The following is a 56,829-nucleotide window of genomic DNA, read 5'->3' on the forward strand; positions in this document are numbered from 1 at the left end:
GATGGTGGTGGTCTCGGTGCACATCGAGTTCCACCACTCGTCAGGGTCCGGGTCGAACCCCTGCGTGACCAGGTAACTGGTCCCGTTCGGTACGTCGAGCGGGTCGTTCGGCGTACCGTCGACGCTGGTGTCGGCCGGCAGCGTCCACCGGAGCTGGTTGTACGCCGGGAACGACGTGGCGAGGCTGTTGTTGCCGGGGCTGTAGACGTAACTGTCGTAGGCCACCGAGAGCGCCGAGGTCCCGTCCGAGCCGGCCACGCGGACGTACTGCTGCGTCTGGCCCGCGGACGTCTTCGGTAGGTTCGCGGCGGTCACGACCAACTCGTTCGCCCCGGTTGCCGTGGTCGAGCCGAGCACCGCGGTGAAGCCCGGCTGCACGACGGACAGGGAGTTTGCCATCGGGGTGGATTCGGTCCAGGTGATCCGCACCTTGGTGTGCGTGGCGTCGGACCACGCGAGCGTCACCCCGCCGATCCCCGTCCCGGCGGCGTGCGCCGGGACAGTGACGGTCGAGGCCGTCACCAGCAGAGCCAGCGCCAGTGTTCGTTTCAGCATGGGTCCCCCAGGAATGGTCATACCTGGATCGATGCACGAAACGGCCGAAAGGTTAGCGAACGGTCAGGGTGAAAATACCGCTGTACGTCGCATCAGCGGTCGCCGTCGCCGGGACCCACCAGCGGAACTGGGTGGCACCGCGCTTGTTCCACGGGAAGGCCAGGATGCCTCGGCCGGCGTACAGAGTCTTGTACGAGACGCCCTGCCAAGCACCCGCGGCATTCTTGAACTGCAGCGCCGCCTTCTGTGAGCCCGCCGGATCGACCCAGAGATAGGCCTGCGGCTGAGTCCCGAGAGTGATCACCGGGCTGATGAACTTGGCCGACACCACCCGCGTCGTCGAGCGGACCACGACCAACCGGCTGTCCGCGCCGAAGCGGGGCGTGCCGTTCGGGTCGGTCCCGCTGGCGACGACCACGCGGTACTCGCGGTGACCGGGATTGCGGAACACCGCGCGATAGTTGCCGTCAGCTCCGGTCTTCGTCGTCCCCACCACCGTCCACGGCGCGGTGTCGGAGGTGCGCTGATGGATGATCAGCGTCGTCTGCACTGCGGGGACACGGTCCTCGTCGCAGCTCGGCGACATGCTCCTCAGCACCAGGTCGATCTGGTCCACGTGCCCGGTCAGGGTCGTCGTACCGCCGTACGGCGAAGTGCCGGCACCTGTCACCTGGACCGCCGGGATCGTGCTCACGTCGCGGGAGGCACCGTTCAGCACGCCCCACTCGTTCTTGGGCCTGATGTACAGGTCGAAGGGACGCCCGTTGTTCGTCAGGATCCCGGTGGGCGTCGCACTGATGCTGAAGGTGTCGTCGCACATCGAGGTCGTCCAGGTGCTCGGATCCGGGTCGAACCCCTGCGCGACCAGGTAGGTGTACCCGCCCGGCAGATCGAGCGGGTCGTTCGGCGTACCGTCGACGCTGTCGTCGGGCCGCAGCGTCCAGCGCACCTGGTTGTACGCCGGGAACGACATGCTCAGGCGGTCCGCCGGAGGATCGTAGACGTACGTGTCGAAGGCGGCCGAGCGCGCCGAGGTCTCGTCCGAGCCGGCCACGACGATCTGCTGCTTCTCGGCCGCGGTCGACCGCGGGAACAGGCCGATGCCCGCGACCAACTCGTTCGCCCCCGTGGCCGTGGTCGAGCCGAGGTCGGCGGTCATGCCTCCCTGGACCGTCACGGTGTTGGCCACCGGCGTCGTCTCCGACCAGGTGATCCGGACCTTGCTGTGCGCCGCGTCGTACCAGGCGATCGTCACCGGACCGATCCCTGTCCCGGCGGCGTGCGCCGGGACGGAGACGGTCGAGGCCGTCAGCAGCAGAGCCAGGGCCAGTGTCCGCTTCAGCATGTCTCCCCCAGGGGTGGTGTTACCTGGGTCGATGCACGAAACGACGGAAAGGTTTCAGCGAACGGTCAGCGTGAAGGGCGCGCCGTAGATCTCGTCCACGGTCGGCGAGCCGGGAACCCACCAGCGGAACTGGGTCGTGCCGCGCTTGTTCCACGGGAACGTGAGCAGCCCACGCCCGGCGTACAGGGTCTTGTAGCCGAGCCCTTGCCAGGCACCCGAAGCGTTCTTGAACTGCAGCGCCGCCTTCTGCGAGCCGGCCGGGTCGGCCCAGAGGTAGGCCTGCGGCTGGGCGCCGAGGGCAATCACCGGGTTGATGAACTTGGCCGAGACGATCCGGGTCTGCGAGCGGACGGCAACGGTCCGGCTGTTGGCGCCGAAGGTGACCGCGCCGCGGTAGTCGACGGGCTGCAGGCTGTTGGCGACGACGACCCGGTACTGGCGGTGGCCCGGGTTCTTGAAGCTCGCGGTGTAGTTGCCCCGGACATCGGTCTTGGTGGTGCCGACGACCGTCCAGGGCTCGTTGTCGCCGGTCCGCTGGTGCACGACGACCGTCGTGTCCGAGTCCGGGAACACGACCTCCTCGCAGTGTCCCCGGTACTCCTCGATGTCCAGGGACCGCCGGTCGACGTGGCCGGTCAGCGTGGTCGTCGCGCTGTACGCCGTCCGGCCCGGCTCGACCACCGACACGCCGTCGACGGTGTCGATCAGCGACGCCTTGTCCCAGGCGGAGCCCCACTCGTTCACCCCGCCGATGATCAGCTCGTGCGCTCCGGCCGGCTTCGCGATCGTGCCGGTCGGGCTCGTGGTCGACGTCGTGGTCCCGCCACAGGAGTTCGGGATCGGCCCACCGGGGTCCGAGTCGCCGGATCCGTTGCCCCAGGTGAGCTCGTACAGCGTCGGCTCGGTGAGGTCCAGCGGGTCGTTCGGCGTGCTGTCGACGGCGGTGTCCACGGGCACGGTCCAGCGCAGCTGGTCGTACGACGGGAAGCTCGTCGTGATCGACTTCGGTGCGTAGACGTAGCTGTCGAACTCGACCGACTTGGCCTGAGCGCCGTTCGGTCCGTCGACCACGATCCGGTGGCTCTGACCGGCGTACGTCTGGGGGACGTCGTAGGCGTTCAGCAGGATCTGGTTCGGTCCGTCGGCGGTGGTCGGGGTCCCGTCGCCGCCGTCGACGGCGACGGTGTTGGCGACCGGGGCCGCCTCCGACCAGGTGACCTTGATCTTGGTGTGGGTGGCGTCGGACCAGCTGATCTTCACGTCGCTGATCGGCGCCGCGGCGGACGCTGTCGTGGGGAGCACCCAGGGGGCCGCCAGCAGTACGCCGGCGGCGGCCAGGGTGGGGAGGGTTCTGTTCACCTCCCCCTCGATGCATCGGAGGCCGATGAAGTTGCGTCGGGTACCGTTCCGGAGGTGACTGGTGTGCCGCCGCAACCGACGCTGACCGACGGGGATCTCACGCTGCGCCCGTGGCGCGACGAGGACATCGACATCGCGCACGGACTGGCCGACGACCAGATGGTTCGCTGGTTCGGTCTGGCCGGTACGCCGCCGCGGTCCGATCTGGCCGACGCGGTCGAGCGGTCGCGCCGCGCGTACGCCGATGACCGGTCGGTGGTGAACTTCGTGGTGGAGCTGGCCGGTGAATCCGGCCCGGTCGGCACGGTCGAGGTCCGGCGGATCTCACCGGGGGTCGGCGCGGTCACCTGGACGACGTACAAGCCGTATCGCGGGCGGCAGATCGCTCGGCGCGCGGTGCGGGTGCTGGTGGTGTACGCGTTCGGCGAGCTCGGGCTGGACCGGCTGCAGGTCCACGTCGACCCCGAGAACCGCGCCGCGGCACGGGTCGCGATTCGGTCCGGGTTCCGGCGCGAGGGGCTGCTGCGCGGGGGCGCCGTACTGCAGGGTGAGCGGCGGGACGTCGCGGTGTACGGGCTGCGGCGCGACGATCCGCGAGCGGACACGCTCTCGGGCTGGACCGCGCTGATGGACTCGGTGCTGCCGAAGAAGCGGGTGATCGCGCACGTCGTCGTACGGGATCCGGCTGGGCGCGTGCTGCTGTGCAAGGTGAGCTACAAGAAGGATCTCGAGCTGCCCGGCGGTGTCGTCGAGCCGGACGAGGACCCGCTGACCGGCGCGCGGCGCGAGATGGAGGAAGAGCTCGGGACCGCGCTGCCGGTGAACGGCGTGCTGGCGATCGACTGGCTGCCTCGGTGGGAGGGCTGGGGCGACGCGATCGAGATTCTGTACGACGGTGGCGTGCATGACGCGTCGCTGATCTCGACGTTGCAGCCGGACGGGTTCGAGATCCTCGGGCTGGATTGGTACGCGCCGGAGGACCTGGCCGGCCTGGTCTCGCCACTCAACGCCCGGCGGTTGCCGGTGCTGCTGGCGGAGCCCGACAAGCTGCACAACCTGCGCGACGGGTCGTCGTACAGCTAACGCTCGAGCACGGCGCGGCGGCGAGCGACCACTGCTGCCGCGGGGACCACGAGCAGCACGGCGATGATCAGCAGGAACGCGCCGACCCCGATCGCCTCCTTGTCGTACCCGAGCAGCGGGCTGCCGACCAGCACCACGGCCGCGCCCAGCAGCAGCGCGATCAGCGCCTTGTCGAGCAATAACGTCGTCGCGACGCCGAGCCAGGCGGTCAGTACGGCGATGATCACCGCCCAGAACGCGAGCGCCTGCACGTCGCCCCACAGGTAGACGTCCGTCTGCGGCAGACCGTCCTCCTTCCGGGGCACCAGGTCGTTGATCGCGAACGTGCCGACCATCACGGGGACCGTCAGGGCGATCGCGACCAGCCCGGCCGTGGCCAGCTTGGCGAAGTAGGTCCTGAGCGGTGTGGCACCGGACGCGCCGGCCACGGCGATGCCGAGCACGAACGTGCAGAGCGCGAGGAAGATCGCCACCGGCGGCAGCAGGTCGAGGAACAGACTGTCGCGGCGGCCGTCGCTGGTCGCGACCAGCAGGTACATCACCGCCAGGACCAGGACGACGCCGATCAGCCCGGCCAGGATCGACCGGCCGGTGAAGGCGCGCCTCAGCTCGGCGATCACTGCCCCTGGACCTGACCGGAAGAACTCATACCCCAGTCAAGCACCGCCGTGCACGGTCGGCAACGATGCCCGCCGACGACTCAGAAATCGTTGCTCGGCGCCGTTGGCGGTCAGCTCGATCGCCGCGTCGTACGCCGTGACCGCTTCGTCGGTTCTTCCCAGTCGCGCCAGTACGTCGGCGCGCGTGGCCGGCAGGTACGGGTACGCCTTCAGCGCCGACTCCTTGCCCAAGGCATCCAATTCGCCGAGCACCTCGGTCAGGTCCGCGCCCGGGACCAGGCTCTGCGCGGCCGCCCGGTTGAGTGCGACGATCGGCGACGGCCAGCCGACCAGCATCGCGTCGTACATCCGGACGACCTGCGCCCAGTCGGTCCGCTCCCAGCTGGGCGCGGTGACATGCAGCCCGGCAACCGCCGCCTGCAAGGCGAATCGCCCCGGCTTCTCCCGTTGCCGCAGCGCCGCGGTCGCGCGACTGACGCCCTCCGCGAGCATCTTGATGTCCCACCGCGAACGGTCCTGGTCGGCGAGCAGCACCAGTTCGCCGTCCTCGCTCACCCGCGCATCACCCCGGGCCTGCGTCATCAGCAGCAAGGCCAGCAACGACTGCGGCTCAGGCTCATCGGGCATCAATCGCACCAGCAACTGTGCCAGCTCGATCGCCCGCCCGGTCAGGTCCGCCCGCGTCAGCTCCGGCCCGGCGGCCACATGCCCGGCGGTGTAGACCAGTTGCACCACCGTCAGTACGGCGTCCAGCCTGCTCGCGAGCTCGTCGTCGGCAGGAATTCGGTACGGAATGCCCGCGGCCGCGATCTTCTTCTTCGCCCGGGTGATCCGGGCCGCCGCGGTCGCCTCGCTGATCAGCAGCCCCGCCGCGACCTCCCGCGTCGTCAGGCCGCAGATCAGGCGCAACGTCAGCGCGACCTGGGAGTCGCGCGCCAGCGCCGGGTGGCAGCAGGTGAACACCAGCCGGAGCGGGTCGGTCGGCTGCTCGATCTCGTCCGGTTCCTCGACGAGCAGCAGCAGTTTGCGCCGCAACGTCGTCTCGCGCCGGAGTTTGTCGAGCGCCAGCCGCTTGGCGACGGTGGTCAGCCAGCCGGCCGGGTTGTCCGGGATCTGCTCGGGCCAGGTGCGGAGGGCTCGTACGAACGCCTCCTGGGCGCAGTCCTCGGCGAGATCGAGGTCGCGCGTGACACGCACGGTCGAGGCCAGCACCACCGACCAGCACTCCCGGTGCGCCGCCTCGACCCGCTCGGCCACGACCCGAGCACTCGTTCCCACCATTCACCTCCTGTACGCCGGGCGCATGCTCCCGTCGTACCGCTCGATCCTTCGCCGAACCAGGCTGGGTGGTGGGGTCACCCGGTGGAGACCCCACCACCCAGCACCTACGCCGGCGGCCCGGAGCCTTCCGAGGTGTCCATCACCGGACGGACCTCGATGTTGCCCGACGGGACGAGCTTGGCCAGCGCGAGCGCCTGGTCCAGGTCCTTGGCCTCGACCAGGTAGAACCCGCCGAGGGCTTCCTTGGTCTCGATGAACGGGCCGTCGGTGACCAGCGGCTCGCCGTCGCCCTTCTTGATCGTGCTCGCGGTGGACGAAGGCTGCAGCGCCTCTCCGCCGACGACCCGCGCCCCCGCCGCCTCCACGGCCGCCATGAACTCGGTGTGCAGCTTCATCTGCGACTGCCAGTCCTCGGCCGTCACCTGGTCGTACCACTCCTCGGTGTCGAAGAGCATGAACATGTACTGCGCCATCACGGGCTCCCTCGTTGTGGGGTTCTACTGACATCTTGCTGACGATCGCGCGGGAGCGGAATCGACAAACCCGTTCGGCAACTTTGCGTGTGGGTCACGTGACCTGGCGTACACCGCGCCAACCACGGGTGGACTATTGTTGACGAAGCACTCAACAAGCGGCCCCGGCCGCGGCAGGGAGGCACGCGTGGAGCACCTGGACGTCCTGATCGTCGGCGCCGGCCTGTCCGGCATCGGTGCGGCGTACCGCCTGCAGACCCAGAGCCCCGAGCGCTCGTACGCCGTACTGGAGGCACGCGAGGACCTCGGCGGGACCTGGGACCTGTTCCGCTACCCGGGGATCCGGTCGGACTCGGACATGTTCACGCTCGGCTTCCCGTTCCACCCGTGGACGGCGGCCAAGGCGATCGCGGACGGGCCGTCGATCCTGGAGTACCTGCACGAGACGGCGTCGACGTACGGGATCACCTCGAAGATCCGCTTCGGCCGGAAGGTCGTGTCGGCGTCCTGGTCGACCGCCGACGCGCGGTGGACCGTGGAGACGCCGGAGGAGTCGTACACGTGCAACTTCTTGTACGTGTGCAGCGGGTACTACGACTACGACAGCGGGTACGTCGTCGACTTCCCGGGGCTGTCGTCGTACGAGGGGCGGGTGGTGCACCCGCAGCACTGGCCGGACGATCTCGACTACACCGGCAAGCGGGTCGTCGTGGTCGGCAGCGGCGCGACCGCGGTGACCTTGGTTCCCGCGATGGCTGACCAGGCCGAGCACGTGACGATGCTGCAGCGCTCGCCGTCGTACATCGCCTCGCGGCCGGCCGTCGACGCCGTCTCTGATCGGCTCCGCGCGGTCCTGCCTGAACGGCTTGCCCATCGGGTCATCCGGGGGAAGAACGTCGCCTTCAGTTCGCTTGCGTACGGCGCCTTTCGGCGCTTCCCCGCTCATGCCGCAGCCTTCCTGAACAAGGCGGCGGCGCAGCAGCTGCCTGAGTCGATTCCTGCCGATCCGCATTTCGTCCCCCGCTACAAGCCCTGGGATCAGCGGTTGTGCCTGGTCCCTGACTCCGATCTGTTCCGGGCCTTCCGGAAGGGCAATGCGTCGATCGTCACCGACGAGATCGACACTTTCACCGCGGACGGCGTCCTGCTCCGGTCCGGTGAGCACCTCCCCGCCGACGTCGTCGTCACCGCGACCGGCCTGAAGATGGTTGCCCTCGGCAAGATCGCGCTGACGGTCGACGGCCGGTCGGTGTCGGTGGGTGAGACGTTCGTGTACCGGGGGATGATGCTCAGCGGCGTACCGAACCTCGCCTGGTGCATCGGCTACACGAACAACTCCTGGACGTTGCGCTCCGACCTGACTTCGCAGTACTTGTGCCGGCTTCTCAACCACATGGCGCGCACCGGCACGCGGGTCTGCCTGCCCGAGATCGCCGCCGAGGAGTACACGAAGCCGGCTCGGCCGGTCGTCGATCTGACCTCCGGCTACATCCAGCGGGCTGCTGCTCTGCTCCCCCGCCAGGGCACGACCGGGCCTTGGCGTCTTCGCCAGAACTACCCGCGGGATCTGGTGGCCCTGCGCTTCGGCAAGGTGACCAATCCGGACCTGCACTTCAGCTAGTAGCGTGCGGGGTATGGCTCGATCACCTGTGGGGCGGCTGGTTGAGCACTACCGCCGCCATGACGGACTGAGCTGGATGTACGGCCAGGGGTCGGTCATGACCGGACTCACCGAGGACTCCGATCTCGACTTCATCCTCGTCTGGTCCGCGGACGTGCCTGCTGCGGCGACCCTGCCCGTGCCCTCCGACCTAGTCCGGCACGGAGAGCTGGGGCTGGAGAAGGCTCGCGTCGACGGGTACGACGTGGATCTCATGCACATTCCGCTGCGTACGTTCGAGGGCTGGATGGCTTCGCTCGACCGCGGCGACGGCTGGGCTGGCACGGCCTGGCCGTTGCCGATCTACGTCGCTGCGGGCCTTGCGACGTCCGAGCTGCTGCTCGACCCCAGCGGGCTTGGAGCCGAGCAACGTCTGCGCGCTCAGACCCCAGCGCCCGCACTCGTCACAAAGGTCCGGCAGCAGCTCGAGGCCGCGACCCCTGCCTTCGTCAAGGAGCTCCGCCGCGCAGCCGAAGGCGGCCATCTTTGGCTGCACGCGGACCTCGCCGTACAACTGCACAAGCTGATCTACACCGCATGGTTCTTGGCCGAGGGCAACTATCCGCCGTTCCCCAAGTACCTGCCCCAGTGGTACGAGCGGTTCGGCATGGACCCCGAGATCCGGCGCCTCGAAGCCGCGTACTGGACCACCCGAGATCCCGCCGAGGCAACCGAAGCGCTTCAGCTGCTGGCTGTTGCCGTGCTCGAGCTGCCCGTCAGCTGACCGGCGCGGGCGGCGGCGGCCCGACGTACCGGGCTGCTGGTCTGATGACCTTGCCCTCCTCGGCCTGCTCCAAGATGTTGGCGGTCCAGCCGATCACTCGGCTCGTCGCGAAGGTCGGCGTGAACATCGACCGCGGCAGCCCGCACAGTTCCATCACCACGCCGGCGTAGAACTCGACGTTGGCGTACAGGTTCCGCCCCGGCTTCAGCTCGGCCAGTACGTCGACCACCGTGCGCTCGACGGTCACGGCGAAGTCGACCAGCTCACCGCCGAGCCCCTGCGCGATCTCCCGGAGCATCAGCGAGCGCGGGTCGTCGGTGCGGTAGACCGCGTGGCCGAACCCCATGATCCGGTCGCCGCTCGCGACCTTCGCGCGCACCCACGCGTCCGCGCGGTCCGGCGTACCGATCTCGTCCAAGCTCGCCAGCGCTCGATCCGGGGCACCACCGTGGAGTGGGCCCGAGAACGCGCCGAGCGCGCCGGCGACGGCCGACACGACGTCCGCGCCGGTCGACGCGATGACGCGCGCGGTGAACGTCGACGCGTTGAACCCGTGGTCGATCGTCGCGATCAGGTAGCTCTCGATCGCCGCGACCTGCTGCGCGGTCGGCTCCGCGCCGTTGACGAGATAGAGCCAGTTCGCCGCCGCGCTGAGGTCGTCGCGTGGTTCGAGCGGCTGCTCGCCCTGCCGCAACCGGTGCAGCGCCGCAAGAATCGTCGGCGTCACCGCACACACCAGCATCGCGTCGGCCTTGCGGCGCGCGGGATCGGCGTCCCACAACGGCGGCAGATCGCGCGCCGCTGCCAGCACCGACAACGCCGTGCGGAGTCCGGCCAACGGCTTCTCCCGTACGCCGGCCGCCGCCACCGCGGGCAGGATCTCCCTGACCTCTTCCGGCAGCACTCGCAGCGGCGCTACCTCGGCCAGGAATGCCTCGCGCTCCCCCGCACTCGGCAACCTGCCTTCGAGCATCAGGAACCAGACGTCCTCCACCGTCTTCGTCCGCGCCAGCTCGATCGCCGAGTACTGGCGGTAGTGGTAGAAGCCCTCGTCACCGCGTACGTCGCCCAGCTCGGTCTCCGTCACGACCACGTTCCGCAGGCCGGGCGGGACCTCGAAGAGTTGATCCACATTGATTGACATGGATTCAAGTTGATCTCAGAATCCACTATTGTCAATGTTGATCAAGTCAACATCAACGTTCCCGGGAGCGTGACTGTGCCGGATCCGAGTGACGAGCATTACCTCACCACCGCCCAGGTGGCCGCCCGTCTGAAGGTGAAACCCGAGACCGTCTACGCGTACGTCAGCCGAGGCCTCCTCACCAGCACCCGAGCCCGAGGGCGCCGCGGCAGCCTGTTCCTCGCCGCCGACGTAGACCGCCTGGCCGGCCGCACCGTCGACCACCCCGGCGCCATCGAACGCATCGAGACCCAGCTGACCCTCATCACCCAGGACGAGCTCTTCTACCGAGGCCACCGAGTCCGAGACCTGGCCGCCACCCACACCGTCGAGTCAGTAGCCACCCTCCTGTGGACCGGCACCCTGCCGGCGCCGATCCCGCCGCGTTCCCCCAAGCGCCGCAACCGGGCTACCTCCTCCGCCGGGGGTGCGACGGCAGAAGCCGTCGGTTCGGCGGCGTTTCCGGCCCCGCCTGAGCAAGTTGCCTTGGCGCGGCAGGCGATCGCCGTCGCACCGGCAACCGCTCGGTTGACGGACAAGCTGCGGATTGCGGTTGCCGTACTCGGCGCCGGGGATCCGCTGCGGTACGACCTCTCCCCCAAGGCTGTCGTGCTCACGGCTCGCCGCCTGCTCGGAGTGCTCGTCGCTGCCCTCCCAGGGCCAGAGGTCGACACCTCGCAGACCTTCGGCGCGCGCCTCTGGCCGAAGCTGGCGCCCGATGCCGCGCCTCGACCGGAGTCGATGAATGCCCCGCCCCCGCCGGAGTTGCTGAATGCCGCGCCTCGGCCGGAGTTGCTGAATGCCGCCGTCATTCTGCTCGCCGACCACGGGCTTGCTGTCTCGACGATCGCGGCGCGCGTCGCCGCCAGCAGTCGGGCCAACCTGTACGCCGTGATCTCGGCCGGCCTCGGCGCACTCGACGGACATCTGCACGGCGCCGCTCCGACCCTCGCCTACGACTTCCTCGGGCGAGCACTCGCCGATCCGACCAAAGCCTTGTCCGACCAGCTCCGCTCAGGCGAACCGGTCCCCGGCTTCGGGCACACGATCTACCAGCAGCGCGACCCGCGGGCCGAGATCCTGCTCGGCATGCTCGGCGACCATCCGGTGGTCGGAGTGGTCGAGGAACTGACGGCTCGAGTCCCAAGCTTCCCCAACTCGGACCTCGCCCTGGCGGCGATCCTGCACGCCCACGGCCTACCAGGCGAAGCCGGCGAGGCCCTGTTCGCCATCGCCCGCATGATCGGCTGGACGGCGCACGCTCTGGAGGAGTACGCCGCACCCCCGCTGCGCTTCCGGACCCTGGGCGTCTACACAGGCCCCGAAAGCACCACCTAGGTCGCCGGACCCAGTAGGTACAGCGGTCGCCACCGGGGCCGGTACTTGCGGCCGTCGCCAGGCCCGCCCCTGGACGCGGCACGTACGGCGGACCGGACCCGGCACAGGGCTGTGGCTGCGACCGGACCCGGCGCGCCTCGCGGCTCAGCCGACGCGCACGCCGGTCGTCCTCGCCCGTCGATCGCGCGCCCCCGCCGACGCTGGTGGCCGGGGCCGGTACTTACGGCCGTCGCCAGGCCCGGCCCTGGCCGCGGCATGTACGGCGGACCAGGACCGGCGCAGGTTGTGGCTGCGGCCGGGCCCGGCGCAGGCGTGTGCTTGCGGCCGGACCCGGCGCGCCTCGCGGCACAGCGGTCGCCGCCCGGCCCGGTACTTGCGGCCGTCGCCAGGCCCGGCCCTGGACGCGGCATGTACGGCGAACCGGACCCGGCGCAGGCGTGTGGCTGCGGGCGGGCCCGGCGCAGGTCTGTGGCTGCGGCCGGACCCGGCGCGCCTCGCGGCTCAGCCGATGCACGCCGGTCTTCCTCGTCCGTCGATCGCCGCGCCCCGCCGACACCCGTGGCGGGGGCGCGACCTCCTCCTAAACCAGCTCAGCCCGTCGGGCAGGTGGGGTCGGGGGAGATTCGGCCGGTGGATGTCGGGCTGATCAGGTTGTGGGCTCGGTGGCGGCCCAGGTTCCATTCGAGCCAGTCGTCGGTGCTGCGTTCGTGGCCGGACAGGGCGCACTGCTCTACGTTGTCGGGGAGCTTGGCGAGGACCGGTACGGCGTCGTCGGACAGGCTTTGCAGGTACCACCAGTCGACCTTGCCGGTGGCGGTGTAGCGGTCGACGTTGTGCTCGGCGATCCAGGCGTCGGGGTTGATGGCCGCGAGCATCAGCAGGAGGCCGGCGCCGCTCAGCAACGCTGCCCGGGGCAACCATCCGGCCTTCAGGGTGAGGCCGGCCACCATCACGCCGATGACGAGCAGGCCGAGCCAGCCCTCGAAGACGTCGACGAGCAAACGCAGTTCGGTGAAGCCGTACGCCTGCTGGTACACGTGCATCCGATAGAGCGCCGAGGCAACGACCACGAGCGTGAGGGCGCAGAGCAGACCGAGCGAGACGCGCAGCCAGAGGACGTCGTCGGACGTCGTACGGGGTGCTTTGCGGGCGGCGGCCCAGACGACGAGCAGGGTGAGGGCGGTCGCGACGGTTAGTTGCCCGAAGCCCTGATGAACGTACTCGGCGTACGTGAGGCCGGTGATGCGTTCGAGGTAGTCGTGGCCGCCGAAGATGACCGTGGCCTGGGCGGCGAGAAAGACGAGGAAGACGCCGTCGACGAGCAGGACCGGCGCGAGCCATTCGTACCGGCGAGCGACCGGGCGCGCGGTGCCGGAGTCGACCTCGACGTTCGGCGGGTTGATGCCGAGGTACGTCGCCGCGAGGACGACACCGCCGACGGCGACGGTGATGAAGGCGCGCAGGACGAAGGAGTCGAGCTCGAGGTCGGGGACGATCGCGCCCATCCACTCGCCGAACACCGCGTCGGCCGAGGAGAACAGGAGGCCGAAGACGAGGACGCCGAGGGCGGACAGTACGACGGTCCGCACCATGGCGGCGTTGGCGCGCAGGCCGCCGACGCGGCGGGCCGAGCGGCCGAGCCAGGGCAGGCCGCGGAGGCCGGCGAGCGGCCAGGCGATGCCTGCGAGCACGAAGGACGGGACACTGCGACCGTTCACCAGCGCCGCCATGCAGAGCGCGCCGCCCGCGAACAGGCAGAGGACGGAGATCCATTCAGCGTCCCGTACGACGACTGTTGCCGCCAGCAACAAGCAGAGCGCCGCGCAGATCTGGGTGAACCGCGAACGGCGATTGACGCTGAAGCCGAGGATCACTCCCCCGGCGGCCACCAGTACGACGAACGTCCCCAGCCCCAGATCGCGGAACGGCAGGACGATCGCCGCCAGCAGGCCAACGCCCAGGCACCAGAGCAGGGCCCGCAAGCTCCCCGGCACCGGCGCGTCGGGCCAGAACTTCCCGAACATCAGGTCCATCCCGGACTCGGACGGGCGGTGCACCGGCACGTATGCGGCGCCGGGTGGGGCGATGGTCGCCGTACCGGACACACCACTCGGCAGCGGCTTGCTGCCGGCCCCGGCGGGCGGTGTGGCCTTGGATGGAGCCTTGGGCGCGGCGTCGGAGCCCGCAACGGGCCGCTCTGGGTTGTCACCAGGTGTCGTCATGGTTGGTTTGTGTGCCTCTCTCCGTGCTTGGGCGAACGGGCGGGGATGGTTCGGCAGGTCGACGCGGACTCTGGCGCCGGTACGACGTGGTTCGGGATCGACGAAGTGGATGGTGCCGCCGTGGAGGTCGGTGACCCAGCGGGCGATCGCGAGGCCCAGGCCGGTACCGCCGCCGCCGTCGGTTTCGGCGAGGGTGCCGAAGCGTTCGAACACGCGGTCCCGGTCGGCGGCGGGAATCCCGGGGCCGTCGTCGGCGACCTCGAGACGCCAGCCGTCGGGCGACTGGCGGGCGCTGATACGGACCTCACCACCGGCCGGGCTGTGGCGGGACGCGTTGTCGAGCAGGTTGGCGATGAGCTGCTGGAGGCGCGCGGGGTCGGCGGGGACGGTCAGGCCCGCGGGCGTCACGCGTACGTCGTATCGGACCTGTCGACCGGTCACCCGGGCCTCGGCAACGGCTCGATCGAGCAGGTCCTGTACGGCGACCTGGGTGGTGGTGAGTTTGGCTTTGCCTGCGTCGACGCGTGCCAGGTCGAGCAAGTCGGAGGCGAGTGCGGACAGGCGTTCGGCCTGGTCCAGCGCCGTACGGAGAGCGACGGGGTCGGGCTCGGCTACGCCGTCGACGAGGTTTTCCAGTACGGCGCACAGCGCGGCGAGCGGGGTACGGAGTTCGTGGCTGACGTTGGCGACGAGTTCGCGGCGTTGACGGTCGACGGCGGCGAGGTCCTCGGCCATGCGGTTGAAGGCTCGACCGAGTTCGCCGACCTCGTCGCTGGAGGAGGCGGTCACGCGGGCGGAGTAGTCGCCGCGGGCCATCCCTCGGGCTGCGGCGGTCATTTCCCGCAGCGGGGAGGTCATGCCGACGGCCAGCAGTTGGGTGACCGCGAGCGCGAGGGCGACGGTGACCGGGATGCTGAGCCAGACCGGGACGCTGCCCACGGCTCCGACCGCTGCCAGCACGGAGGCCAGGGTGGTGCTGACGGCGACCAACAGGCCGAGCTTGGTCTTGACCGAGCGCATCTGGTCGAGGGGTGCCGACCGTGGGGCTCCCTCGGTGGCAGGCGGGTTCTGGGGGTCGATGCTCACGGCGTACCGCCTGGTTCGAGGGCGTAGCCGGTGCCGTGGACGGTGCGGATCCGGTGCGGGCCGATCTTGGCGCGCAGCGCTTTGACGTGGCTGTCGACCGTGCGGGTGCCGGAGGCGCCGGGCCAGCCCCAGACTTCGGCGTACAGGTTCTCGCGGGTCAGTACGGCGCCTGGGCTGCCGGCCAGGCAGAGCAGCAGGTCGAACTCGGTGGGCGTCAGGTGGACCTCGGTGCCGCCGACCCAGGCGCGGCGGGCGGCCGCGTCGACGCGGAGGTCGCCGAGGTCGGGGGTGTCGACGCGGTTGGCCAGTTCGGCGGCTCGTTCGACGCGGCGCAGGAGGGCGCCGACGCGGGCGACCAGTTCGCGCATGCGGAACGGCTTGGTCAGGTAGTCGTCGGCGCCGACGCCGAGGCCGATCAGGATGTCGGCCTCGTCGTCGCGGGCGGTCAGCATCAGCACCGGGACCGGGCGCGCCGCCTGGATCCGGCGGCACACCTCGTGGCCGTCGAACCCAGGCAGCATCACGTCCAGCACCACGAGATCGGGCTGCGCCGACTCGTACTGCGTCACCGCACCTGGACCGTCCCAGGCCTGTACGACGTCGTACCCGGATCCCCGCAGCCGGTCAGCGACCGCCTGGTTGATGACCGGCTCGTCCTCGACGACGAGGATCCTCGCGCCCGTTCCGTTCACTGGCATGCTGCGAGCCTAGGAGCCCGACTGGTCAGGAACCGGGGACGACTCGTGAAGGTTCTGTGCAGGTCCGCGGATCGCGACCTTGTGCACCGGTCAGCCGAGATCCCGCGCTCGTGGCGGCTGACCGGTGCACAAGGTGGGCTCTGGGGGCGGTGTTGGGGTCAGCGGGTGTGCAGGTGGAGCAACTGCGCGCCGCCCGCGGGGAGGTTGACCGGTAGACCGCTCCCCCGGTTCGCGTTGAACTTGGCCGAGACCGGGTGGAAGACGTCGACGCCGGTCACCTTCGCGGGGTTGAACGTGAGCGTCGTACGGGCAGCCGCCGAGTGGGATCGGTTGGCGACCAGGAGCCAGCGGTCGGTTGATGCGGCGTCCCGGGAGCGGAACGTGCCGATCACCGTCGCGGAGCCGGTGACCGCGGTGACGAGGTCCGTGGGAGTGAACCCGACGGTCCCGTTCGGGAGCGGGGTCTCGTTGGCGTGGACGACGGACTCCGAGACCAGCGGCTTCAACTCGCGGCCGACCGGGTGGAGCCAGGAGTTGTTGATGTTCTTCGCGGCGGCGTACCGGGGTGTGCGCTTGCCGTCGACGGTGATCAGCGCGGGACCGAAGCCTTCGCCGCGGGCGGCTTCCGGCGTCCAGTAGGTGAAGTACTGGATGCCCTTGGCGCCGTACGCGAGGCTGATGTTGATCTGCCAGAGCAGCTCGGCCGCGGTCGGTTCGCGGTGGCCGTTGTAGGCGAGGGTCTGGATGAAGACCCACGCCGGCACGTTGCCGCGCAGGGCGGCGTCGCGGACGATCGCCCAGTTGTGGAAGTAGTTGCCGTCCTCGCGGCCGTCGGAGAGCAGCGGGTAGCGGTCGAAGGAGACCAGCGACGGCTTCACGACGTCGACGAAGGAGTTGTAGTACGCCGGGTCGTCGGACGGGAGCAGGTTGATGTACGGCAGGAGCTGCGGGGCGAGCTCACGCGAGACGGCGAGCGCCTTCGCCAGCGTGGGGAACCAGCCGGCGCCGGGCTCGTCGTAGAAGTTGAAGCCGGCGAGCGAGGAGTACGGGCCGTACGCGTCGCGGGCGCGGGTGTAGAACTCGCGGGCCTCGGCAGGGGTGATGCTGAGGAAGTCGGTCGGCTGGTCGGAGATCGAGAACCAGCGCGACATGTTGCGGATCTGGATGTCGTCGGAGATCAGCATCTGCAGGCCGGCGGTGCGGGCGAGGTCGAGCTGGTACTGGAAGATGTTGCCGTCGCCGGCGTAGTTGCCGGAGAGGACGAAGTCGAAGCCTGCTTCGGCGATCTCGGTGAAGCGTTTGGCGGTGCTCTCGAAGGGGTGGGGCGGCCAGAAGAGGCCGATGGGGAAGTCGGGGCCGCCGGTGAGGGGCAGGTCGTCCGGCGACGGGATGGCGATGTTGTCGGTGGCAACTACTTGAGATGCTTCGACGGGGCCGGACGCGGCAGAGGCAGGCGCGGCTGCGGCGGGCACGGCCTGCGCGGCGGTTGCTGCGGCGGCGGCGGCTGCGCCGGCGCCCAGGAGCAGGGTGCGGCGGCTGGGGCCTAGGTTCTGGTGGGGGCTCTGCATGGTTCCTCCAGGGCGGTGGAGCTCAGCGGTGGGGAGTTCGGTGGTCGGCGACCGCTTCGGAGGTGCGGTCGAAGGCTTGGGTGGAGTGCTGGTAGTCGCGCTGGGCGACGCCCAGGTAGAGCGCGTCGAGCACGATCATCTGCGCGTGCCGGCCGGCCATCCCGCCGGTCCGGAAGGTGATGTCGCGCGCGGCGGTCACCAGCACGAGGTCCGCGGCCAGAGCCAGCGGCGACCGCGGGTAGTTGGTGACGGCAACGGTGGTCGCGCCCAACTCACGGGCCCGGCGCAACGGCTCCAGCACCTCGTTGGTCTCGCCGGTATGAGAGATGCCGAGGGCAACATCCCCGGGACCGAGCAGGGCCGCGCTGGTCAGCGCGTTGTGCACGTCGCTCCAGCCGCAGGCGACGTGCCCGATCCGGTGCAGCCGCAACCGCAGGTCCTCGGCGACCGACGCCGACCCGCCCACGGCGTACAGGTCGATGCGTCGAGCCTCGACCAGAGCGGACACGGCCTGCCCGAGCGCCGTGACGTCGAGCTGGGCAACGGTGTCCTCGAGCGCGCGAGTGTCAGCGCGCAGCAGGGTGCGCAGTACGTCGTCCAGGCTGTCCGCCGGGCTGACCTCGGTGCCGGTCCCCCGCTCCCAACTCGTGCTGCTGCGACCGCCCTCAGCGGCCAGCGCCAATCGGAGTTCGGCGTACCCGCCCAGCCCGAGCGCGAGGCAGAACCGCGTCACACTCGGCAGCGACGTACCGCAGCGCGCGGCGAGCTCACCGATCGTGGACGACGCAACCGCCGCCGGATCGCGCAGGACCTCGCGAGCGACCAACGCCTGCGCGGGCGACAGCGCCGGCAGCAGTCCCCGAATCCTGGCCTCCACGCTGGACGGAGGCGATTCGGCAGCAGACATGTGAATGATTCTCAGAAGCCAGCACGGCAACTGTCAATAGTTCACACCACCCGACAGAGAAATGGGCGACACCCACCGGCGCCGCCCATCAACTCTCAGAACAGCGCAGTCATCAACTGCTTCCGCGCACGAATCACGCGCTCGTCATCCCCACCGACTACCTCGAACAGCTCCAGCAGGTGCAGCCGCACGGTGTTCCGCTCGTCCCCGGCAGTCGCCTGGATCGTCCGGATCAACCGTGCGAAAGCGTCCTCGACATGCCCGCCCATCAGGTCCACATCGGCGACCAGCATCTGCGCCTCGATGTCCTCAGGGTTCTCGGCAGCCCGCGTCCGCACCTCAGCCGGTACGTCGCGCGTCCGCTTCACCAGCTGCACCCGAGCGAGCCCGGCCTTCGCCTCGGCGTCGGCCGGAGCCTCCCGGATCAGCGCCTCGTACGCCGCGATCGCGCCGTCCAGATCACCAGCGGCGACAGCGTCCTCGGCCGCCTCGTACCGCGGGTCGATCTCCGGCTCCGCGGCCTCGTCGCCGGCAGCAGCCGGACCGACCGGCTCAGCGCGGCCGGTGATGCCGTTCGCCACCGCGACCGTGAACAGCTGGTCGAGGTACTGCCGCGCCTCGGGCTCACCCAGCGCGCCCTGGAACAGCGGCACGACCTGGCCGCGCAGGACCGCGATCACCAGCGGGATGCTCTGGACGCCGACCGCCTGGGCCAGCTGCGGGTTCGCGTCGACATCGACGCGGGCGAGCACGAACTTGCCGTCGTACTCGGTCGACAGCCGGGCCAGGATCGGGCTCAGCGCCACCGACGCCTCGGACCGCGGCGACCAGAACTCGACCACCACGGGGTGCTGGACGGACCGCTCGATCACGTCCGACTGGAAGGTCGGCTCGGACACGTTCAGCACGTACGGGCCGGCCGGGCCACCAGGGCCGCCGGGTCCACCGGGTCCGCCGGGTCCACCAGCACCCGGGCCACCCGGGCCCGGACCGCCGGGACGCGCGGGCGGCTGCCGGAAGGACGACAGGTCGATCGCTCCAGGTCGGGAGAAGTTCGGCTGGCTCACCGCTGCCCTCCGGTCACTACGTCTCGGTTCATGGTCCTATCCTCCCCGACCGGTCCGGTCGGTGTGGAGCGCGGGTCACCAGCAACAGTCTGGCCAGCCCGCTCCGGGTCCCCGCCACGGCCAGTCGGGTGCCGGCGCGCAGCGGCCGTTCGAAGGTCGGCGACCAGTCCCAGTCGACTCCGTCGGCCCGGGCCAGCACCCGCAGCCCGCCCGGCTCGTCCAGCTCGCCGAGGCGTCGGCCGACCGCGACCGAGTCCCGCTCGACGGTCACCTCGGTCAGCAGCAGCACCCGGCGTCCGGCCGGTACGGTCGTCTGGCTGCGCCGGTTCGCGACCGCGGCCGCGATGGCCGGCGCGACCAGCATCGACACCGACCGGCTGTGCCCGAGCCCGAGCATCCGCTCGACCTTGTGGGCCAGGTCGTGGTCGAACATCCGCATCGTGATCCGGACGTCGTCATTCAGGTCCCGGACCACCATCGCGGTCTCCAGGTTGGTGATGTCGCCGTCGGTCAGCGCCAGCACGGCCTGCGCCTGCGGGGCACCGGCGAGCCGCAGCGTCTCCTCCTGGCTGCTGTCGCCCATCACCACCGGGATCCGGAGCCGATGCGCAGTCTGTACGCCGGGCGCCTCCTCGTCCTGCTCGACCCCGACCACCGCGACGCCACGCTCGGACAGGATCTCCAGCACCCGCGCGCCGACCGTACCGAGCCCGCACACGATCACGTGATTGCGAGGTCGACCGCGCACCCCGCCGATCACCCGCGACAGCCGCGCCCCGATCAGCGAGTCGACGATCACCGCGGTCAGCAGCGCGACCAGCACGATCCCGGTCAGCTGCACGACCACCGCCGCGACCTTCACGTACGGCGGGGCGTCGGCGAACACGTCGTCCTCGATCCCGGCCGACGTCACCGCCCCCATCACCAGGTACAGCGCCCGCAACCACTCGACGCCGGTGATCCAGTGCGTAAGCGCCGTACCGATCACCACGAGCGAAGCCATCACCGCCGCGATCACCCGCACCCGGCGATCCAGCACGTCCCGCGTCGCCATCACCCAGCCCGTACGCCGTACGTCCCGCTTGCGCCGCAGGTGATGGACGCCGGTGCCGAGCACGATGTCCCCGGCCGGATCGTCACTGGACTGCGGCAACAGATCAGGCGTCGCCGACGAGGTCGTGTCAGCCAGCACGGTGACCTTCTCGCGGATCAGCCCGGCCGGACCGGCGACCATCCGCCGCCCGCCTAGCTCGAGCCAGGTCAGCTCGTCGTCCTCCAGCGCGTCCGCGACGAACGCGGGCGCGGCCAGCGACGGGCCGGAGATCACCACGCAGTCGCCGAGCAGCTGGTGCAGCTGGGCGCCGATCCGCGGGTTGACCATCTGGACGACGATCCGCAGGTTCTCGTCCATGTCCCGCGCGGTCAGCGCGGTGTGCACGTTGTGGACGTCGTCCGCGTCGAGCAGCACCAGGGCCCGCGCGGTCGACGGCTTGGTGCCGTCGGTGTCGATCCCGGCGCGCCGCAGTACGGACTCGCGGACCACCCGGACGCCCATCACCTGCGCGCCGAGCTCACCGATCCGCTCGATGTGCCGGGACGCCGGGTTGACGATCGCGGTGACCTGCTCGCCGGAGCTGACCAGCTCGGTGACGACGCGCAGCATCGTGCGGTCGGACCCGCAGACCACCACGCCCCGGCTGTCCGGGGTCTGGGCCGCCGCCTGCCGCTCGGCCTGACTGGAGGCGCGGCCCCGCCTCCGTCCAGTGGACGGCGGGGCCTCTACGGCGTCCTTCTCAGAAGCGAGCGGGCTCTCGGTACTCGCCCCACTCGATCCGAAGAACGTCACAGATTTCCCCCATCGTGGCCTCCGCACGCGCCGCCTCCAGCATGGGTTCGATCAGGCTGCCGGTCCCCCTTGCCGCTGCGACCAGCGCCGTTAGAGTACGACGCACCTGGTCCTCGTCGCGTTGCACCTTGCGCTCCGCGAGCACCCGGCACTGCTCGACCTCGACCTCGTGGCTGACCCGGAGGATCTCCAGCTCGCCGGAGACGGTGTCGGTCAGCGTGTTCACGCCGACGATCTTCTTCTCGCCCTTCTCCAGCTTCTGCTGGTACTCGAAGGCGGCGTCGGCGATCTCGGCCATGAACCAGCCCTCCTCGATCCCGTGCAGGATCCCGGCCGTCATCGTGCCGTCGGGGCTCATCTCCTTGATCCGGGCGAAGATCGCCTCGGCCTCGGCCTCGATCTGGTCGGTCAGCGCCTCGACGTACCAGGAACCGCCGAGCGGGTCGGCGACGTTGGTGACGCCGATCTCCTCCATCAGCACCGACTGGGTCCGCAGCGCGATCTCGGCCGACGCCTCGGTCGGCAGCGCGAGCGTCTCGTCGAGCGCGTTGGTGTGCAGCGAGTTGGTGCCGCCGAGGATCGCGGCGAGCGCCTCGACCGCGGTGCGGACGACGTTCAGCGTCGGCTGCTGGGCGGTCAGCGAGACGCCCGCGGTCTGGGTGTGGAACCGCAGCCACTGCGCCTTGTCGGTCTTCGCGCCGTACACGTCACGCAGCCAGCGTGCCCAGATCCGGCGGCCGGCGCGGAACTTCGCGATCTCCTCGAAGAAGTCCAGGTGGCTGTCGAAGAAGAACGACAGCCCGGGCGCGAACACGTCGACGTCCAGGCCACGGCTGAGCCCGAGCTCGACGTACCCGAAGCCGTCGGCCAGCGTGTACGCCAGCTCCTGCGCGGCCGTCGAACCGGCCTCGCGGATGTGGTAGCCGGAGACGCTGAGCGGCTTGTACGCCGGGATGTTGGCCGCGCAGTACTCCATCAGGTCGCCGATCAGGCGCAGGTGCGGCTCCGGCGGGAACAGCCACTCCTTCTGGGCGATGTACTCCTTGAAGATGTCGGTCTGCAGCGTGCCGTTGAGCTTGGTGATGTCGGCGCCCTGCCGCTCGGCGGCGACCAGGTACATCACGAACGCCGGTACGGCGGGGCCGGAGATCGTCATCGAGGTGGTGACGTCCTGCAGCGGGATGTCCTTGAAGAGGCGGTCCATGTCGATCGCGGAGTCGATCGCGACGCCGCAGTGGCCGACCTCGCCGAGTGACTTGGGATCGTCGGAGTCGCGGCCCATCAGCGTCGGCATGTCGAACGCGACCGAGAGGCCGCCACCGCCGCCGTTCAGGATCATCTTGTACCGGGCGTTGGTGTCCTCGGCGTTGCCGAACCCGGCGAACTGCCGGATCGTCCAGGTCCGGCCGCGGTACCCGGTCGCGTAGAGCCCGCGGGTGAACGGGAACTCGCCGGGCCAGCCGATCCGGTCCATCCGCGGGTCGTCGTACCCCTCGGGCGGGCCGTAGACCGGCTCGACCTCACTGCCGGACAGGGTCGTGAAGTCCGCCTCCCGCCGCCGGGAAGCGTCGTACCGCGCCTGCCACCGGCTCCGGCCGGCACCGATCTGCTCAGCGTCCATGCTTCCCAAAATACTAGGACGTCCAACTATTTCCTAGTCGAGGTCTGTGCGGGCAACCCCACAGGGCTCAGCCGGCCAGGCGGAGTTTGCGGCGGCGGGACTGTTCGCGGGGGTCGGGGACGGGGGCGGCTTCGAGCAGCCGGGTCGTGTACGGGTCCTTCGGCGCTCGCAGCACCGACTCACGATCGCCCTGCTCGACGATCCGGCCGTGGCTCAGTACGGCGACCCGGTCGCAGACCTGGTCCACCACGGCCAGGTCGTGGCTGATGAACAGGCACGCGAAGTCCAGCCGCTGCTGCACCGACCGGAACAGCTCCAGCACCGTCGCCTGGACCGACACGTCCAGCGCCGACGTCGGCTCGTCGGCGATCAGCAGCGCCGGATCGAGCGAGATCGCCCGCGCGATCGAGACCCGCTGCCGCTGCCCGCCGGACAACTCGTGCGGGTACCGCCCGGCCCAGGCCTTCGGCAGCTCCACGCTGTCCAGCAGCTCCTCGACCCGTCGCCGCAACTCAGCACCCCGTACGCCGCGATGCACCGCCAGCGGCTCCCCGATCGACTGCCCGATCGTAGAGCGCGGGTTCAGCGAGCCCGCCGGGTTCTGGAAGACGACACCGATCCGCGACCGCGCAGCCCGCAGTACGGCGGAAGTGCCGGCCGTCATCGCCTGCCCGGCGACCCGGACCTCGCCCGAGGTGATCGGCGCCAGCCCGAGCACGCACTTGCCGATCGTCGACTTGCCCGACCCGGACTCCCCGACCAGACCAGTGATCCGGCCCGGCTCCAGCCGCAGGCTCACCCCGTCGACGGCCTTGACCGTCTTGCCCCGGCGCCCCTTGTACTCGACAACCAGATCGGTGAGCTCCAGCGCGGCGACATCGTCGCTCACCGGACCAGGCTCGGGATCGTCCCGCGGCCCGCCCCTCGGCACGGCGTCGAGCAGCGCTCGCGTGTACGGCTGGGTCGGCCGGTCGAACAGGTCGTGCACCTCGGCCGTCTCCACCAGCTCGCCCTTGCGCAGTACGACGACTCGATCGGCGACGTCGGCGACCACACCCATGTCGTGGGTGATGATCATGATCGCGCCGGAGATCTTCGACCGCATCGCCAGCAGTACGTCGAGCACCTCCTGCTGGACGGTGACATCCAGCGCGGTGGTCGGCTCGTCGGCGATCAGCAGCTCGGGATCGCAGGCGACCGCGATCGCGATCATCACGCGCTGGCACTGCCCGCCGGACAGCTGGTGCGGGTAGTACCGCATCCGGCTCTCCGGATCGGGGATCTCCACCAGCCGGAGCAGCTCGATCGCCCGCTCGCGCTCCGCCGCCCGGGACAGCCCGGGCTGGTGGGCGCGGATCATCTCGATCAGCTGCGCGCCGATCGTGAAGACCGGGTCGAGCGCGCCGACCGGGTCCTGGAAGATCATCGCGATCCGCCGGCCGCGCAGCACGGTCAGCTCGGCGCGGTTCATCGCCAGCACGTCCTCGCCGGCGAAGGTGATCCGGCCGCCGACGGTCGCGTTGTCCGGCAGCAGCCCGAGCGCGGCCAGCGAGGTGACGCTCTTGCCCGAGCCGGACTCGCCGACCACTGCGAGCACCTCGCCCGGCCGCACCTCGAAGCTGATCGCGTCGACCGCGCGGTGCGTCCGGCCGCCGACCTCGAAGTCGACGGTGAGGTTCTCGAACTCCAGGACGGCCGTCATTCGCCCTCCTCCGCGTGGTGCTTGGCGTTGAACTCCTGCCAGTCGGCGAGCATCTTGCGGTGGTACGTCCCCAGCCACTCCATGTAGTTCCGGGCGTTGCGGAGCCGGCGCCGCGGGCCTTCCATCTCCTCCGGCAACTCGGCGAGCATCGCCTCGAAGAGCTGCTTCTGCTTGGTCAGCGACCGCCGCTCGCCCGCCAGGAAGCTCCCCCAGATGTCGTCGTCGACCTTGAAGTAGTGGCTGCGATCTCCCGGTACGGCGTGGCGCGCGACGAAGCCGAGGTCGATCAGCCGTCGGGTGGTCGTGGAAATCGAGCCGGCACTGGCCGAGAGCGCCCGGGCCAACTCGGCCGACGACACGTACGGCTTGTTGCTCACCATCAGGTAGCCGAGCACGCGGCTCTCCATCCGCGGCGAACCGGCCAGCTCCCGCAGTACGCCGAACTGCTCGACGAAGTCCGCACGCCGCGGGTCGTCCTCCCAGGCGAGGTCGTCCTCGGTCGGTTCGTCCGGGGTCATCGCGGGCTCCTCGCGTCGGCGTGGACGACGGCCTCGGCGAGCTGCGCGCCGCGCCGCGCCCGGAACGTCTCGACCGGCCAGCGCGAGCTCCCGCCGTACCGGACGAGCTCCGGCTGCCCGTCGGCGTCCCAGGTGTACTCGACCCGTTCGCCGATCGACCCGAACCCGGCCGCCGGTACGACGCGCAGCGTGTTCTCGTCGACGACCTCGAGCTCCTCGTAGCTGTCGGTCGGGTCGGGCGCGGCCGGGAAGAACGCGACCAGACGCCCACCCAGCAAGGAGATGCTGATGACACCCATCAGGTTGGCGAAGTCACCGCAGAACCTGGTCAGGTCCACCGTGTGGGTCGTTGGTGTGGCTGAGCTCGCCGCGAGGTTGAGCAGCTTGACGACGCCGGTCGCGAGCGTGCTCGCGGGACCGCCGATGCAGTTGGTCAGCACCGAGACGACGATCTGGTCGACCGGGTCGATGAAGGTCCGAGTGATGTGACCGGGGTACCCACCACTGTGGCCGACCAGCCGGCGGTCGCCGATCGTGGTGACGTCCATACCGAGCCCGTACGTCCCGAGTTCCTTGCCGTGGGCACTGACCACGCTCTCGCCGCGCTGCATCAACCGCTTGCTCGCGTCGGTGAGCAGCTCCTCGGCGCCGAAGAAGTGCGCCGCGCCGTACCGGGTCAGGTCCTCGGCGGTCGAGTAGAACCCGGTCGCCGCCGCCATCGCCTGTGTGTCCACGTGCGGGATCGTCTCCCGTGCGTCCGCGCCGTCGATCAGACCGGTGTGCCCGGCGGCGTACTCACCGGCTCGCCGCGGGTCCCACTCGGCACCGGTCGACTCCAGGCCGAGCCGCTTGACGATGTTCTCGCCGACGTACTCGCCGTAGCTCGTCCCACCGGCGGACTCGATCACCAGGCCGAGCAGCGAGTAGCCGATGTTGGTGTACTTGAAGAACTCGTTCGGTTCGAAGACGAAGCCGTCGGTCCGGCACAGCTCGACCAGCGCGGCCCGGTCCGGGAACGGGTCCATCAGCTGCCAGTAGTCCTTGTTCACGCCGTCGCGGATCACGCCGGCCTGGTGCCCGAGCAGCTCGCGCAGCGAGACGCCCGCCAGCGCCGTACCGGCCAGCTCTTCGACGTACGCCGTGATCGGGTCGTCGAGGCGGACCTTGCCCTGCTCGACCAGCTGCAGGATCGCGGTCGCGGTGAACGTCTTGGAGTGCGACGCGATCCGGAACAGGTGGTCGGTGCGCAGCGGGACGTCGAGCACCTCGTCGCTGCGACCGAGTGCGACCGACAGCACCAGCTCGTCACCGATCCGGATCGCGGCCTGGATGCCGGGCGTCCGCAGGTAGCGACGCTGGTACTCCAGCCAGCGCTCGATCGCGGGCGCAGCCTCTCGTGCGATCTCCTGGCGGTAGCCGGACTCGGCACTGGTGCTCACGACGTGTTCCTCTCCTTCGGGTGGGCGGTTCATCAGGATCGTCCCTTCGGGTTCACCGCGTCGCGCAGGACGTCGCCCAAGGTGATCAGGCTGAGCACGGTCGCGGCCAGGAAGATCCCCGGGTAGATCAGGGTGTGCGGGGCGCGCTGGAACATCGACTGCGCGGTCGCCAGCTGCAGACCCCACGAGATCGACGGCGCGCGCAGACCGAGACCGAGGAAGGTCAGCGTCGACTCGGCCACGATCACGCCGCCGACGGTCAGCGTCGCGACGGCGAGCACCGGGCCGATGGCGTTCGGCAGCACGTAGTGGGTCAGGATCCGGGTGGTCGGGAAGCCCATCGCCTTCGCGGCCTGCACGTACTCCGCCTCGCGGGTCGAGCGCACCGACGTACGGACCAGGCGGGCCAACGTCGGCCAGGAGAACAATGCGAGCACGAGCGAGATCGACAGCACCGTCCGGTCGCCGAGGCTGTTCAGCACGACGATCGCGCCGAGCAGGAACGGGAAGCCGAGGAACACGTCGGTCAGCCGGGCCAGCACCGAGTCGGTCCAGCCGCCGACGTACCCGGCGATCGTGCCGACGAGTACGGCGATGACGAGCGCGATCACCGTGCAGGTCAGGCCGACGGCCAGCGACGCGCGGGCGCCGTGCACGACGTTCGCGAAGACGTCGCAGCCCTGCAGGTCCTGCCCGAACGGATGCCCCGGCGACGGCGGTCGGCCGCTCGCGGACAGGTCGCACGCGCGCGGATCGGAGTGGCCGAACCAGCCACCGATCCACCCCGGTACGACGGCGAGCAGAACGAGCAGCGCCAGCACGGCCAGCGGCAACCAGAACAGCACTCGCTTGCGGACCGTGGCCCAGACTCCGCGCGCGGCCAGCGTGTCCTCCTCGACGGCCGGCACGATCAGCTGGTCAGTCATGGCGGATCCTCGGGTCGAGCGCGGAGTTGAGCAGGTCGACCACCACGCTGGTGAGCAGGAAGATCAGGATCAGCGCGGTCGCGATCCCGACCACGGTCGGCCCTTCGTGCACCCGGATCGACTCGAACAGCAGCTGTCCGACCCCGGGCAGGTTGAAGATCCCCTCGGTCACCACGGCCCCGCCGAGCAGCGCGCCCAGGTCGATCGCCAGGTAGGTCAGCACCGGGATCGCCGAGTTGCGCAGCACGTGCACCCCGATCACCCGCCGCCTGGTCAGCCCCTTCGCCCACAGCGCCCGGACGAAGTCGGAACTCATCGTGTCGACCACGCTCCCCCGGGTCAACCGCGCGACCGCGGCCAGTCCGTACAGCGCGAGCACCGTGGCCGGCAGCAGGTACGACGTCGGCCAGCCGTCCGCGACACCGGCGATCGGCAGCAGCGACAGCTTCACGCCGAACACCAGCTGCGCGGTCACCGCCATCACGAAGATCGGCACCGACGCGACCAGGATCGTCATGATCAGCACGCCGCGGTCGATCCAGGTGTTCTTGCGCAGCCCGGCGATCATCCCCAGGCCGACGCCGATCACGACCTGGATCACCCAGGCGGTCAGGGCGAGCCGGATCGTCACCGGCCAGCGGGTCGCGAGCCGCTCGGCCACCGACCGGCCGCGGAAGTCGACGCCGAGGTCACCGGTGAACAGACCGCCGATGTAGCGCAGGTACTGCGACCAGAGTGGGTCGTTCAGGTGGTAGAGCTCGCGGATCCGCTCGACGACCTGCGGCGACAGCGGCTGGTCACCACCGAGGCTGGAGATCGGGTCGCCGGGCAGTGCGAACACCGCCGCGTAGATCGCGAAGGTGACCCCGAAGAAGACCAGCACCAGCTCGACCAGCCGGCGAATCGCGAAGCGGGTCATGGGTGCACCTCCGGGCCGTCGACGGCCGTCATCGGTCCTGCTCCCGCCGTACGGCGGCCAGCAGCGCCAGCGTCGCGGCGTACTGAACTCCGACCAGCTTGCTGATCGGGACCCGGACCACGCCCTCCTCGAAGGTCGCCGCCTCGACTTGCCACTCGCGGTAGAGCAGATCGAGCCGCGCCGCGAGCGGGTGGAGCGCGGCGTGCGCACTCCCCCGGGCGATCTCGCCGTCGATCGCGCGCCGCAGCATGCCGCCGTACCGGAGCCGGAAGGAACGGTTGCGGTCGGCCAGGCCGTGCACCTCCGCGACCGTCGCCAGTCGCGCGCGATCCAGGTCGGCGACGCGGAGCTTGTCGCGCACCGGGATGTGCGCCAGGAACGGCAGGAACTCTGCGGTCGCGCGGACCAGTTGCGAGTCGTCGGACAGGTACGGCCGGGCGGCCTCGAAGATCTCCAGCAGGGCGGCCATGTCGGTGCCCAGCTCCTCGGCGTGGGAAGCGACCGCGTCGGCGTACGGCTGGTCGGTGGACGACTCGTCCTCGATGCCGGGATGCGTCCAGTACGGCAGCTCGGCGACCAGGCTGACCGTGCCGTGCCTGGCGGCGTACTCCGAGGAGGATCCGCCCGAGCCGCTGTACGGCTGCATGCCGAGGCTCTCGACGTAGTCGTAGTTCGCGGTCGCGCTGATCATGCCGAAGACGGCCGGCCCGAGCACCGGCGCGACCGGCGACTCCGGCTCGCCGCGGTCGAGCGGCAGCCCGAAGTGCTCGGCGATCGCATGCAGGTCGCCGACCATGCCGTCGAGCTCACGGCTCAGGTAGTAGTAGACGCCGCCCAGCTCGGTGTTGTGCAGCGAGACCGCGATCGTCGGCCTGACCTCGTCGATCACCCGCATCAGCGCGAACGCCTCCGGCATCACCGCGTCGAAGTAGCCGTTCTTGTGCTGGAAGGGAAACGACCACTCGACCTGCTCACCCGGTGCCGGGCGGTAGAAGCGTTCGGCGTACGCGACGCGGTCCCAGGGACCGCGGAACCAGCCCTCGTTGAGCCGGGTGCCGTCCGGGTCGATGCAGCCGATGATGTGCCAGCGGCACCCGGTCCGGAACTGCTCGTCGGCGCACAGGTCCTCGGCCAGCCGCATCGCGGTCCAGAAACCGATCGGCTCGTTCGGGTGCACCCCGGCGTACACGAGCGCGCTGTCGGGGCCGGTGCCGATCGAGTACATGGTCAGCGGGTCGCCGAGCCGCGACGTCCCGATCCGGCGGGCCGTGACCAGGTCCGGATGCTTGTCGGCGAGGCCGGTGAAGAACGCGTTGATCTCGTCGACGCCGGGAAAGTGGTCGACGTCGGGCAGGCGGGCGGCCCGCTCCAGAATCGCCTGGAGCGGGCCGGCCGGTACGGGTCGGCGCATCAGCTGTCGACCAGGACAGTGTTGGCGAGCTCGAGCGCACCGGCGCCCTCGACCACGTTCGCGATCCGGTCCGAGGTCGCGTAGGTGTACTTCTCGAAGAACATCGGCGGCGCCGGGAAGTCCTTCAGGATCGCCTTCTGCACCTCGACGTACGCCGCCTCGGCCTTGGCCGGGTCGACCTCGGCGTCGGCCTTGGCGAGCAGGTTCTCGACCGCGTCGGTGTAGTACGGGATGCAGTTCACGCAGCCGCCGGCCTTGGTGTAGAAGGACCGCAAGGTGTTCTGCTGGCTGGCGTAGAGCGCACCCCAGCGGGAGAAGTACGGACCGGTCAGGCTCCGGTCGTTACGCAGCTTCTGGAACTCGGGGAAGTCCGTCGTCGGGGTCGCCGTCACCTCGGCGATGCCGAGGTTCTGCCGGAGCTGGTTGGCGTAGGCGTTGTAGAGGTCGTCGAGGCCGGAGCCACCGGGGTACCGGATCTCCATCTTGCCGGTCCAGCCGCCGGCGTCGGCGAGCAACTGCTTGGCCTTGGTCGGGTTGAAGGTGCACAGCTCGCCGCAGAGGCCTTCCGGCGTACCGGCTTCTCCTGGCGGGGTCAGTGCGGTGGCGGGAGTCCAGATGCCGCCGTAGATCACGTTGCTGACGGCCTGCCGGTCGATCGCCATCGAGATCGCCTGCCGGACGCGGATGTCCTGGTAACGCTTGTCCCACAGGGGAAGCCCGAGGTAGCTCATCCCGAGGCCGCCGGAGGCGACGTAGGCGCGGTTGCCGAAGTCCTTCTTCACCTGCGCCATCCGGGCGGCCGGGACGAACAGGAGGTCGGTGTTGCCGGCCAGGACGTCGGTGTACGCCGTGGTCATGTCGGTGTAGGGCTTGAAGACGATCTCGTCGACCGCCGGCTTCGGGCCTTTGTAGCCGTCGTACGCCGTGACGGTGATCGGTTCGTTCTCCTGGTAGCTGCCCTCGATCTTGAACGGGCCGTTGCCGATCGGCGCGTGCGCGAACTTGTCCAGATCGGCGTACGCCGCCTCGGGCAGCGGGAAGAACCCGGTCTGCGCCTGCGACAGCTGGATCGGGAACTGGCCGTCGGGCCGCTTGAGCGTGACGGTGAAGGTCAGCTCGTCGACCACCTTGAGGCCGGACATCTCCTTGGTGGTGGGCGTGCCCTTCGCGGGGTTGAGCGCGTCGTACCCGGCGATGCCGATCAGCTGGCCGCTGTTCTCCCAGGCGTTCGGGCCGTAGGCGGTCGCGTTCCAGGCCTTCACGTAGCTGGTCGCGGTGACCTTCTCGCCGTTGTGGAAGGTCCAGCCCGGCCGCAGCTTGATCGTCCAGTGCACGGCGTCCTTCGAGCTCACCGACTCCGCGTTCAGGTAGCTCAGCTTGCCGTCCTTGGCGGCGTAGGTGAGCGACGAGAACAGGGTCCGGACCTGGTCGAAGGCGATCGTCTGCCGGCCCGGGTTGAGCGTCACCGGGTCGCTGGTCGCGAACGAGAACGACTTGACGCCGGACTCGGCCGACCCGCCGGACCCGCTGGAGCAGCCGGTCACGGTCAGGGCACCGGCCAGCAGGACAACGGCGGCCCGGGCTACGCGGCGGTTCATGGGACCTCCAGGGAACTTCGCGGCCACACGCGACCCGGCAGGGGACCGGACGTCTGCACTCCGTGGCAGGGGGCCGACTGGTCCGATCCTGTGGTCGTTGCCGGTGTTTGGCAATAGGGAAAGCTTGGAAGTTTCAGTAGGAAATGAACTTTTAGCACGGCTGTAACAGGAGGTGCGGGGGTTGGGGAGGCTCGCGGGGTTGGTGCGGCGGAGTGCCGGGGCCTTTGGGTGGCAGCTTGGGCCGGTGGCTTGGGACCTGGGTCAGAAGTCGCCGGCGTTGTGGCGCAGGGGCTCGAGCACCGACCACAGGACCTTGAGCTGCTCGTCGGTCAGCCCGCGCAGCGCGAAGTCGGCCTTGACCAGGTCGTCCGTGGCCTTCTCGACCAGTTCGCGCCCCCCGGCGGTGATCTCGCAGAGCACCGCGCGACCGTCGTCCGGGTGCGGCGTGCGGGTGACCAGACCGGCCGCCTCCAGCCGCCGTACGATCGACGTCACCGAAGTCGGGTGGACCTGGAGCCGCTCCCCCATCTTGCCCAGCGGTAGCGAGCCGCGGCGCGAGAACGTCAGCAGCACCAGCGCCTCGAACCGGGCGAAGCTCAGGTTGTGCTTGCGCAAGATCTCGTCCAGCTCACCGATCACGATCTGCTGCGCCCGCATCAGCGAGGTCACCGCCCGCATCTGCTCCACCGCTCCCCAGCGCCGCCCCCACTGTCGCGAAGCCTCGTCGATCGGGTCGAACGGCAACGGTTTCTTCCTCGCCATGCACGAAACACTAACCGTCTCCAGCCTCTACTGTGCTGACCATGGCTGCGTCGAACGACCCCGACTTCCCCGCGCTGGGCACCGAGTCGCCCGCGGAAGAGCTGATCGGCATCCGGTTCCGGTGGTACGCGCAGCAGGCTCAGCGCCACCGGCTTGCCTACATCTGGCTCGGCATCGTCCAGCTCGCGGCCGCGCTGCTGATCGCCGTGTCGGTCGCCCTGGACGCCCCGGTCTGGTTCGCGCCGTCGCTGGGCGGGCTGATCGCGCTGGCCGAGGGCGCGCGGACGCTGTTCGGATTGCGCGACACGTACCCGACGTACCGGCGTACGGCGGAAGAACTGCGCAACGAAGCCTGGCTGTACGCCGGGCGCGCGGGGCGGTACGCCGAGGCCGAGGACGCGACGCGGTTGCTGGCCGAGCGGGTCGTCGAGCTCAGCAACGCGGAGACGGCCGGCTGGGCCTCGGCCGTCCGCGAACGCAACGCCTGACGCTGTTGTGCTGTGCTTGGTCTGAAAGTGTCCGTGGGACCTGCCATGATCTGCGGATGTCGTTGTCGCCCGAACGTGCTGCTTTCTATCTCGACTGCCTGCGGGCGGACTCTGCGCGCCTCGCAGAGGTCGCCAAGCTCGGCCTGATCGCCGAGGTCCCGCCGTGCCCAGGCTGGACGGTCGAGTCCGTCGTCCGGCACACGGCGACCGTCTACCTGCACAAGGTCGAGATCCTCCGCCTCGGCCGCCTGCCCGACCCGTGGCCGCCGGAGCTCGCCGACCGCGAGCCACTGGCCCTGTACGACGAAGCCCGCGCGGCGATCCTGAACGCGTTGGACCAGGCCGGCACGTCGCTGGAGACCTGGACCTTCTCCCCGTCGGACAAGACCTCCGGCTTCTGGTACCGGCGGATGGCCCTCGAAACCGCCGTCCACCGCGTCGACGCCGAGCTCGCCCACGACGTCGCCACACCCATCGACCGCGAACTGGCGCTGGACGGTATCGACGAGGTCCTCTCGTTGATGCTCGGCGGCCCCTGGTGGGCCGAAGGCGACACCAAATCTCCCGTCGACGCCACCGTCCGCGTCACCGCCGACGGCAACTCGTGGACCACCAAGGCCGACGCCACCAGCGCCACCGTCACCCGCGACACCGACGCCGAGGTCGCCGCCGAGATCTTCGGCGACCCCACCGACGTCCTCCTCTGGCTCTGGGGCCGCCGCGACACCACCGCCGTACAAACAGCAGGCTCCCCCGAAGCCGTAGCAGCCTTCCGCGCCCGAGTCGCCGAATGCACCACCTGACCCGCACCGTCGAACTCACAGCACCCGCGACCAGCACTCACCCGCCACTGACGCTCCGCCCGTGGCGCCTCGAAGACCTGCCCGCGGTCATCGAGGCCCGCCAGGACCCAGCGCTGCGCCGCTGGACCAGTTCCGGCCCTACGCAGGCCGGCGATGCCGACGCCTGGATCCGTTCCCAGGAAACAAGCTGGTCCACCGGCGAACGCCTGGCCTTCGCCGTTCTCGACACGACCACCCTGCTCGGCAGCGTCGTCCTCAAGAACGTGGACTCCCCCGAAGTCGGCTACTGGACAACGGCCGCCGCCCGAGGCCGAGGCGTAGCCCCCAGCGCGCTGCAGGCCCTCACAGTTTGGGCCTTCTCGTACGACGTACAGGCGATCGATCTCCTGCACCAGCTCGACAACACCGCCTCCTGCCGAGTCGCCATCAAGTCCGGCTACCCACTCGAGGCAATCAAACCGGCTCACCCACCGCAGTACCCGCTCGAAGGCCACATCCACAGACGCCACCGCGAACCGACGGATACCGCATCGCCATCAAGTACCAACCGGCGTAACGACGTCAGCAGGTAGACGAGGTCCTGCTCAAGTCCCCGCCCGTCAACCCACCACCTGCGCGGAAATCCCGTCGACGCTCCGCGGTGGCCGTCCGTACGGTGGCTGCATGGGCCTCCGCATCGGTGCACTGATCGTCGACTCCGCCGATCCCGGCCGGTTGGCCAGGTTCTGGGCGGAGGCGTTGGACTGGGTGATCAGCCGGGACATTGATCCCGAGTGGGTCGTCGAGCCGCCCGAGGGCAGCCGCGAGGACTGCGTGGTCGCCGACCTGCTGTTCATCAAGGTCCCCGAACCGCGCGCGGGCAAGAACCGGCTGCACCTCGATCTCCGCCCCGAGGACCAGGCCGCGGAAGTCGCCCGCCTGGAGACACTCGGCGCGACCCGCGTCGACATCGGCCAGGGCGACGACAGCCCGTGGATCGTGATGGCCGACCCGGAGGGCAACGAGTTCTGCGTGCAGAACGCCCACCCGCCGCAGGTCCGCACCGACTGGCTCCGCCGCTACGAGTCCCACCAACCGTCGGAACCGTCCCGGACTTAGCACTCAGCCGACGCCCACGCGGCTGGCCCGAGGTGAGGTCGCCGACCGCGCTCAGTCGTGGAGCGTCGGCCGGTAGATGAGCTCCTGGATGTTGCCGTCGAGGGTCCGGCTCTCGAGCAGTTCGAGGTCGAAGTCCTTGGTCCCCTGAAAGATCGGCTCCACACCGGTCTTCCCGGTGATCACCGGGAAGATGGTCAGCTGCACCCGGTCAACCAGACCGGCGTCCAGCAACGACCGGTTGAGCGACAAGCTGCCGTTCGAGCGCAACGGAACCGGCGACTCCCCCTTGAGCCGCGCGACGACGTCGACCGCGTCGCCGTGCTCAAGCGTGGCATCCGGCCAGTCGAGCGGCCCTTCGAGCGTCGACGACACGACCGTGGTCGGCAGGCTCACCATCCGCGCGTTCACCGGGTCCAGCTCGACCGATCCCAGAACCTCCGCCATCTGCCGGTACGTGTTCGCGCCGAGCACCATCCGCTGCTCCTCGCCGTACAGCGCAAGGCGCCGGTCGAGAAACTCCGGCCCCTGCTTGCCCCAGTACCCACCCCAGTCGCCCTCGTCATACGAGGCGAAGCCGTCCAGCGTGGAGAAGATGTCGAAGGTGTAGGTCGCGGTCATGTCGGGCTCCTTGTCCGGGATGCGTTCACCCCTGCTACGAACGCCCGGCCCCGGATCCGACACCCTCCAGCACCGCGAGATCCCGTACGGCGTACCGGTGGTGCTCGGCCTCCTCCTTCAGGATCACCTTCAGGCACCGCCGTACGACGTACTCCTGCTCCGGGTAAGGATCGGCCGGCTTGCGCCCGCAGACCCGGTCGAGCTCCGCGTCGGTGAGCGCGTCAACGGTCCGCCGCATCACGTCCATCCGCGCGCGCCGCAGCTCCAGCACCTCGTCGAGCGACGGCGTGGCGTCGAGGGTGAGCCCGAGCTTCGCGGACTCCTCCGGCGGCATCCCACCAGCCGTGAAGCCCAGCGGGTGGTACGGCGAAGCCTCCTCGAGCACCGCGTTACCGAGCCAGGCATCGCTGCAGAACAGCAGGTGCCGATGCGTCTCGACGAACGACCACTCACCGCCGACCTGCTCGTTGAGCGTTGCCTCAGGCAACTTCTTGGCGCGCTCGATCGTCGCGGCCCAGAGCTCCTCGACGACGTCCCAGACCGCCCGGTAGTCCTCGACGCTCTGCGCCTCCCGCGCCGCCACCCGAGCCGGATGCTGCCGGTCGAGCTCACTCTCGACGTACGCCGTCACGTCGACGTCGTTCACCACCAGCCGCTCGAAGGCGCCACTGACGGAGACGTCGCTCCCGTAACAGTCGACGATCTTGAGCTCGTCGACCTCACAGTCCCGAATCTCGAGCCCCTTGAGGTCCGACAGGTAGATCCGCCCACCCTGAAACTGATCACTCTCCACAAACTCAGCCATGCCCGCAGTCTGTCCCACGGCTAGGACATTTTCTGGCGTCAGGACGCTTGGCCCCTGCGGGCCGCGAGCCCCAGGACCAGGCCGGCGCCCGCGACGGTCGCCGCGAGGACCGTCGCCGCGGTGGGCATTCCCAGGCCGCCGACGGCGTACCCGGTGGCGACGGTGAGCAGCGCGGCGGGCAGGTAGGCGCTGATGTTGAGTGCCGCGTTGGCCTCGGCGCGACGATTGTCGTCGACGTGGTGCGCGATGAGGCGCAAGCCGCCCAGCTGACCAAGCCCCTGCCCGCTTCCAGCGAGCAACGCCGCTGCCACGAACAGCACCGGATTCCTGGTCACGACAGTGGCAACGACCGCGGCCATCGCCAGGATCGTGCTGACGGTCCCGAGCGCGAACAGCCGCTGCACGCCGAGCCGGGTGAGGACGAGCTGCGACCCGGTCGCTGCCAGGAACATCACGCCGGCCGCTCCGCCGGCCAGCAGCGGCGAGGTGTTCCCGACCGCGAGCACCAGCAACGACGGCCCGAGCGACAGGACGAACGAGGTCGCTGTGAGACCGGGCGCGAACACCGCCGCGCCACTGAAGACGTGCCCCCGATTCCGGGCGGGGACGTGGGGAAGCCGCGGCCACAGGAATCCGCGGTCCTGACCGGTCGGACGCTGCAGCGGCAACCCGACGTACCCGATCAGTGCGACGACGAGCAGCACGACATTCACTGTGAACACCAGGACCACCGGCTCCGCGACGTACTGGTATGTGAGGCCGGCCAGGATCGGCCCGAGGCCCGCGCCGAACACCATGGCGACGGAAGCCAGCATCGACGTCAACTGCCGACGACCTGCCCCACCGAGATCGACGACCGCCGCCATCCCGGCCGACACCACGATCCCCACCGCGACTCCGACCAGCAGCCGCCCGGCGATCAGCGCGACGACGCTGTGCGCGGTCATGAACAGCACTGCCGAGACGAGGGCGATCAGGATTCCCGGTACGACGACGCGCTTGCGGCCGTAGCGGTCGGCAGCCCGGCCCGCGACGAGCAGCGTGACCACCAGCCCTGCGATGTACGCCGCGAAGATCACCGTCAGGGTCCCGGCGGAGTAGCCCAGCTCGCGTTGCCAGTACACGTAGAGCGGCGTCGGTGAGTTCGACAGCGCGAACACCGCCGTCACCGCCCACGCGGCCCTGGCCAGCTCCCACCCCACCCGGGTCCGCTCCTCCACCACGACTGCCACACCGACCTCCTTGTACGACTTTTCCCGTACAACGAGCTGCCTGTACGAGAAATTTCGTACTAGTCGCTATCGTGGTCCTCGTGAGCACCACCGCGACCGACCGGCCACCCCTGCTTCCCGAACCGTCGCCCGACGCCCTGACCCTGGAAACCGTCATGGGCGCACTGTCGGACCCGCTCCGCATGACGGTCGCCCGCAAGCTCCTGCTCGACTCCGAGGCCTACGACCACCCCTGCGGCTGGTTCGGCTTCGACCGCCCGAAGTCCAGCCTCACCCACCACTTCAAGGTACTGCGCGAGGCCGGCGTCATTCACCAGCGCCAGTACGGGCTCGAACGCCGAAGCCGCCTCCGCACCGAAGACCTCGAGCAGCGCTTCCCAGGCCTCACCAGCCTGATCGCGGCGACCGGGCAGGATTAGCCCGAACCGCACCACGTGGAGGGGAATCGCAGTGGGAAACACCGTGGACTGGCCCGGGCGGGGGCCGACGTGGCTCGGGGTGCCGGCGTTGGTCGTGGCGGTGATCGGCGGGTTGATGCTGGCCGAGGTCTCGCATCGGCAGGGGCTCACCCAGGACCTGCTGACCAACGGGACGGAGACTGTCGCATCGTCGGTGCAGGTGTACGTCGGCCGCGGCGGCCTCAGCAATCCGGAGGTCGTCTTCCGGACCGGTGACGGCCGCGAGATCAGGACCGAACTCGCCAATTCCGACCTGGACGACGAGGGCATGCCGGAAGGACAGCAGACGCCGGCGGCCGGGACGCGGTACGCACCGCCACTGAAGATCGTCTACCTCCCGTCGGAGCCATCGACGGCGCTGGCGCTGGTCGACGCCGGCGAGTGGGCCGCGGATCAACACACGGCACGCCGCGGCAAGTGGATGATCACCGGCGGACTCGCGGTGACGCTGATCGCTTTGGGTGGGCTGAGCCGGGGCGCGCGGCGGCGGGGGCTGGCGTGGTGGCAGTGGTACACCGCCGCGCCGTCGCGGTGACCTGATCGCCTTGGCCGGGCTGAGCCGGAGTGCGCGGCGGCGAGAGCTCGCCTGGTGGCAGTGGCACACCGCCGCGCCGCCGCGGACGGCTACCGACGAGCCTCGCTAGCCCTCTAGTCGGGGAGGCGTTCGGCTAGTCGAGGAGGCCGAGGAGGCGTTCGGCCTGTAGTCCGGCGGTTCCCGGTGGGTTGCGATTCGCTGACGGGCCGCCGGGGCCGATGAGCGTCAGCCAGAACGCTGCGAACAAACGTCGCGCATTCAGCAGTCGCTCGGCATCCACCGTGTACTTCCCGAGGAAGCCACTCCAGTCGGTGCCGCGGGATGCGAGGTGCTCCACAAGGTTGGCCAGCTCGATCGCAAGGTCGCTCCGCCCGGCATCCTCGAAGTCGATGATCCGTACGCGCTTGCCGTCCCAGAGGTAGTTCGCGAGGTTCGGATCGCCGTGGCCGATGACGACATCCCGCGGCTCCACCAGCTCATCGGCCGCCGGGCCAGCCAGCCACTCGGCTGCGGCAGCATGAGCCTCGCCGATGACACCTTCGCCCTCCCAGGACGAGATCGCCCCTCGGACTCGCGCAACAAAGCCGCTGAAGTCGATCGGTTCAACGTCCGCGGGAGAAACCGACCAGAGCGCATCGAGCGCCACCTGAAGCCCGTCCAGTTGCTCCGCAGACAAGCAACCACCCATCGACACCCCTGGAAGCCGACTCATGACCACCACCGGCCGCACACGCGACGGTGTCGGCTCAGCCCTCGACCCCGGCCCCGGCTCGGATCCCGGCTCCGGCCCCGACCCCTGCTTGGATCCCGGCCCCGGCTCGGATCCCGGCCCCGGCCCGGATCCCGGCCCCGGCTCGTGGAGCCTGATCGGCGCCGGGACCAAGTCGGGGTCGGCAGCGGAGACTGCCCTCAGCACATCCCACTCGCGCAGGTGCTCGCCGCGGCTCCAGTCCACGTACGTCTTGGTGACGACCCCATCGGCGATCTCCACCTGATGCGTTCGGCTCATCGCCTTCTCCCTGCACGCACCCCAGGTCCTGCGCTCACCGCCAAGGCCCTTCGGCGGCGGCTTCCTGGTCGTGGTGAGCCACCAACCTGGTCAGCAAGCCGGTCAGTTTCTTCCGATCGGCTTGCGACAGCGGCGCGAGCAACTCCTCCTGGCACTCGGCCAACCGCTTCTCCAGCACCCGCAGCCGCCGTACCCCCGCCGCGGTCAGCGAGATGACATTGCGCCGCCGATCCTCCGGATCCGGCGTCCGCTCAACGAAGGAGTCCTCAGCCAGCTCGTTGAGCGCCGCCACCATGTCACTGAGATGAATCCCGCTTCGTCGCCCCAACTCCGCCTGGCTCGCCGGCCCGAACTCCTCCAGCGTCGCCATCAACCGGTAGTGGTAACCCCGCGCGCCGACGGAGGCGAACCCCTCCGCCAGCAACCGCTGCGAGTGCCCCGCGGTCTGCGACAACAGCCAACTGGGCAGCTTCATCCACCCAGGGGACGCCTTCTCGCCCGTGTTCTCCATGATCCCACCCTAGCGAATCGTTAGCCCGCCAAACGATCATGCTATCGTTCGAACCATAAACGTTAGTCGCACTAACATTTATCCGCCGAACGACCAGCAGGAGCCACCATGATCAAGCCCTTCCACATCAACATCCCCCAGGCCGACCTCGACGACCTGACCGACCGCCTCGCCCGCACCCGCTGGCCCAACGAGGTCGCCGACGCCGGCTGGGACTACGGCTTCCCGCTGGCCCGCCTCAAGGAACTCGCCGACTACTGGCGCACGTCGTACGACTGGCGCAAGCACGAGGCCGAGCTCAACGAACTCCCCCACTTCACCACCGAGATCGACCACCAGAACATCCACTTCCTGCACATCCGCTCCCCCAAGCCGGACGCTCTCCCGCTGATCCTGACCCACGGCTGGCCCGGCTCGTTCCTCGAGTTCCTCGACATGATCGAACCCCTGTCGCAGGACTTCCACCTGGTCATCCCGTCCATCCCCGGCTACGGCTTCTCCGGCCCGACCCACGAACGGGGCTGGGACACCGTCCACATCGCAAGCGCCTGGGACGAACTGATGAACCGCCTCGGCTACCACCAGTACGGCGCCCAGGGCGGCGACTTCGGCGCAGGCATCTCCCTGGCGCTGGGCGGAGTAGCCCCCGACCGCGTCGTCGGCGTACACGTCAACTACCTGCCGACCCGCCCGGACCCCGACGTGACTCTCGAGCTGTCCGCAACCGACGAGGCCCGCCTCGCCAAGATCAAGCACCTGATGGCCAACCGCCCGCCGTACCAGGCTCTCCTGGCCTCCACCCCGCAGACCATCGGCTACGCACTGACCGACTCACCAGTTGGCCAACTGGCCTGGATCGCCGAGCGCTTCGCCCAGTGGACGGACCCGGCCTCACCGATCGACGACGACCGGATGCTGACCGACATCTCCCTGTACTGGCTGACCGCCACGGCGGCGTCCTCGGCCCGTCTCCACCACGATGCACCACGGCGCATCGAGCCCTGCTCGGTACCGGTCGGCATCGCAGTCCTTCCGCACGACATCACGCAATCAGTACGCCCCCTGGCCGAGCGCCGCTACCAGATCGTCCACTGGTCGGAGCTCGCCCGCGGCGGTCACTTCGCCGCGATGGAGGTCCCCGACCTGCTCGCCGAGGACGTCCGGGCGTTCTTCCTCGACCGCGTGGCCCGCAACTAGCGCGCCGGGCGTCCTTCCTCCCGAGCATCTGGACCGCGGCTAGCGCGCCGGATCCTGCTTGGATTCGAGTCTGCCGAGGGGGTGATTGGTTGCCGACAGCCCCCTCTGCACGGCGGACCAACTGTCGCTCTCGACACCGAGGGCGTGGCGGAAGTAGGCCCAGGTCGTGTGCTGGATCAGCGCGACGCGATCTGGGTTCTCGTCGGTCGTCTCGCGGACCTCGTAGCCCGCGATGCCACCCAGCGAGTGTTCCGCGCCGAACAGCGTCAGCAGGCTCTTGTCGCCGGGGCTGAGGTGGTACGGATCCGTCGTCCACTCCGGCCCTCGGTTCGTCAGCGGCAGGTCATCCTTGTCCCCGGCGATGACGAGGGCGGGCGCGGTCAGGTGGGTGAAGTCCGGATTCATGAACGGGAAGTGCTCGGCGGCGTACGGCGTAAGGTCGGCTCCGCCCTTGCCTGCGGTGGCGATCAGTACGCCGGCCTTCACTCGCGGGTCGGACAGGTCCTTCCCCGGCGCGCTGTCCGGGCCGAGCACCCGCAATCCCAGCAGGACACCAGCCGACTGACCGCCGAAGGAGTGCCCGGCCACCGCCACGCGATCGCGGTCGATGCGCCCGGCGAGCCCCGGTACGGCGTTCTCGATCAGCTCGAGCTGATCGAGGATGCGCTTCAGGTCGTCAACGCGGTACCGCCACAACCGCGCCGTACGGGGATCGTCCGCTGGCAGCCCGACCGTCCTCGAGTCGAGGTGGGTCGGCTGAATCACGACGAACCCGTGGGCGGCCCAGAAGTCCGCGAGCGGGCCGTAGCCCTCCAGCGAGGAGCCGTAACCGTGCGACAGGAGAACGACTGGCAGTTCGCGGCCGTCGAACGGGGCGGTGATTTTCACCAGCAAGTCCGTGCCGCGGTCGGGCGCCCGCAGTACAACAGGCTTGACCGTGACGACAGGGCCGGCCGGCGTCAGTGCGGCGTTCAGTGTGATCATGGAACGACGCTAAAACCTGACGCTGACGTCAGAGGCAAGAGCTGTAACGGAGGTCACCATGCGCATCGGAGAACTAGCCACCAGGGCAGGCGTCAGCGTGCGCGCCCTGCGGTACTACGAGGAGCACGACCTGCTCGAAGCCTCCCGCAGCCCAAGCGGCCAGCGCGTCTACCCGGAGAGCGCCGTCGAACGGGTCGAGCTCATCCAGCACCTGTACGCCGGAGGCCTGTCAAGCAAGGCCATCGTGGACCTACTCCCCTGCGTCGTAGACGGCCGAGCCACCGCCGCGCTCCTCACCCGCCTGTCCCAAGAACGCGACCGCCTTACCCACCAGGCCGCCACCCTCCTCACCACCCGCGACAAACTCGACCAGATCATCACCGCCGCCACCACCAACGCCCAAACCGGCCAACCCTGCCGCAACTGATCCGCCAGGTGCGCGTGGCAGGCCCACCGATGTGCGACCCGCCCGGGCCACCCGCCGACCCCGGCGACGTACAGCCCGGCCCCGCGCCACGTGCCGGCCGCGCCGGCGCACAACTCCGCGCCACATCCCGGACCCGCCGGCGCACAGCCCGGCCCCGCATCACCCGCCGGGCCCGCCGGCGCACAGCCCGGCCCCGCGCCACATCCCGGGCCGCCGGCATACGACCCCGTGACCCCATCCATGTGGACCCGCCCACTCCTGCCGCAGCCGCTCGGCCCCTCCCGCCGTTTGGTGGGCCAACCCACCAAGTAGCCCGTTGGCCCACCGAATTCCGGTGGGCCAACGGGCAAGTGCACGGGTTAACCCACCAAATTGCAGCGGCAAGGTGGGGCCTCGGCCCGGCGTATTGCCGTCCTCGCCACGTGCCCCCCGCCTGCCTACAGCCTGGCCCGCACCACGCGCCGGCCCCGCCGACGTACAGCCCCAGCTCGCGCCACTTCCCGGCCCCGCCGGTGGACAGCCCAGCCCTACGTCACGTGCCCACTCCGGCGACGTACAGCCCAGCCCCGCGCCGCGCCCACCCCGCCGGCGTGCGGCACAGCCCGCAACACGCGCCGGCTGCACCGGCGCATAGCCCCAGCCCGCGCCACATCCCGGCCCGCCGGCATACGACCCCGTGATCCCCTCCATGTAGGCCCGCCCACGCCTGCTGCAGCCGCTCGGCCCCTCCCGCCGTTTGATGGGCCAACCCACCAAATAGCCCGTTGGCCCACCGAATTCCGGTGGGCCAACGGGCAAGTGCACGGGTTAACCCACCAAATTGCAGCGGCATGCAGAGGCGGGCGCTGGGCTGGCGCGGTCGGCGTGGGTGCCGCTACGGCGAGCGGCACGGTGGGGCCTCGGCCCGGCGTATTGCCGTGCTCGCCAAGTGCCGGCCCCGTCGGCGGACAACCGCCAGCCCACGCCACGCGCCGGCCCCGCCCGCGTGCAGCCTCACGTACCGGCCTCGCCGTCGTACCGCCCAGCCCGCGCCCACCCCACCGGCGCACAGCCCCAGCCCACGCAAGCGCCGTCGGCGTACAGCCTCAGCCCGCGCTGGGCGCCCGCCCCGCCGACATACAGCCCAGCCCGCGCACGTGCCCGCCCCGCCACGCCCCGCCCCGCCCCGCCCGGCCCGGCCCGGCCTGCGTACAGTCGCAGTCCGCGTCTGGTGTCGGCGGAGTCGCTTATCCTCCCTGTCCGTGGGGGATGAAGCGGTCGTCGCCGGTACGCGGGACTCCTACGACTGGCCTGCCGATGGACAGCCCGAGGTCGTGGCCTCCGAACTGGACGATCGGGTGCTCGATCAGACGTTGTTCTCGGCGTTCGCGGAGATGGTAAAGGCGGGCGGCGGCGGGCCTGTTGCCGATGTCGGGTGCGGGTCGGACGAGGTCGCTGCCTTCCTGCGCGAGGCAGGCTTCGGCCTTTGGACGACGGCGGTCCGCGAACCCGAGGGCTCGGAGAAGGCCGCGCGACCTCGACATCCGGCCGCGGATCGCGGGCGTGGGCGAGGTCGCCCCGGCTACCTGCTGGCCCGGAAGGCTTCGGAGGAGCCGTGGTGAGCCAACGTAGCGACGTACTGAACGACTTGGCCGATGCTGTGCTGGCTGTTGAGCGGGTGCATCCGGTGCGGGTGGGGATCGACGGGTGTTCGGCGGCGGGGAAGACGACGCTTGCGGACGAACTCGGCGAAGTACTGCGGGCCCGAACCGGTCGGGAGGTCATTCGGGCCGGCCTCGACTACTTCAAGCGGGCTCCGGAGTTGCGGACGGCTTATCCGATCGAGTCGCCGGAGAGCTACTACCTGGACACCTGGGATCGCGACGCGATCCGCGAGCTGTTGCTGGTGCCGCTCGGGCCGGGTGGGGACCGGCGCTATACGACTGCGATCAGGGAACCCAACGGGAAACCATTGCCTGAAGCAACGTTCCGGAAGGCCGGTGCGGACGCCGTACTGGTTGCGGATGGTGCGTTCCTGCAGGTGCCGGAGCTAGTCGACCATTGGGACCTGAGGATCTATGTCCACATCGGCTTCGACGAGGTTCTCCGCCGCGGCACCGCGCGCGATCAGGCGTGGATGGCGTCGGCCGCGGCTGCCGAGGAGCGTTATCGCACGAGGTACATCCCCGGGGAGCGCATGTACGTCGACCAGGTCCGGCCTCGGTCCCTGGCGCAGATCATCGTCGACAACGACGACCCCGCTCGTCCGACGATCGTGACGCACGCCTGACTGCGGCTCGGCGGCTGTGGGGGCGTCGAAGGTCGCGAGCGTCTCGGCGTACCGGGTGATCTGCGGGTCGACCGCGTCCATGAGAACGACCCTGGAAGCGGACGCCGCCAGGGTCTTCTCGTGGTGGTTCGCCGGGCTACTTGCGCCAGAAGAGGTGGTGGGTGATGCCGCTGGGGCTGGGGACGACGTCTCGGTGGTAGCGGTCGAGGAGGTCGTCGGGCGAGTTCCACAGGCGTACGCCGGTGCCGAACTCCACCGGAGCGACGGCGATGTGCAGGGTGTCGATGAGGCCGGCGTCGAGGAACTGGCGGATGGTGCTCACACCGCCGCCGAGCCGGACGTCCTTGCCATCGGCCGCTTCTCGCGCCTGCGCCAGGACCGCGGCCGGGTCGCCGTCGACGAAGTGGAACGTGGTGTCGGAGAGGCTGTACGACGGGCGCACGTGGTGGGTCATCACGAACACCGGCGTACGGAACGGCGGCTCGTCGCCCCACCAGCCGCGCCAGTCCTCGTTCTCCCACGGGCCGCGGTACGGGCCGAACTTGTTGCGGCCCATGATCTCGGCGCCGATGTTGTGGCTGAAGTCGCGGGTCAGGTAGTCGTCGAGGCCGCGGCTGCCGCCGGGTTCGGTGCGGTTGGGCCAGCTCGCGGTCGCGCCGGCCCAGGAGAACAGCCGCTCGGCCTCGGGCAGGCCGAACGGGCGCTCGAGGGTCTGGTGCTCGCTCGCGCCGGCGGCGATGCCGTCGCTCGAGACGTTGAAGTTCTGGACCTTCAGCAGCTGGGTCACGTGGTTCCTCCGGTGATGATTGCGGTTCGTCACCATCAGGTCGGAGCCGAGCTGCGGTTCTTGACGTCGGTCAGGAGGAAATCCCGGGGCTGGATCCGCCGGGAGGAGCTGAGCGTACGGCGTACGAGTTGCCGGTACGCCGTACGGGCTGGTCGTCGTACGAGCTAGTCCTCGCGGTCCTGGTCGGTCCAGTTGGCTTGCTCGCTGTTGAAGATCGACTTGGAACTGCTGCTCGCCACTCGGGTCGACGCGGAAGCAGCGGGCGCCTGGCGCGGGATGGTCGTGGTGACCTCTTGCGCCGAGTCCATCCCGATCGGACCGGTACCGTCGTCGTCGGTGTCGTCGTCGTCGGACTGCACGACGTCCACGCTCGCGGAGGCCCTCAGGCCGGTGCGCTGGATGACGCGCTGGATCGTGAGGTCACGGTCGTCGGGCCGGCTGACGAACCTGATCTCGCGGAAACCCTGGTCCTGCGCGGCCGACTCGAAGACGAAGTGGCCGTAGCCGAGGAATCGGCCGACGATCGGTTTCTGCAGCGTGATGTCGAGGATTCGCGCGATCGGGGTCGTCGCGACGGTCTGCGAGAACACGCCCCGGATGCGCATGACGCGCATGTTGGTGACGACGAACCGGTCCCGGTGCTCGGTGAGAAATCGCCAGAAGGCGTGCATGAGCAGGATCAGCACGATCGCCAGCAACGCGATCGACGCGTTGCCCGGCGTCTTCCACAGGAGGACGACCAGCAGCACCGTCGCCAGAGCGATCTCCAGCATCGGCACCGCGAACACCACCCAGTGGTGCCGCACCTCGTCGATGACGACTTCGCCCTCGTCCGAGATGAGATGGCGCCGGACCTTCGGGTCGAAGATCCGGAACAGGCCTATTCCGGCCATCCACTCACTCCCCTGTCCACCCCGCTGTCGGCCCCTCGGCCACGATCCCTACATCCAAGTGTCCCGCACGATCGGTCGTGACGGGACACTTGGCTGTGGTGGATCAGTTGAACAGCGCGGACAGGAACGTGATCACGCTCCCGAACGCATCACCGACGGCCGAGAACGCACCTCCTACGGCATCCGCAGCACCCTCTGGCTGGGTGAACAGGTAGAACGCCGCAAAGGCGATGACCAGCCAGATCAGCAGCTTCTTCGGCATGTCACCACTCCTCGTTCGCAACCAATTCGGTCGACTGTGTTTCTATCACGGATAGTCACCATCTGTCACTGACTGAACACAGCCCACAGCATCATGCTCACCAGCTACAAGTCCCATTGTGTTACGGATCGGGGGGCATGGCAGCCACCGGCGCGCCGCCGTGAGACGCAGATCGCTCACTGCCCGGAAGCGCCGGGTTACCTGCCCGTATTCGGAACCATCCAACCACATTCCCCCGACACTGTGACACAGCGTCATCAAATGTCGCAGTGACGGGCGGGTGTGGATCACTTGGAGTGGTCCGCCGCCCGGCTTGAAGCTTCAGGACGGAAGGCGCAGGCGCCGGTCGCAGGCGCGGTGCTTGGAGCGCTGAGGTCACAGGCCGTCGGCGCCGAGACCAGCATGTCGCGCCCAAGTTGGGGTCGGCGACGCATGGCGTCGGTGCGGCGCGGGGAGCGCCTGTGCGGCGCGCGTGTATGCGGAGCGGGCGAGCTCCAGGGCGCGAGTGTCGCGAGCTTCGGCTGCCGAGCAGGGAAGGGGTCAGCGACGTGCACGCGTCAGTTCGTCGTACGGCATGTGTGGGGCGGACCTCCTACGGCGTGGGCGTAGCCGGCGGCTAGAGCGCTGAGATGAGTTCGTCGGCTGCTGAGTACGGGTCGGTCGCGCCCGTCGCTACCTTGGCGGCCAGGACGTCCAGGCGGGCGTCGCCGTGGAGGTGGGCGAAGCGTGAGCGCAGCGCGGTCATGGCGATGGCTTCGATCTCGTCGCGGGCTCGGCTGCGGCGGCGGTCTTCCAGTACGCCGGACGCTCGCATCCACACCAGGCGATCCTCGATCGCGGCGACGACCTCGTCGACGCCCTCGTTGCGGCTTGCGACGGTCTTGAGGATCGGCGGGGTCCACGCGTCGGCGTCGCGCTCGGCGAGCGCGAGCATCGCGCGGAGGTCGCGGGTGACGTTCTGTACGCCGTCCCGGTCGGCCTTGTTGACCACGTAGATGTCGCCGACCTCGAGGATGCCGGCCTTGGCCGCCTGGATCCCGTCGCCCATCCCCGGCGCGAGCAGGATCAGCGTCGTGTCGGCCATCCCGGCGATCTCGACCTCGGACTGGCCTACGCCGACGGTCTCCACGAGGACGATGTCGAAGCCGGCCGCGTCGAGCACCCGCAGGGCCTGCGGGGTCGACCAGGCCAGGCCGCCCAGGTGCCCGCGCGACGCCATCGAGCGGATGAACACGCCCGCGTCCGTCGCGTGGTCCTGCATGCGGACGCGGTCGCCGAGCAATGCGCCGCCGGAGAAGGGCGATGAGGGGTCTACGGCCAGCACGCCGACGCGTTTGCCGGTTGCTCGGTACGCCGAAACCAGTGCTGAGGTGGACGTGGACTTGCCCACGCCGGGTGATCCGGTGATGCCGACGATGTGCGCCTGCCCCGCGTGCGGCGCGAGCGCGGCCATCACCTCACGCAGCAACGGCGACTCGTCCTCGACGAGCGAGATGAGCCGAGCGACCGCGCGGGACTCCCCGGCCCGGGCGCGTTCGACCAGTTCAGCAACAGGCGGCGTACGACGTGACATCAGGTCAGTATCGGTCGGGTCGGGCCCACAACCGGCATCCGGGCCGAAGCGTGGGTCGGGACAGGCAGCAACATCGCGCGCAGAGCCTGAGCAGGCACCGAAACCAGCACCCCGCTGGGGACTTGAGCCGAGGCCGGGGTCGGCATCCGGGCCGGACGCTGAGCCGGTACGGCGATCTGCAGCCCGGGCGGAAGCTGCGCCGGCGTCGCGATCCGGAGCTGGCTCGGGAGCTGAGCCGGGGACGGGAACGGCGTCCGGGCCGGGGCCCGAGTCGACACAGCGATCCGCGGGCCGCTCAGCGCGCGAGCGGGGGCCACGGACGGCGTACGGGCTGGTACCTGAGTCAGCGCACCGATCCGCAGACCGCTCAGGGCCCGAGGCGGTGCCGCAGGTGGCATCCGCGTCGGGGCCTGGGGCGGCGTGGGGATCGGCATTCGGTTGGCCGGGAGCCCGGTCAGTTGGCCGTGGGGACTCGGACGATGAGGGCGTCGCCCTGGCCGCCGCCGCCGCAGAGGGCGGCTGCGCCGGTGCCGCCGCCTCGGCGTTGGAGCTCGAGGGCCAGGTGGAGGACGAGGCGGGCGCCGGACATGCCGATCGGGTGGCCGAGGGCGATGGCGCCGCCGTTGACGTTGACCTTGTCGACGTCGACGTTGAGCTCGCGGGCGCTGGCGATGCCGACCGCGGCGAAGGCCTCGTTGATCTCGATCAGGTCCAGCGACGCCGGGTCGATGCCCTGCTTCGCGCAGGCCTTGGCGATCGCGTTGGCGGGCTGGCTCTGCAGCGACGAGTCCGGGCCGGCGACCGAGCCGTGGGCGCCGATCTCGGCGATCCAGGTCAGGCCGAGCTCCTCGGCCTTCTTCTTGCTCATCACGACGACCGCGCAGCCGCCGTCGGAGATCTGCGAGGCCGAACCGGCGGTGATCGTGCCGTCCTTGCCGAACGCCGGGCGCAGCCGCGCCAGCGTGTCGACCGTGGTGTCGCCGCGGATGCCTTCGTCGGTGTCGACGACCAGCGGGTCACCCTTGCGCTGCGGGACCTCGACCGGCACGACCTCGTCGGCGAACACGCCGTTCTTCCAGCTCTCCGCAGCGAGCTGGTGCGACCGCGCGCTGAACTGGTCCTGCTCCTCGCGGGTCAGCTTCAGGCCGTCGTTGTTGGCCTGGTCGGTCAGCGCACCCATCGCCTGGTCGGTGAACGCGTCCCACAGCCCGTCGTACGCCATCGAGTCGACCAGCGTCGTGTCGCCGTACTTGAAGCCCTCGCGCGACTTCGGCAGCAGGTGCGGCGCGTTCGTCATCGACTCCATGCCACCGGCGACCACGATGTCGTACTCGCCGGCCTTGATCAGCTGCGAGGCCAGGGCGATCGCGTTCAGGCCGGACAGGCAGACCTTGTTGATGGTGATCGCGGGGACGTTCATCGGGATGCCGCCCTTGACCGCGGCCTGGCGCGCGGCGATCTGACCGGCGCCGGCCTGCAGCACCTGGCCCATGATCACGTACTCGACCTGGTCGCCGGTGACGCCGGCCTTCTCCAGCGCACCCTTGATCGCGAACCCACCGAGCTCCGCTCCGGTGAAGCCCTTGAGGCCGCCCAGCAGCCGCCCGATCGGGGTCCTGGCGCCGGCGACGATGACGGTCTCGCTCTGTGAGCTGGTGGTGTCAGACATGTTTGTCACGATACCTGCGACCGCACTGGTACGCCTGTGTCGATCAGGTCACACGACGCCGGTACTTGCCGCTCGCGGTCGTCGGCAGGTGGTCCACGAATCGCACTGTCCGTGGGACTTTCGCGCCGATCAGTCTGGTCCGCGCCCAGGCGATCAGGTCCTCGTCGGTGAGGGTGTGATGACGTCGTACGACGTGCGCTTCGAGGCGAGTGCCGTACTCGTCGTCCGGTACGCCGTCGACGCGGGCCTCGGCGACCGAAGGGTGTTGCAGGAGGACGTTCTCGACCTCGGTTGGGAAGACGTTCTCCCCGCCGGTGACGACCATGTCGTCGGCGCGACCATCGACGAAGAACCGGCCGTCGCGGTCGCGATGGCCCAGGTCGCCGGAGTCGCTCATGCCGCCGAGGCGGGCGCGGCGCGCTCCCCCGCCGTACTGCTTGAACTCGAGGCGGCCGGAGACGCAGAGGTGTCCGATCTCACCGTCCTCTAGCTGTCGTCCGTTGTCGTCGAGCACGGCGACCTTTACACCGGCAGCGGGGCGGCCGATCGTGCCGGGTGCCGCTCGCAGGTCCGCCGGGGTCGCGATGGTCGACCAGCCTTCCTCGCTGGAGCCGTACAGGTTGAAGACGACATCGCCGTACGCCGTGCGCAGGTGTTCGGCGACGACCGGGTGGAGCTGGCCTGCTCCGCTCACCACTGCGGCTGGGTGCGCGTTGGTCTGCACTCGTGCGATCCGCGCAAGTACTGGCGGTACGCCGACGAGCAGGCATCCTGGATGCTCGCCGATGAACTGGGCGACGGTGGGCGCGTTCACCTTTCGCCACAGGACGACGGGGACACCGAAGGCCAGTCCCAGGGCGAGAAACCCCAAGCCGAACCCGTGGAACATGGGCACCGTCAGCACGACAGGTCCGCGGACAGGCAGCACTCCGAGGAGCGTGCCGATCGGGAGACCTTGCGTGAGGTGCACTCCCCCGCGCTCGACTTCTTTCGGTACGCCGGTGCTGCCGGAGGTCAGAAGGATCACCTGGCCTCGTCGCCGCTTGGGCTTCAGTTGCTGTTGACTCCGTGGCGAGGGCGGGGACTTGGAGGGAGTCGGGGGCGTGCCCGTCGAGGTTGGTTCGTGGAGGACCACGTCTGCGTTGCGGCGGAGGGCTGCGGCTGCTGCGACGACAAAGCTTCTGTGGTTGGGCTCTCGGACGTCGACTCGGGTGGCGTGAACGTCGGCGGCTGCCTGCTCGACCAGGTGGTCCAGGTCGGCGTACGTGAGCGGGCCGTCGTCGTCGATCAGTGCTACACCGTCGGGGCTCTTCAAAGCGGCGATGGTGATCAACGCGCTCAGGGTGAGGCCTTGGGATCGGAGGACCTGGAGGACCTGCGGGCGCCAGAAGGGCACAGCACGGACGAGGCGGAGCAGGCCCCTCAGCGTGACCATCGGAGGGCCTGGGACTGGAGGGCCTCATAGGGGCCTTGGGCAAGGGTTGCCACGACCGAGGCAGGACGGGCCCACCACGGGACAAGCAGGCGGGGGCGGTGGACGAGCGCGCGGGCGATCACCTCGGCGGCGGCGTCAGCGGTCAGGCCGGGAAGGCGAGGGCTGTACGTCGGCGCGCTCATCGGCGTGTGCACCAACGGGAAATGGATCGACGTGACGGCCACCCCGTCGCGCCGGATCTCGGGCGCCACGCAGCGCAGCCAGGTTTCGAAGGCGGCCTTCGACGCGCTGTACCCGGCCCAGTGTGCGACCGGCAGGTCGACGTTCAGGCTGCTGACGTTGACGATGTGGCCGACTCCGCGCTTGCGCATCCCGGGCAGCAGACCGCTCAGAAGCCGAACTGGGCCGAGGTAGTTGACCCCGTCCGTCCGCGTCACGTCGTGGAACCGCCCCTCGGTCGCGGTCAGCGAGCGCCGGATCGACTTGCCCGCGTTGCTGACGACGGCATCCACCCGCCCGTGGTCGGCGCGCACGTCCACGACCAGCTGATCCACGGCGTCGGGATCCGTCAGGTCAACCCCGTACGGCGTCGCGCGGCCGCCCGCCGCGGTGATCTGATCCGTCAACGCCTGCAGGCGATCCAGGCGCCGGGCCGTGAGCAGTACGTGCGCGCCCGCGCCGGCCAGCAGTTCCGCCGTACAGGCTCCGATGCCCGACGACGCGCCGGTGACGAGCACGACGCGATCGCCGACGGCGGCTTCGAGCCGCGCTGGTGCGGCCCGGGACCAGGACGGGCCGAGCACCAGCCGGTAGATGTCGTGCGTCACACTCATCGAGTCGTCCAGTGTCGCATCCGCCACAGACGTTGGCATCCGGAGCGCGGGCAGGCCATCTTGGTCGCATGGAGCCCGTTACCAAGACGCTGTTCGAGGCGATCGACCACGTGGGGGTCGCGGTCGCGGACTTCGACGCCGCCGTCCGGTTCTACGCCGAGACCTTCGGCATGACGGTCGCGCACGAGGAGATCAACGAGGAGCAGGGCGTTCGCGAGGCGATGCTGTCGGTCGGCGACTCCGGTTCGTCGATCCAGCTGCTCGCGCCGCTGTCGGACAGCTCGCCGATCGCCAAGTTCCTCGACCGCAGCGGGCCTGGCATCCAGCAGCTCGCCTATCGCGTCGGCAACCTGGACGAGGTGTCCGCGATCCTGCGCGAGCGCGGAGCACAGCTCCTGTACGACGAACCGCGCCGCGGGACGGCCGGCTCCCGGGTCAACTTCATCCACCCGAAGTCCGCCGGCGGAATCCTCGTCGAACTGGTCGAGCCGGCCGACACGCACCACTGATCAAACCCCTGGATCGACGCCCCTCCAGGCGGGAGCACCCGCGCGCGCCGCGGCTTGATCAGTGGTGGGCGTCGACGCTCCCTCCGTCCGCTGACTCAAACGTTTCTGTGTGTTGACAGTGCGTGAAGTTCTGCCCAAGACGCGCGGCTCGCGGTCACAACCCGTGAGTACGGGGCTAATCTGATGAGGTGCTGAAGGACAGCGCTCCGGATCGTCACCACCCCGTCGCATCGGGGTTCCGGCACTACGCCTTCGTCTACACCGATGAGGAAGACTTCGTCCGGCAGACGGCCGCGTACGTGTACGCCGGGCTGGACGCCGGCGAGACCGTGGTCGCCGTGCTCCCCGAGGACCGCAACAGCCTGCTGCGCAAGGCGTTGGACGGCCTCGCCGACCAGGTGATCTTCCTCGACATGAGCCAGCTCGGCCGCAACCCGGCGCGGATCATCCCGCTGTGGCGACGGTTGCTGGACCAGGCGCCCGACATCCCGATGCGCGGTCTGGGCGAACCGGCGTACGTCGGCCGCTCGCGGGCCGCGCTCGAGGAGACCGCGCTGCACGAGTACCTGCTGGGCGTCGCGTTCACCTCGTACACCGGCCGGTTCGAGCTGCTCTGCCCGTACTCGGCCGAGCTCGGCGTCGACCCCGCCGTCCTGCATCCCGACCGGGCGGAGCACGGCGCGGACCTGAGCTTCCGGCGCCCGCTGCCCGCCGTACCGGTCGGTGCTGAGCATCAGGAGTTCGGCATGGGCGACCTCAATGCCGTACGGCGGCGCGTGAACGTCGCTGCTCGGTCCGCCGGGGTGAAGGACGACCAGATCGACGATCTCGAGCTGGCCCTGCACGAGATCTGCACGAACAGCGTCCGCTTCGGCGGCGGCCACGGGACGTTGTCGTGGTGGACGGCCGACGGTCATCTGGTCTGCGATGTCGCCGACCGCGGCCGGATCGACGACCTGCTGGTCGGCCGGGTGCTGCCACCGGTCGACGGGCTCGGCGGACGCGGGGTCTGGCTCGCGAACCAGCTGTGCGACCTGGTCCAGGTCCGGTCGGGTGCGAAAGGCACGCAGGTCCGGCTGCACATGCGCGCCTGCTGACGCCGTACCGGTTCGTCGTACTGACATCGATGGACAGCGTGGCGATAAGACCACTGCGATCGGTGGACTGGAAAAGTGACGGTGGTCTCACCGGGCCCGAACTGTGTCACGCAGCACAGCGACCCGGGCATACTCGACGGTAAGTTCCGCTCACCCGACCGCCGCTCCAGGAGGTATGACGTGAAGCAGATCCTCGACGCGATCCTTGCCGGCGACAGTGCTGCCGTTGGCGGGCTGGACGTCCCCGATCACTATCGCGGCATCACGGTGCACGCCGACGAGACCGGCATGTTCGAGGGCCTGGAGGCGAAGGAGAAGGACCCGCGCAAGAGCCTGCACCTGGACGACGTCCCGACGCCGGAGCTCGGCCCCGGCGAGGCGCTGGTCGCGGTGATGGCGAGCGCGATCAACTACAACACGGTCTGGACGTCGATCTTCGAGCCGGTCTCGACGTTCTCGTTCCTCAAGCGGTACGGCAAGCTCTCGCCGCTGACCGCGCGCCACGACCTGCCGTACCACGTGGTCGGCTCCGACCTGGCCGGCGTCGTCCTGCGTACCGGCCCCGGTGTGAACGCCTGGAAGCCCGGCGACGAGGTCGTCGCGCACTGCCTGTCGGTCGAGCTGGAGTCCCCCGACGGCCACAACGACACGATGCTCGACGACCAGCAGCGGATCTGGGGCTTCGAGACCAACTTCGGCGGCCTGGCCGAGATCGCACTGGTGAAGTCGAACCAGCTGATGCCGAAGCCCGCGCACCTGACGTGGGAAGAGGCCGCGTCGCCGGGGTTGGTGAACAGTACGGCGTACCGGCAGTTGGTCTCGGCCAACGGCGCGAACATGAAGCAGGGCGACGTCGTACTGGTGTGGGGTGCTTCGGGTGGGCTCGGTTCGTACGCGACGCAGTTCGCGCTGAACGGCGGGGCGATCCCCGTGTGCGTCGTGTCGTCGCCGGAGAAGGCGGAGATCTGCCGCGCGATGGGCGCCGAGCTGATCATCGACCGCAACGCGGAGGGGTACCGGTTCTGGTCGGACCCGACGACGCAGGACCAGAAAGAGTGGAAACGCTTCGGCGCTCGCATCCGCGAGCTCACCGGCGGCGATGACCCCGACATCGTGTTCGAGCACCCCGGCCGCGAGACCTTCGGTGCATCGACGTACGTCGCCCGGCGCGGCGGCACGATCGTCACCTGCGCGTCGACGTCGGGCTATATGCACGAGTACGACAACCGGTACCTGTGGATGAACCTGAAGCGCATCATCGGCTCCCACTTCGCCAACTACCGCGAGGCGTGGGAGGCGAACCGGCTGATCGCCAAGGGGATGGTGCATCCGACGCTGAGCCGGGTCTACGCGCTGGAAGAGACCGCGCAGGCGGCGTACGACGTGCATCGGAACCTGCACCAGGGGAAGGTCGGCGTGCTGACGTTGGCGCCTTCCGAGGGGTTGGGCGTGCGGGACGAGGAGCTGCGGGCGCAGCACATCGAAGCGATCAACCGCTTCCGCGACAAGTAGTTCAGGGGCCTTGGGCCGGGCGAGCTTGTTCGCTCGGTCCGGTTGGCTGGTTGGTTGGCTGGCTGGCTGATTGATCAGCGCCGCCGCGTCCGGCTGCTCGCCGGCGCAGCACGCGCCGGCTCCCTGGGCCGATACGGCGCGCAGCGCGCCCGATCCGACGCCGCATGCACCGCCCTGCACCCGGCAACGCGAGCACCATCTATCCACGCAAGGGGCGGGCGCGACAAGGAGCAGGCCGATCGGCCGTAGGAGGTGCTGCCGACCGGGCCGGTCCCCCCGCACTCGACGGCCGTGGGTCGCTCCCGGCCGGGCGGGCCACCGCCAGCACACCAGCCGACCTGCCCGCGGCGCCCGCCAACTCCCTGGCTCGACAACGCGGGCACCACCTCTCCACGCAAGGGGCGGGCGGGCTCGACACGGAGCACGCGGATCGGCCATTGGGGCGCGACCGACCGGGCCGACCACCAGCACCCGACGACGCGTGCACCACCTCACCACGCAAGAGGCGGGCGGGCTCGACAAGGAGCAGGCCGATCGGCCGCGGGGGCGCTACCAACCGGGCCGGCCACCCTGCACCCGTCGGCCGTGGGGCGCTGCCCGACCGGAGGGGAACTGGCGCCGGTTAGGTTTGTGGGCCTGGGGTCTGACAGGCTTACGCTGGGGGATTCATCCGCTCCGCCAGAAGGGACACTCAGGGATGGGCGACGAGTCGAGCCTGCCGTTCTTCGACCGTACGGCGACCGCGGCCGGGGGATTCCCCGTCGCACGCCGTGGGTACGACAAACACGCGGTGGACGACTACGTCCGCGCGCTCGAGGCGCAGCTGGGCGAAGCGCGGAGCAAGGCGGAGGAGCTGCAGGCCGGGTCCGCGCCGTTGCAGAAGCAGCTCGACGAGGCGAAGCGGCAGCTCGAGGCGAGCGCCAACCCGTCGTACGCGGGGCTCGGTGACCGGGCCGCGCAGATCCTGCGGCTCGCTCAGGACCAGGCGTCGGAGGCCCTCGAGGAGGCTCGGCGTGAGGCCGAGGAGCTGCGGTCGACGGCGACCAAGGAGGCCCTGGCGTCCCGGGCGACCGGTGAGCGCGAGGCGCAGGACATCCGGACCGTCGCGCTGAACGAGGCCGACAGCATGCGGCGTACGGCCGAGGGTGACGCGGCCGAGATTCGCCGTACGGCGGAGACCGAGGGCACGGAGGTGCTGCAGGCCGCGCGCCGCAAGGCGGAGCAGCTGCAGCTGACGGCCGAGTCGCAGTCGAGCACGCTGAAGAACGGCGCGCTGCACGAGGCGGAGAAGATCCGGACCGCGATCCAGCGCGAGTCGGCGGCGCTGCGCGCGCGGCTGGCCGACGAGCGGGAGCAGCAGGCCAAGGAGCTGGCCGACAAGCACCAGCAGATCGCGGCCGACACCGAGAACCTGACCGACCAGATGAAGGAGGCCGCCGAGGCCTCCGAGCGCCGGGTCGCGGAGGCGACCGAGCAGGCGCGCAAGATCCGCGCCGAGGCCGAGGAGTCGGCCGAGCGCACGCTGACCCGCGCGCGCCGCGAGGCCGAGCAGGTGCTGACCGCCGCGCGGACGCGGGCCGAGGCCGAGCTGGCGAGCTCGGCGGACGAGGCCGAGCGGTCGCGCACGATCGTCGCCCGCGAGACCGAGCGGCTGGCGAAGCGGCGCGACGGGATCCTGGCGCAGATCGCCGGGCTCAACGACATCGCGAGCAACATCGCCCGCCAGGCCGCCGAGCTCGACTCCGAGACGGCCGCGCCGACGGCGTACAACCCGTTCTCCGCTCCCCCGGCGAGCGCGTCGTTCGCGGCGCAGAGTTCGTACACGCCGCCGGCGACCACGTACGACGCGCCGAGCGCGGATGCGTCCGGCAGCTCGTACGCTCCGAGCGGCGAGGCGTCGAGCAACTCGTACGA

At 69.8% G+C, this 56,829-nt stretch carries 53 protein-coding genes (2 of these 53 running past the window's edge); 18 read left to right on the forward strand and 35 right to left on the reverse strand.

The annotated features are described in order from the left end of the window. The 3 genes in view from ACYVIO_RS36310 to ACYVIO_RS36320 are tightly spaced (at most 54 nt apart) and all read right to left on the reverse strand, a layout consistent with a single transcriptional unit that may run on beyond the window. A protein-coding gene (locus ACYVIO_RS36310; RefSeq protein WP_460655515.1) for a hypothetical protein crosses the window boundary here: on the reverse strand, positions 1-555 show its beginning. Its footprint begins 747 nt before the window's first position; only the first 555 of its 1,302 coding nucleotides appear in the window; it begins with the start codon at positions 553-555; its stop codon lies beyond the left edge, outside the window. A 52-nt stretch (positions 556-607) separates the two neighbouring features. Continuing rightward, the gene (locus ACYVIO_RS36315; protein WP_460655516.1) at positions 608-1,900 is read right to left on the reverse strand and encodes a hypothetical protein; all 1,293 of its coding nucleotides are present in this window, start codon (positions 1,898-1,900) and stop codon (positions 608-610) included. Between the two features lie 54 nt (positions 1,901-1,954). Beyond that, positions 1,955-3,259 carry a hypothetical protein gene (locus ACYVIO_RS36320; RefSeq protein WP_460655517.1) on the reverse strand — a complete coding sequence of 435 codons (1,305 nt, stop codon included), beginning with the start codon at positions 3,257-3,259 and terminating at the stop codon, positions 1,955-1,957. A gap of 54 nt (positions 3,260-3,313) precedes the next feature. Between ACYVIO_RS36320 and ACYVIO_RS36325 the strand changes: the two genes are divergently transcribed. Continuing rightward, on the forward strand, positions 3,314-4,342 hold the full coding sequence (locus tag ACYVIO_RS36325) for an NUDIX hydrolase (protein WP_460655518.1): 1,029 nt from the start codon (positions 3,314-3,316) through the stop codon (positions 4,340-4,342). Here the strand turns inward: ACYVIO_RS36325 and ACYVIO_RS36330 are convergent. The 3 genes from ACYVIO_RS36330 to ACYVIO_RS36340 form a co-directional block, all read right to left on the reverse strand. Further along, on the reverse strand, positions 4,339-4,962 hold the full coding sequence (locus ACYVIO_RS36330) for a hypothetical protein (RefSeq protein ID WP_460655519.1): 624 nt from the start codon (positions 4,960-4,962) through the stop codon (positions 4,339-4,341). The two genes, ACYVIO_RS36325 and ACYVIO_RS36330, sit on opposite strands and share 4 nt — an antisense overlap. A 36-nt stretch (positions 4,963-4,998) precedes the next feature. After that, complete coding sequence (locus ACYVIO_RS36335; protein ID WP_460655520.1) at positions 4,999-6,243, reverse strand: RNA polymerase sigma factor; 1,245 nt, start codon at positions 6,241-6,243, stop codon at positions 4,999-5,001. Between the two features lie 104 nt (positions 6,244-6,347). Beyond that, a complete protein-coding gene (locus ACYVIO_RS36340) occupies positions 6,348-6,716 on the reverse strand; it encodes a YciI family protein (protein WP_460655521.1) in 369 nt (122 codons plus the stop codon). 187 nt (positions 6,717-6,903) lie between these two features. Between ACYVIO_RS36340 and ACYVIO_RS36345 the strand changes: the two genes are divergently transcribed. Together ACYVIO_RS36345 and ACYVIO_RS36350 are read left to right on the forward strand one after the other, a co-directional pair. After that, a complete protein-coding gene (locus ACYVIO_RS36345; RefSeq protein WP_460655522.1) occupies positions 6,904-8,337 on the forward strand; it encodes a flavin-containing monooxygenase in 1,434 nt (477 codons plus the stop codon). A gap of 13 nt (positions 8,338-8,350) precedes the next feature. After that, entirely contained in the window at positions 8,351-9,100 is a 750-nt protein-coding gene (locus ACYVIO_RS36350; RefSeq protein WP_460655523.1) for a hypothetical protein, read from the forward strand. On the opposite strand, the gene ACYVIO_RS36355 is transcribed toward ACYVIO_RS36350, so the two are convergent. Further along, complete coding sequence (locus ACYVIO_RS36355) at positions 9,093-10,244, reverse strand: citrate/2-methylcitrate synthase (protein WP_460655524.1); 1,152 nt, start codon at positions 10,242-10,244, stop codon at positions 9,093-9,095. The two genes, ACYVIO_RS36350 and ACYVIO_RS36355, sit on opposite strands and share 8 nt — an antisense overlap. A 75-nt stretch (positions 10,245-10,319) precedes the next feature. On the opposite strand from ACYVIO_RS36355, the gene ACYVIO_RS36360 reads away from it, so the two are divergent. Next, complete coding sequence (locus ACYVIO_RS36360; RefSeq protein WP_460655525.1) at positions 10,320-11,621, forward strand: citrate/2-methylcitrate synthase; 1,302 nt, start codon at positions 10,320-10,322, stop codon at positions 11,619-11,621. 590 nt (positions 11,622-12,211) lie between these two features. Here ACYVIO_RS36360 and ACYVIO_RS36365 read toward each other — a convergent pair. The 15 genes from ACYVIO_RS36365 to ACYVIO_RS36435 form a co-directional block, all read right to left on the reverse strand. After that, positions 12,212-14,929, reverse strand: a complete 2,718-nt coding sequence (locus ACYVIO_RS36365; protein ID WP_460655526.1) for a DUF4153 domain-containing protein — start codon at positions 14,927-14,929, stop codon at positions 12,212-12,214. Continuing rightward, positions 14,926-15,627: a response regulator transcription factor gene (locus tag ACYVIO_RS36370; protein ID WP_460655527.1), complete on the reverse strand. Its 702-nt coding sequence runs from the start codon at positions 15,625-15,627 to the stop codon at positions 14,926-14,928. Before ACYVIO_RS36370 ends, ACYVIO_RS36365 begins: the two co-directional genes overlap by 4 nt. 158 nt (positions 15,628-15,785) lie before the next feature. Then, positions 15,786-17,195 carry a hypothetical protein gene (locus ACYVIO_RS36375; protein ID WP_460655528.1) on the reverse strand — a complete coding sequence of 470 codons (1,410 nt, stop codon included), beginning with the start codon at positions 17,193-17,195 and terminating at the stop codon, positions 15,786-15,788. 22 nt (positions 17,196-17,217) lie between these two features. Further along, complete coding sequence (locus tag ACYVIO_RS36380) at positions 17,218-18,102, reverse strand: MurR/RpiR family transcriptional regulator (protein WP_460655529.1); 885 nt, start codon at positions 18,100-18,102, stop codon at positions 17,218-17,220. 95 nt (positions 18,103-18,197) lie between these two features. After that, on the reverse strand, positions 18,198-19,169 hold the full coding sequence (locus ACYVIO_RS36385; RefSeq protein ID WP_460655530.1) for a tetratricopeptide repeat protein: 972 nt from the start codon (positions 19,167-19,169) through the stop codon (positions 18,198-18,200). Positions 19,170-19,197: 28 nt separating this feature from the next. After that, on the reverse strand, positions 19,198-21,015 hold the full coding sequence (locus tag ACYVIO_RS36390; protein WP_460655531.1) for an NAD-binding protein: 1,818 nt from the start codon (positions 21,013-21,015) through the stop codon (positions 19,198-19,200). Further along, positions 20,963-22,636, reverse strand: coding sequence for an acyl-CoA mutase large subunit family protein (locus ACYVIO_RS36395; protein WP_460655532.1), 1,674 nt, complete (start codon positions 22,634-22,636; stop codon positions 20,963-20,965). Before ACYVIO_RS36395 ends, ACYVIO_RS36390 begins: the two co-directional genes overlap by 53 nt. A 67-nt stretch (positions 22,637-22,703) precedes the next feature. Next, complete coding sequence (locus tag ACYVIO_RS36400; RefSeq protein WP_460655533.1) at positions 22,704-24,338, reverse strand: dipeptide ABC transporter ATP-binding protein; 1,635 nt, start codon at positions 24,336-24,338, stop codon at positions 22,704-22,706. Continuing rightward, a complete protein-coding gene (locus ACYVIO_RS36405) occupies positions 24,335-24,856 on the reverse strand; it encodes a GbsR/MarR family transcriptional regulator (RefSeq protein ID WP_460655534.1) in 522 nt (173 codons plus the stop codon). The genes ACYVIO_RS36400 and ACYVIO_RS36405 overlap by 4 nt, the downstream gene beginning before the upstream one ends. Then, on the reverse strand, positions 24,853-26,295 hold the full coding sequence (locus ACYVIO_RS36410; RefSeq protein ID WP_460655535.1) for a serine hydrolase domain-containing protein: 1,443 nt from the start codon (positions 26,293-26,295) through the stop codon (positions 24,853-24,855). Before ACYVIO_RS36410 ends, ACYVIO_RS36405 begins: the two co-directional genes overlap by 4 nt. Positions 26,296-26,327: 32 nt before the next feature. Then, on the reverse strand, positions 26,328-27,221 hold the full coding sequence (locus tag ACYVIO_RS36415) for an ABC transporter permease (RefSeq protein ID WP_460655536.1): 894 nt from the start codon (positions 27,219-27,221) through the stop codon (positions 26,328-26,330). Beyond that, on the reverse strand, positions 27,214-28,140 hold the full coding sequence (locus tag ACYVIO_RS36420; protein WP_460655537.1) for an ABC transporter permease: 927 nt from the start codon (positions 28,138-28,140) through the stop codon (positions 27,214-27,216). Before ACYVIO_RS36420 ends, ACYVIO_RS36415 begins: the two co-directional genes overlap by 8 nt. Positions 28,141-28,168: 28 nt before the next feature. Continuing rightward, positions 28,169-29,551: a M14 family zinc carboxypeptidase gene (locus ACYVIO_RS36425; RefSeq protein WP_460655538.1), complete on the reverse strand. Its 1,383-nt coding sequence runs from the start codon at positions 29,549-29,551 to the stop codon at positions 28,169-28,171. Continuing rightward, complete coding sequence (locus ACYVIO_RS36430; protein ID WP_460655539.1) at positions 29,551-31,149, reverse strand: peptide ABC transporter substrate-binding protein; 1,599 nt, start codon at positions 31,147-31,149, stop codon at positions 29,551-29,553. Before ACYVIO_RS36430 ends, ACYVIO_RS36425 begins: the two co-directional genes overlap by 1 nt. A gap of 261 nt (positions 31,150-31,410) precedes the next feature. Beyond that, a complete protein-coding gene (locus ACYVIO_RS36435; RefSeq protein ID WP_460655540.1) occupies positions 31,411-31,911 on the reverse strand; it encodes a MarR family winged helix-turn-helix transcriptional regulator in 501 nt (166 codons plus the stop codon). A gap of 41 nt (positions 31,912-31,952) precedes the next feature. On the opposite strand from ACYVIO_RS36435, the gene ACYVIO_RS36440 reads away from it, so the two are divergent. The 4 genes from ACYVIO_RS36440 (at position 31,953) to ACYVIO_RS36455 (ending at position 34,300) form a co-directional block, all read left to right on the forward strand. Further along, positions 31,953-32,399: a DUF4231 domain-containing protein gene (locus ACYVIO_RS36440; RefSeq protein ID WP_460655541.1), complete on the forward strand. Its 447-nt coding sequence runs from the start codon at positions 31,953-31,955 to the stop codon at positions 32,397-32,399. 56 nt (positions 32,400-32,455) lie between these two features. Beyond that, positions 32,456-33,202, forward strand: coding sequence for a maleylpyruvate isomerase family mycothiol-dependent enzyme (locus tag ACYVIO_RS36445; RefSeq protein ID WP_460655542.1), 747 nt, complete (start codon positions 32,456-32,458; stop codon positions 33,200-33,202). After that, positions 33,190-33,774, forward strand: coding sequence for a GNAT family N-acetyltransferase (locus ACYVIO_RS36450; protein ID WP_460655543.1), 585 nt, complete (start codon positions 33,190-33,192; stop codon positions 33,772-33,774). The genes ACYVIO_RS36445 and ACYVIO_RS36450 overlap by 13 nt, the downstream gene beginning before the upstream one ends. Before the next feature lie 91 nt (positions 33,775-33,865). Next, positions 33,866-34,300, forward strand: coding sequence for a VOC family protein (locus ACYVIO_RS36455; protein WP_460655544.1), 435 nt, complete (start codon positions 33,866-33,868; stop codon positions 34,298-34,300). A 51-nt stretch (positions 34,301-34,351) separates the two neighbouring features. Here ACYVIO_RS36455 and ACYVIO_RS36460 read toward each other — a convergent pair whose 3' ends face one another. From ACYVIO_RS36460 to ACYVIO_RS36470, 3 genes are read right to left on the reverse strand one after another with little or no spacing between them, the layout of a single operon-like run. Then, on the reverse strand, positions 34,352-34,918 hold the full coding sequence (locus ACYVIO_RS36460; RefSeq protein WP_460655545.1) for a dihydrofolate reductase family protein: 567 nt from the start codon (positions 34,916-34,918) through the stop codon (positions 34,352-34,354). A 34-nt stretch (positions 34,919-34,952) separates the two neighbouring features. Beyond that, positions 34,953-35,723, reverse strand: a complete 771-nt coding sequence (locus ACYVIO_RS36465; RefSeq protein WP_460655546.1) for a DinB family protein — start codon at positions 35,721-35,723, stop codon at positions 34,953-34,955. A 38-nt stretch (positions 35,724-35,761) separates the two neighbouring features. Then, on the reverse strand, positions 35,762-36,955 hold the full coding sequence (locus ACYVIO_RS36470) for an MFS transporter (RefSeq protein ID WP_460655547.1): 1,194 nt from the start codon (positions 36,953-36,955) through the stop codon (positions 35,762-35,764). Positions 36,956-37,035: 80 nt separating this feature from the next. Between ACYVIO_RS36470 and ACYVIO_RS36475 the strand changes: the two genes are divergently transcribed. Together ACYVIO_RS36475 and ACYVIO_RS36480 are read left to right on the forward strand one after the other, a co-directional pair. Beyond that, complete coding sequence (locus tag ACYVIO_RS36475; RefSeq protein ID WP_460655548.1) at positions 37,036-37,374, forward strand: ArsR/SmtB family transcription factor; 339 nt, start codon at positions 37,036-37,038, stop codon at positions 37,372-37,374. Positions 37,375-37,405: 31 nt separating this feature from the next. Beyond that, positions 37,406-37,948 carry a hypothetical protein gene (locus tag ACYVIO_RS36480; RefSeq protein WP_460655549.1) on the forward strand — a complete coding sequence of 181 codons (543 nt, stop codon included), beginning with the start codon at positions 37,406-37,408 and terminating at the stop codon, positions 37,946-37,948. A gap of 133 nt (positions 37,949-38,081) precedes the next feature. Here ACYVIO_RS36480 and ACYVIO_RS36485 read toward each other — a convergent pair whose 3' ends face one another. Together ACYVIO_RS36485 and ACYVIO_RS36490 are read right to left on the reverse strand one after the other, a co-directional pair. Beyond that, entirely contained in the window at positions 38,082-38,957 is an 876-nt protein-coding gene (locus tag ACYVIO_RS36485; protein WP_460655550.1) for a phosphotransferase, read from the reverse strand. A 34-nt stretch (positions 38,958-38,991) separates the two neighbouring features. Beyond that, positions 38,992-39,468: a MarR family winged helix-turn-helix transcriptional regulator gene (locus tag ACYVIO_RS36490; RefSeq protein WP_460655551.1), complete on the reverse strand. Its 477-nt coding sequence runs from the start codon at positions 39,466-39,468 to the stop codon at positions 38,992-38,994. A 108-nt stretch (positions 39,469-39,576) separates the two neighbouring features. Between ACYVIO_RS36490 and ACYVIO_RS36495 the strand changes: the two genes are divergently transcribed. Continuing rightward, a complete protein-coding gene (locus ACYVIO_RS36495; protein ID WP_460655552.1) occupies positions 39,577-40,665 on the forward strand; it encodes an epoxide hydrolase family protein in 1,089 nt (362 codons plus the stop codon). Positions 40,666-40,704: 39 nt separating this feature from the next. On the opposite strand, the gene ACYVIO_RS36500 is transcribed toward ACYVIO_RS36495, so the two are convergent. Further along, complete coding sequence (locus tag ACYVIO_RS36500) at positions 40,705-41,649, reverse strand: alpha/beta hydrolase family protein (protein ID WP_460655553.1); 945 nt, start codon at positions 41,647-41,649, stop codon at positions 40,705-40,707. 58 nt (positions 41,650-41,707) lie between these two features. Between ACYVIO_RS36500 and ACYVIO_RS36505 the strand changes: the two genes are divergently transcribed. The 3 genes from ACYVIO_RS36505 to ACYVIO_RS36515 all read left to right on the forward strand — a co-directional run bounded on the left by ACYVIO_RS36505 (position 41,708) and on the right by ACYVIO_RS36515 (position 44,345). Beyond that, entirely contained in the window at positions 41,708-42,076 is a 369-nt protein-coding gene (locus tag ACYVIO_RS36505) for a MerR family transcriptional regulator (RefSeq protein ID WP_460655554.1), read from the forward strand. 1,241 nt (positions 42,077-43,317) lie between these two features. Continuing rightward, positions 43,318-43,677: a hypothetical protein gene (locus ACYVIO_RS36510; protein WP_460655555.1), complete on the forward strand. Its 360-nt coding sequence runs from the start codon at positions 43,318-43,320 to the stop codon at positions 43,675-43,677. After that, positions 43,674-44,345 carry a nucleoside/nucleotide kinase family protein gene (locus ACYVIO_RS36515; RefSeq protein WP_460655556.1) on the forward strand — a complete coding sequence of 224 codons (672 nt, stop codon included), beginning with the start codon at positions 43,674-43,676 and terminating at the stop codon, positions 44,343-44,345. The genes ACYVIO_RS36510 and ACYVIO_RS36515 overlap by 4 nt, the downstream gene beginning before the upstream one ends. 136 nt (positions 44,346-44,481) lie before the next feature. On the opposite strand, the gene ACYVIO_RS36520 is transcribed toward ACYVIO_RS36515, so the two are convergent. From ACYVIO_RS36520 to ACYVIO_RS36550, 7 genes are all read right to left on the reverse strand, one after another. Continuing rightward, complete coding sequence (locus ACYVIO_RS36520) at positions 44,482-45,132, reverse strand: dihydrofolate reductase family protein (RefSeq protein WP_460655557.1); 651 nt, start codon at positions 45,130-45,132, stop codon at positions 44,482-44,484. Positions 45,133-45,296: 164 nt separating this feature from the next. After that, a complete protein-coding gene (locus tag ACYVIO_RS36525; RefSeq protein WP_460655558.1) occupies positions 45,297-46,025 on the reverse strand; it encodes a PH domain-containing protein in 729 nt (242 codons plus the stop codon). Between the two features lie 103 nt (positions 46,026-46,128). Further along, positions 46,129-46,287: a hypothetical protein gene (locus ACYVIO_RS36530; RefSeq protein ID WP_184796222.1), complete on the reverse strand. Its 159-nt coding sequence runs from the start codon at positions 46,285-46,287 to the stop codon at positions 46,129-46,131. Positions 46,288-46,903: 616 nt separating this feature from the next. Beyond that, a complete protein-coding gene (meaB, locus tag ACYVIO_RS36535) occupies positions 46,904-47,860 on the reverse strand; it encodes a methylmalonyl Co-A mutase-associated GTPase MeaB (protein ID WP_460655559.1) in 957 nt (318 codons plus the stop codon). A gap of 454 nt (positions 47,861-48,314) precedes the next feature. Beyond that, the gene (locus ACYVIO_RS36540; RefSeq protein ID WP_460655560.1) at positions 48,315-49,529 is read right to left on the reverse strand and encodes an acetyl-CoA C-acetyltransferase; all 1,215 of its coding nucleotides are present in this window, start codon (positions 49,527-49,529) and stop codon (positions 48,315-48,317) included. Positions 49,530-49,572: 43 nt separating this feature from the next. Beyond that, positions 49,573-50,964, reverse strand: coding sequence for an AMP-binding protein (locus ACYVIO_RS36545; protein ID WP_460655561.1), 1,392 nt, complete (start codon positions 50,962-50,964; stop codon positions 49,573-49,575). Further along, positions 50,952-51,797 carry an SDR family NAD(P)-dependent oxidoreductase gene (locus tag ACYVIO_RS36550; protein WP_460655562.1) on the reverse strand — a complete coding sequence of 282 codons (846 nt, stop codon included), beginning with the start codon at positions 51,795-51,797 and terminating at the stop codon, positions 50,952-50,954. Before ACYVIO_RS36550 ends, ACYVIO_RS36545 begins: the two co-directional genes overlap by 13 nt. A gap of 68 nt (positions 51,798-51,865) precedes the next feature. Here ACYVIO_RS36550 and mce point away from each other — a divergent pair, with 68 nt between their 5' ends. The 4 genes from mce to ACYVIO_RS36570 form a co-directional block, all read left to right on the forward strand. Further along, positions 51,866-52,306: a methylmalonyl-CoA epimerase gene (gene mce / locus ACYVIO_RS36555; protein WP_460655563.1), complete on the forward strand. Its 441-nt coding sequence runs from the start codon at positions 51,866-51,868 to the stop codon at positions 52,304-52,306. Between the two features lie 188 nt (positions 52,307-52,494). Beyond that, a complete protein-coding gene (locus ACYVIO_RS36560) occupies positions 52,495-53,403 on the forward strand; it encodes an anti-sigma factor RsbA family regulatory protein (protein ID WP_460655564.1) in 909 nt (302 codons plus the stop codon). A 180-nt stretch (positions 53,404-53,583) separates the two neighbouring features. After that, positions 53,584-54,915 (forward strand): crotonyl-CoA carboxylase/reductase, encoded by a 1,332-nt coding sequence (gene ccrA, locus ACYVIO_RS36565; RefSeq protein ID WP_460655565.1) that lies wholly within the window; start codon positions 53,584-53,586, stop codon positions 54,913-54,915. A 697-nt stretch (positions 54,916-55,612) separates the two neighbouring features. Then, positions 55,613-56,829 carry the 5' portion of a transposase gene (locus ACYVIO_RS36570; RefSeq protein WP_460655566.1) on the forward strand. Its footprint extends 805 nt past the window's final position, so the window shows 1,217 of its 2,022 coding nt (coding positions 1-1,217); the start codon lies at positions 55,613-55,615; the stop codon falls past the right edge of the window.

This window comes from Kribbella endophytica, from assembly GCF_054781295.1.

Coding starts and splice junctions, on each gene's coding strand:
- ACYVIO_RS36315 (WP_460655516.1), bottom strand. CDS start 1,900: ATGCTGAAGCGGACACTGGCCCTGGCTCTGCTGCTGACGGCCTCGACC.
- ACYVIO_RS36335 (WP_460655520.1), bottom strand. CDS start 6,243: ATGGTGGGAACGAGTGCTCGGGTCGTGGCCGAGCGGGTCGAGGCGGCG.
- ACYVIO_RS36340 (WP_460655521.1), bottom strand. CDS start 6,716: ATGGCGCAGTACATGTTCATGCTCTTCGACACCGAGGAGTGGTACGAC.
- ACYVIO_RS36350 (WP_460655523.1), top strand. CDS start 8,351: ATGGCTCGATCACCTGTGGGGCGGCTGGTTGAGCACTACCGCCGCCAT.
- ACYVIO_RS36355 (WP_460655524.1), bottom strand. CDS start 10,244: ATGTCAATCAATGTGGATCAACTCTTCGAGGTCCCGCCCGGCCTGCGG.
- ACYVIO_RS36370 (WP_460655527.1), bottom strand. CDS start 15,627: ATGCCAGTGAACGGAACGGGCGCGAGGATCCTCGTCGTCGAGGACGAG.
- ACYVIO_RS36375 (WP_460655528.1), bottom strand. CDS start 17,195: ATGCAGAGCCCCCACCAGAACCTAGGCCCCAGCCGCCGCACCCTGCTC.
- ACYVIO_RS36380 (WP_460655529.1), bottom strand. CDS start 18,102: ATGTCTGCTGCCGAATCGCCTCCGTCCAGCGTGGAGGCCAGGATTCGG.
- ACYVIO_RS36395 (WP_460655532.1), bottom strand. CDS start 22,636: ATGGACGCTGAGCAGATCGGTGCCGGCCGGAGCCGGTGGCAGGCGCGG.
- ACYVIO_RS36400 (WP_460655533.1), bottom strand. CDS start 24,338: ATGACGGCCGTCCTGGAGTTCGAGAACCTCACCGTCGACTTCGAGGTC.
- ACYVIO_RS36405 (WP_460655534.1), bottom strand. CDS start 24,856: ATGACCCCGGACGAACCGACCGAGGACGACCTCGCCTGGGAGGACGAC.
- ACYVIO_RS36415 (WP_460655536.1), bottom strand. CDS start 27,221: ATGACTGACCAGCTGATCGTGCCGGCCGTCGAGGAGGACACGCTGGCC.
- ACYVIO_RS36420 (WP_460655537.1), bottom strand. CDS start 28,140: ATGACCCGCTTCGCGATTCGCCGGCTGGTCGAGCTGGTGCTGGTCTTC.
- ACYVIO_RS36425 (WP_460655538.1), bottom strand. CDS start 29,551: ATGCGCCGACCCGTACCGGCCGGCCCGCTCCAGGCGATTCTGGAGCGG.
- ACYVIO_RS36430 (WP_460655539.1), bottom strand. CDS start 31,149: ATGAACCGCCGCGTAGCCCGGGCCGCCGTTGTCCTGCTGGCCGGTGCC.
- ACYVIO_RS36435 (WP_460655540.1), bottom strand. CDS start 31,911: ATGGCGAGGAAGAAACCGTTGCCGTTCGACCCGATCGACGAGGCTTCG.
- ACYVIO_RS36440 (WP_460655541.1), top strand. CDS start 31,953: ATGGCTGCGTCGAACGACCCCGACTTCCCCGCGCTGGGCACCGAGTCG.
- ACYVIO_RS36445 (WP_460655542.1), top strand. CDS start 32,456: ATGTCGTTGTCGCCCGAACGTGCTGCTTTCTATCTCGACTGCCTGCGG.
- ACYVIO_RS36450 (WP_460655543.1), top strand. CDS start 33,190: ATGCACCACCTGACCCGCACCGTCGAACTCACAGCACCCGCGACCAGC.
- ACYVIO_RS36455 (WP_460655544.1), top strand. CDS start 33,866: ATGGGCCTCCGCATCGGTGCACTGATCGTCGACTCCGCCGATCCCGGC.
- ACYVIO_RS36460 (WP_460655545.1), bottom strand. CDS start 34,918: ATGACCGCGACCTACACCTTCGACATCTTCTCCACGCTGGACGGCTTC.
- ACYVIO_RS36465 (WP_460655546.1), bottom strand. CDS start 35,723: ATGGCTGAGTTTGTGGAGAGTGATCAGTTTCAGGGTGGGCGGATCTAC.
- ACYVIO_RS36485 (WP_460655550.1), bottom strand. CDS start 38,957: ATGAGCCGAACGCATCAGGTGGAGATCGCCGATGGGGTCGTCACCAAG.
- ACYVIO_RS36490 (WP_460655551.1), bottom strand. CDS start 39,468: ATGGAGAACACGGGCGAGAAGGCGTCCCCTGGGTGGATGAAGCTGCCC.
- ACYVIO_RS36495 (WP_460655552.1), top strand. CDS start 39,577: ATGATCAAGCCCTTCCACATCAACATCCCCCAGGCCGACCTCGACGAC.
- ACYVIO_RS36500 (WP_460655553.1), bottom strand. CDS start 41,649: ATGATCACACTGAACGCCGCACTGACGCCGGCCGGCCCTGTCGTCACG.
- ACYVIO_RS36505 (WP_460655554.1), top strand. CDS start 41,708: ATGCGCATCGGAGAACTAGCCACCAGGGCAGGCGTCAGCGTGCGCGCC.
- ACYVIO_RS36525 (WP_460655558.1), bottom strand. CDS start 46,025: ATGGCCGGAATAGGCCTGTTCCGGATCTTCGACCCGAAGGTCCGGCGC.
- ACYVIO_RS36530 (WP_184796222.1), bottom strand. CDS start 46,287: ATGCCGAAGAAGCTGCTGATCTGGCTGGTCATCGCCTTTGCGGCGTTC.
- meaB (WP_460655559.1), bottom strand. CDS start 47,860: ATGTCACGTCGTACGCCGCCTGTTGCTGAACTGGTCGAACGCGCCCGG.
- ACYVIO_RS36540 (WP_460655560.1), bottom strand. CDS start 49,529: ATGTCTGACACCACCAGCTCACAGAGCGAGACCGTCATCGTCGCCGGC.
- ACYVIO_RS36545 (WP_460655561.1), bottom strand. CDS start 50,964: ATGGTCACGCTGAGGGGCCTGCTCCGCCTCGTCCGTGCTGTGCCCTTC.
- ACYVIO_RS36550 (WP_460655562.1), bottom strand. CDS start 51,797: ATGAGTGTGACGCACGACATCTACCGGCTGGTGCTCGGCCCGTCCTGG.
- mce (WP_460655563.1), top strand. CDS start 51,866: ATGGAGCCCGTTACCAAGACGCTGTTCGAGGCGATCGACCACGTGGGG.